This window comes from Acinetobacter dispersus (assembly GCF_009884975.1).
Classification (GTDB): Bacteria; Pseudomonadota; Gammaproteobacteria; order Pseudomonadales; family Moraxellaceae; genus Acinetobacter; species Acinetobacter dispersus.
This window is the reverse complement of the sequence record NZ_CP041970.1, coordinates 1,843,414-1,901,084: the sequence shown is the minus strand read 5'-3', so window position 1 is coordinate 1,901,084 and position 57,671 is coordinate 1,843,414. Positions and strand designations below refer to the sequence as shown.

49 protein-coding genes and 3 pseudogenes (1 of these 52 running past the window's edge) are annotated in these 57,671 nt (G+C 41.2%); 27 read left to right on the top strand and 25 right to left on the bottom strand.

All coding sequences use genetic code 11. The features are described 5' to 3' along the window. A protein-coding gene (locus FPL17_RS08765) for an undecaprenyl-diphosphatase (RefSeq protein WP_005190420.1) crosses the window boundary here: on the top strand, positions 1-339 show its 3' portion. It extends 222 nt beyond the left edge of the window; the window shows 339 of its 561 coding nt (coding positions 223-561); its start codon lies off the left edge, out of view; it ends in the stop codon at positions 337-339. A gap of 121 nt (positions 340-460) precedes the next feature. On the opposite strand, the gene FPL17_RS08760 is transcribed toward FPL17_RS08765, so the two are convergent. The 6 genes from FPL17_RS08760 to tssH are packed head-to-tail and all read right to left on the bottom strand — an operon-like array spanning position 461 to position 8,042. Then, complete coding sequence (locus FPL17_RS08760) at positions 461-1,429, bottom strand: M15 family metallopeptidase (RefSeq protein ID WP_167515362.1); 969 nt, start codon at positions 1,427-1,429, stop codon at positions 461-463. A gap of 3 nt (positions 1,430-1,432) precedes the next feature. After that, entirely contained in the window at positions 1,433-2,044 is a 612-nt protein-coding gene (locus tag FPL17_RS08755) for a hypothetical protein (RefSeq protein WP_159884549.1), read from the bottom strand. Positions 2,045-2,054: 10 nt separating this feature from the next. Further along, on the bottom strand, positions 2,055-2,861 hold the full coding sequence (gene icmH, locus FPL17_RS08750) for a type IVB secretion system protein IcmH/DotU (protein ID WP_005190413.1): 807 nt from the start codon (positions 2,859-2,861) through the stop codon (positions 2,055-2,057). A gap of 10 nt (positions 2,862-2,871) precedes the next feature. Further along, positions 2,872-4,236 (bottom strand): type VI secretion system baseplate subunit TssK, encoded by a 1,365-nt coding sequence (gene tssK / locus FPL17_RS08745; protein WP_005190409.1) that lies wholly within the window; start codon positions 4,234-4,236, stop codon positions 2,872-2,874. 16 nt (positions 4,237-4,252) lie between these two features. Then, positions 4,253-5,350, bottom strand: coding sequence for a type VI secretion system protein TssA (tssA, locus tag FPL17_RS08740; protein ID WP_159884547.1), 1,098 nt, complete (start codon positions 5,348-5,350; stop codon positions 4,253-4,255). A 25-nt stretch (positions 5,351-5,375) separates the two neighbouring features. Beyond that, entirely contained in the window at positions 5,376-8,042 is a 2,667-nt protein-coding gene (gene tssH, locus FPL17_RS08735) for a type VI secretion system ATPase TssH (protein ID WP_159884545.1), read from the bottom strand. Between the two features lie 373 nt (positions 8,043-8,415). Here tssH and FPL17_RS08730 point away from each other — a divergent pair, with 373 nt between their 5' ends. From FPL17_RS08730 to FPL17_RS08650, 17 genes and pseudogenes are all read left to right on the top strand, one after another. Continuing rightward, positions 8,416-9,123, top strand: coding sequence for a hypothetical protein (locus FPL17_RS08730; RefSeq protein WP_159884543.1), 708 nt, complete (start codon positions 8,416-8,418; stop codon positions 9,121-9,123). A gap of 19 nt (positions 9,124-9,142) precedes the next feature. Further along, positions 9,143-9,646 carry a type VI secretion system contractile sheath small subunit gene (gene tssB / locus FPL17_RS08725; RefSeq protein ID WP_004805522.1) on the top strand — a complete coding sequence of 168 codons (504 nt, stop codon included), beginning with the start codon at positions 9,143-9,145 and terminating at the stop codon, positions 9,644-9,646. Then, positions 9,639-11,120: a type VI secretion system contractile sheath large subunit gene (gene tssC, locus FPL17_RS08720; RefSeq protein ID WP_005190398.1), complete on the top strand. Its 1,482-nt coding sequence runs from the start codon at positions 9,639-9,641 to the stop codon at positions 11,118-11,120. The genes tssB and tssC overlap by 8 nt, the downstream gene beginning before the upstream one ends. A gap of 51 nt (positions 11,121-11,171) precedes the next feature. Continuing rightward, positions 11,172-11,675 carry an Hcp family type VI secretion system effector gene (locus FPL17_RS08715; protein WP_005151564.1) on the top strand — a complete coding sequence of 168 codons (504 nt, stop codon included), beginning with the start codon at positions 11,172-11,174 and terminating at the stop codon, positions 11,673-11,675. 78 nt (positions 11,676-11,753) lie between these two features. Continuing rightward, a pseudogene (tssE, locus tag FPL17_RS08710) lies at positions 11,754-12,229 on the top strand (type VI secretion system baseplate subunit TssE). A 12-nt stretch (positions 12,230-12,241) separates the two neighbouring features. Continuing rightward, positions 12,242-14,050, top strand: a complete 1,809-nt coding sequence (gene tssF, locus FPL17_RS08705) for a type VI secretion system baseplate subunit TssF (RefSeq protein WP_159884541.1) — start codon at positions 12,242-12,244, stop codon at positions 14,048-14,050. After that, on the top strand, positions 14,014-15,009 hold the full coding sequence (gene tssG / locus FPL17_RS08700) for a type VI secretion system baseplate subunit TssG (protein WP_159884539.1): 996 nt from the start codon (positions 14,014-14,016) through the stop codon (positions 15,007-15,009). The genes tssF and tssG overlap by 37 nt, the downstream gene beginning before the upstream one ends. Continuing rightward, a complete protein-coding gene (locus tag FPL17_RS08695) occupies positions 15,009-16,433 on the top strand; it encodes a hypothetical protein (protein WP_159884537.1) in 1,425 nt (474 codons plus the stop codon). The genes tssG and FPL17_RS08695 overlap by 1 nt, the downstream gene beginning before the upstream one ends. A gap of 28 nt (positions 16,434-16,461) precedes the next feature. Beyond that, positions 16,462-20,277, top strand: a complete 3,816-nt coding sequence (tssM, locus tag FPL17_RS08690; protein WP_005190386.1) for a type VI secretion system membrane subunit TssM — start codon at positions 16,462-16,464, stop codon at positions 20,275-20,277. Between the two features lie 37 nt (positions 20,278-20,314). Further along, positions 20,315-21,274, top strand: coding sequence for a type VI secretion system-associated protein TagF (tagF, locus tag FPL17_RS08685; RefSeq protein WP_159884535.1), 960 nt, complete (start codon positions 20,315-20,317; stop codon positions 21,272-21,274). Next, positions 21,271-22,044 (top strand): OmpA family protein, encoded by a 774-nt coding sequence (locus FPL17_RS08680; protein ID WP_159884533.1) that lies wholly within the window; start codon positions 21,271-21,273, stop codon positions 22,042-22,044. Before tagF ends, FPL17_RS08680 begins: the two co-directional genes overlap by 4 nt. Before the next feature lie 33 nt (positions 22,045-22,077). After that, positions 22,078-22,341, top strand: coding sequence for a PAAR domain-containing protein (locus FPL17_RS08675; protein WP_005190378.1), 264 nt, complete (start codon positions 22,078-22,080; stop codon positions 22,339-22,341). Between the two features lie 465 nt (positions 22,342-22,806). Further along, positions 22,807-25,062 carry a TonB-dependent hemoglobin/transferrin/lactoferrin family receptor gene (locus FPL17_RS08670; protein ID WP_159884531.1) on the top strand — a complete coding sequence of 752 codons (2,256 nt, stop codon included), beginning with the start codon at positions 22,807-22,809 and terminating at the stop codon, positions 25,060-25,062. A gap of 68 nt (positions 25,063-25,130) precedes the next feature. Next, complete coding sequence (locus tag FPL17_RS08665) at positions 25,131-25,937, top strand: hypothetical protein (RefSeq protein ID WP_159884529.1); 807 nt, start codon at positions 25,131-25,133, stop codon at positions 25,935-25,937. 459 nt (positions 25,938-26,396) lie between these two features. Next, the gene (modA, locus tag FPL17_RS08660; protein WP_005211364.1) at positions 26,397-27,167 is read left to right on the top strand and encodes a molybdate ABC transporter substrate-binding protein; all 771 of its coding nucleotides are present in this window, start codon (positions 26,397-26,399) and stop codon (positions 27,165-27,167) included. 4 nt (positions 27,168-27,171) lie between these two features. Further along, complete coding sequence (gene modB / locus FPL17_RS08655) at positions 27,172-27,867, top strand: molybdate ABC transporter permease subunit (RefSeq protein ID WP_005211366.1); 696 nt, start codon at positions 27,172-27,174, stop codon at positions 27,865-27,867. Continuing rightward, positions 27,864-28,480: pseudogene (locus tag FPL17_RS08650) on the top strand (ATP-binding cassette domain-containing protein). The gene modB and the pseudogene FPL17_RS08650 overlap by 4 nt, the downstream one beginning before the upstream one ends. On the opposite strand, the gene FPL17_RS08645 reads toward FPL17_RS08650, so the two are convergent. Beyond that, positions 28,475-28,741, bottom strand: coding sequence for a metal/formaldehyde-sensitive transcriptional repressor (locus tag FPL17_RS08645; protein WP_004805533.1), 267 nt, complete (start codon positions 28,739-28,741; stop codon positions 28,475-28,477). The pseudogene FPL17_RS08650 and the gene FPL17_RS08645 sit on opposite strands and share 6 nt — an antisense overlap. A gap of 56 nt (positions 28,742-28,797) precedes the next feature. On the opposite strand from FPL17_RS08645, the gene dmeF reads away from it, so the two are divergent. Next, positions 28,798-29,745 (top strand): CDF family Co(II)/Ni(II) efflux transporter DmeF, encoded by a 948-nt coding sequence (gene dmeF, locus FPL17_RS08640; protein WP_159884527.1) that lies wholly within the window; start codon positions 28,798-28,800, stop codon positions 29,743-29,745. Positions 29,746-29,791: 46 nt separating this feature from the next. Here the strand turns inward: dmeF and chrA are convergent, their stop codons facing one another. The 10 genes and pseudogenes from chrA to FPL17_RS08590 all read right to left on the bottom strand — a co-directional run bounded on the left by chrA (position 29,792) and on the right by FPL17_RS08590 (position 39,755). Beyond that, positions 29,792-31,135 carry a chromate efflux transporter gene (gene chrA / locus FPL17_RS08635; protein WP_159884519.1) on the bottom strand — a complete coding sequence of 448 codons (1,344 nt, stop codon included), beginning with the start codon at positions 31,133-31,135 and terminating at the stop codon, positions 29,792-29,794. Between the two features lie 139 nt (positions 31,136-31,274). Further along, positions 31,275-31,559, bottom strand: coding sequence for a DUF971 domain-containing protein (locus FPL17_RS08630; protein WP_159884517.1), 285 nt, complete (start codon positions 31,557-31,559; stop codon positions 31,275-31,277). Continuing rightward, a complete protein-coding gene (locus FPL17_RS08625) occupies positions 31,549-32,541 on the bottom strand; it encodes a HEAT repeat domain-containing protein (RefSeq protein WP_159884515.1) in 993 nt (330 codons plus the stop codon). The genes FPL17_RS08630 and FPL17_RS08625 overlap by 11 nt, the downstream gene beginning before the upstream one ends. A 12-nt stretch (positions 32,542-32,553) precedes the next feature. Next, the gene (locus FPL17_RS08620; protein WP_159884513.1) at positions 32,554-33,375 is read right to left on the bottom strand and encodes an ABC transporter ATP-binding protein; all 822 of its coding nucleotides are present in this window, start codon (positions 33,373-33,375) and stop codon (positions 32,554-32,556) included. A gap of 1 nt (position 33,376) precedes the next feature. Next, the gene (locus FPL17_RS08615) at positions 33,377-34,219 is read right to left on the bottom strand and encodes an ABC transporter permease (protein WP_159884511.1); all 843 of its coding nucleotides are present in this window, start codon (positions 34,217-34,219) and stop codon (positions 33,377-33,379) included. Between the two features lie 128 nt (positions 34,220-34,347). Then, positions 34,348-35,757 carry an ABC transporter substrate-binding protein gene (locus tag FPL17_RS08610; RefSeq protein WP_159884509.1) on the bottom strand — a complete coding sequence of 470 codons (1,410 nt, stop codon included), beginning with the start codon at positions 35,755-35,757 and terminating at the stop codon, positions 34,348-34,350. Between the two features lie 10 nt (positions 35,758-35,767). Then, the gene (locus tag FPL17_RS08605) at positions 35,768-36,013 is read right to left on the bottom strand and encodes a 4Fe-4S dicluster domain-containing protein (RefSeq protein ID WP_004654721.1); all 246 of its coding nucleotides are present in this window, start codon (positions 36,011-36,013) and stop codon (positions 35,768-35,770) included. A 10-nt stretch (positions 36,014-36,023) separates the two neighbouring features. Then, positions 36,024-37,761, bottom strand: a pseudogene (locus FPL17_RS08600) (fumarate reductase/succinate dehydrogenase flavoprotein subunit). Positions 37,762-37,805: 44 nt separating this feature from the next. After that, positions 37,806-38,558: a GntR family transcriptional regulator gene (locus FPL17_RS08595; RefSeq protein ID WP_159884507.1), complete on the bottom strand. Its 753-nt coding sequence runs from the start codon at positions 38,556-38,558 to the stop codon at positions 37,806-37,808. A gap of 252 nt (positions 38,559-38,810) precedes the next feature. Then, complete coding sequence (locus FPL17_RS08590; RefSeq protein WP_032867570.1) at positions 38,811-39,755, bottom strand: LysR family transcriptional regulator; 945 nt, start codon at positions 39,753-39,755, stop codon at positions 38,811-38,813. 92 nt (positions 39,756-39,847) lie between these two features. On the opposite strand from FPL17_RS08590, the gene FPL17_RS08585 reads away from it, so the two are divergent. Next, positions 39,848-40,489 carry a LysE family translocator gene (locus tag FPL17_RS08585; protein WP_159884505.1) on the top strand — a complete coding sequence of 214 codons (642 nt, stop codon included), beginning with the start codon at positions 39,848-39,850 and terminating at the stop codon, positions 40,487-40,489. Between the two features lie 46 nt (positions 40,490-40,535). Here the strand turns inward: FPL17_RS08585 and FPL17_RS08580 are convergent, their stop codons facing one another. The 4 genes from FPL17_RS08580 to FPL17_RS08565 form a co-directional block, all read right to left on the bottom strand. Next, entirely contained in the window at positions 40,536-42,488 is a 1,953-nt protein-coding gene (locus FPL17_RS08580) for a family 2A encapsulin nanocompartment cargo protein cysteine desulfurase (protein ID WP_159884503.1), read from the bottom strand. After that, positions 42,463-43,395, bottom strand: coding sequence for a family 2A encapsulin nanocompartment shell protein (locus tag FPL17_RS08575; protein WP_004654714.1), 933 nt, complete (start codon positions 43,393-43,395; stop codon positions 42,463-42,465). The genes FPL17_RS08580 and FPL17_RS08575 overlap by 26 nt, the downstream gene beginning before the upstream one ends. Positions 43,396-43,642: 247 nt before the next feature. Beyond that, entirely contained in the window at positions 43,643-44,581 is a 939-nt protein-coding gene (gene epsC, locus FPL17_RS08570; protein ID WP_159884501.1) for a serine O-acetyltransferase EpsC, read from the bottom strand. 62 nt (positions 44,582-44,643) lie between these two features. Next, entirely contained in the window at positions 44,644-45,153 is a 510-nt protein-coding gene (locus tag FPL17_RS08565; protein ID WP_004805540.1) for a rhodanese-like domain-containing protein, read from the bottom strand. Positions 45,154-45,558: 405 nt separating this feature from the next. On the opposite strand from FPL17_RS08565, the gene tauA reads away from it, so the two are divergent. From tauA to tauD, 4 genes are read left to right on the top strand one after another with little or no spacing between them, the layout of a single operon-like run. Next, positions 45,559-46,599, top strand: a complete 1,041-nt coding sequence (gene tauA, locus FPL17_RS08560) for a taurine ABC transporter substrate-binding protein (RefSeq protein WP_171494238.1) — start codon at positions 45,559-45,561, stop codon at positions 46,597-46,599. Between the two features lie 9 nt (positions 46,600-46,608). Beyond that, positions 46,609-47,400 carry a taurine ABC transporter ATP-binding protein gene (locus FPL17_RS08555; RefSeq protein WP_159884499.1) on the top strand — a complete coding sequence of 264 codons (792 nt, stop codon included), beginning with the start codon at positions 46,609-46,611 and terminating at the stop codon, positions 47,398-47,400. Next, the gene (gene tauC / locus FPL17_RS08550) at positions 47,397-48,278 is read left to right on the top strand and encodes a taurine ABC transporter permease TauC (RefSeq protein ID WP_159884497.1); all 882 of its coding nucleotides are present in this window, start codon (positions 47,397-47,399) and stop codon (positions 48,276-48,278) included. The genes FPL17_RS08555 and tauC overlap by 4 nt, the downstream gene beginning before the upstream one ends. Before the next feature lie 16 nt (positions 48,279-48,294). Beyond that, positions 48,295-49,140 (top strand): taurine dioxygenase, encoded by an 846-nt coding sequence (tauD, locus tag FPL17_RS08545; protein WP_159884495.1) that lies wholly within the window; start codon positions 48,295-48,297, stop codon positions 49,138-49,140. Between the two features lie 309 nt (positions 49,141-49,449). On the opposite strand, the gene FPL17_RS08540 is transcribed toward tauD, so the two are convergent. Then, entirely contained in the window at positions 49,450-50,550 is a 1,101-nt protein-coding gene (locus FPL17_RS08540) for an AraC family transcriptional regulator (RefSeq protein ID WP_159884493.1), read from the bottom strand. Positions 50,551-50,612: 62 nt separating this feature from the next. Between FPL17_RS08540 and FPL17_RS08535 the strand changes: the two genes are divergently transcribed. The 3 genes from FPL17_RS08535 (at position 50,613) to FPL17_RS08525 (ending at position 55,096) form a co-directional block, all read left to right on the top strand. Continuing rightward, positions 50,613-52,361, top strand: coding sequence for a neutral/alkaline non-lysosomal ceramidase N-terminal domain-containing protein (locus tag FPL17_RS08535; RefSeq protein WP_159884491.1), 1,749 nt, complete (start codon positions 50,613-50,615; stop codon positions 52,359-52,361). Further along, a complete protein-coding gene (locus FPL17_RS08530; protein WP_159884489.1) occupies positions 52,358-53,644 on the top strand; it encodes a D-arabinono-1,4-lactone oxidase in 1,287 nt (428 codons plus the stop codon). The genes FPL17_RS08535 and FPL17_RS08530 overlap by 4 nt, the downstream gene beginning before the upstream one ends. Before the next feature lie 288 nt (positions 53,645-53,932). Further along, the gene (locus tag FPL17_RS08525) at positions 53,933-55,096 is read left to right on the top strand and encodes an alanine racemase (protein ID WP_159884487.1); all 1,164 of its coding nucleotides are present in this window, start codon (positions 53,933-53,935) and stop codon (positions 55,094-55,096) included. A 53-nt stretch (positions 55,097-55,149) separates the two neighbouring features. Here FPL17_RS08525 and FPL17_RS08520 read toward each other — a convergent pair whose 3' ends face one another. The 3 genes from FPL17_RS08520 to FPL17_RS08510 form a co-directional block, all read right to left on the bottom strand. Next, positions 55,150-55,518 carry a hypothetical protein gene (locus FPL17_RS08520; RefSeq protein ID WP_159884485.1) on the bottom strand — a complete coding sequence of 123 codons (369 nt, stop codon included), beginning with the start codon at positions 55,516-55,518 and terminating at the stop codon, positions 55,150-55,152. 145 nt (positions 55,519-55,663) lie between these two features. Continuing rightward, positions 55,664-56,905 (bottom strand): OmpP1/FadL family transporter, encoded by a 1,242-nt coding sequence (locus FPL17_RS08515; RefSeq protein ID WP_159884483.1) that lies wholly within the window; start codon positions 56,903-56,905, stop codon positions 55,664-55,666. A 261-nt stretch (positions 56,906-57,166) separates the two neighbouring features. Further along, positions 57,167-57,607 carry a universal stress protein gene (locus FPL17_RS08510; RefSeq protein WP_004805552.1) on the bottom strand — a complete coding sequence of 147 codons (441 nt, stop codon included), beginning with the start codon at positions 57,605-57,607 and terminating at the stop codon, positions 57,167-57,169. Between the last annotated feature and the right edge of the window lie 64 nt (positions 57,608-57,671).

Sequence of the window (57,671 nt, the reverse complement as noted above, 5' to 3'; positions counted from 1 at the left end):
ATTCATGCGATCTATTACCATCCACGGCCGTTTGACCTTGGAATCGGACACATCCTGACAGGGCATGGCTCATCTTCTTCATTTCCTAGCCAACATACCTTGACTGTGGCAACGATTGCTTTTTCTTACTTAGTTTCGGGCTATCGAAAAATAGGAAGTGCAGCTTTGCTATTGGCTTTAATCGTAGGTTGGTCAAGGATTTATATAGGTGTTCATTTTCCTTTTGATGTATTAGGCTCATTTATTATTGCTTTTATATTAGTGTTGGGGATGAGTGTAATATTTAAGGAATTTATTTTTAAAGTTAAAAAAACAATTCCCATCTCTGTTGTTGATTAAGATAATTTTAATTTTAGTATGATTTATATTTTATTGAAATATTTTAATTCGATATTAAAATAAAGCCTATCTATTTATAAAGATAGGCTTTATTTATTTTTTACTGTACTTTAGATTTGTTTTAAGACTCATCTGCTCTTGCTGTTAACTGTCCTTCAGCAGTCAGTTGTTCAGCCATTTCCTTGGTTTTCCTTAAACCAGGCATACGGTATTCGGTATGACCATAATCTTTAATCGATTTCCAACGACCACCCCAAGTCAAACCAACTGATTCAGCAACTTGACCATATAACTCATAACCACGCATAGCCCAAGGGTCACGTTCAGTAATCACGACTTTACCATTGCGCTTAAAGGCTACATCCGCTGCTAAACCGAATTGGTGATAGCTTTGGTAACCCTTGGCTCGGGTTGTATTTGGGTTACCAGCTAACATATTCTGACGACTTGGGCTGCGATAACCTTCAAGTAGAACCAGCTCATAACCATGTTGTTCTTTCATGATTTTAAATACCATGAGCAAGCGTTGCTTATAGCGTGGATTGATTTTGTCCCATTTACGATCAACCAGTGACGAATCCAAGCTGCCATGCGAATGCGTAATTGGAATCTCAATTTGAGAAGCGTCAATGCTTGGATCTGTCGGGTGCTGAGCTTGATACGCTTGTTCTAAACGAGTTGCTTCTACAATTGCATCTTGGATCAGTGTATCGTCAACATCGGGTGGTGGACTGAGCATTTCACCATTGAGTAAACTATAAATCTGCGGGTCTGTCTCTTTCAAATACTCTGCTTCAATTCGTGTGGAATTGATCGGGCGGGTAAACGCAAAAATCATAATACTGGCAAATAAAAAGAAGCCTGCGATTAAAATCCACCATTGCTGTAGGTGCCAATGAGATTGGAGTTTTTCTGGCGAAGCTGCTTGATGCATATTCTCTGCGAACTGCATGGCATTGACAATTTTCTTTTTTCCGCTTGGGAGCAGGGATTGCAATAGTTGTTTGGATTTATGACGTAACTCATAAGACATGAGCAACGTCAATCCAATCGCAACTGCAGCGAAGCAGAAGAAGATAAGCCAAATCATTTTTTATTTGAGGTCATTTACGGCAAAAGGTTTTTGGGTCACTTTTATCTGTACAGTTGCTTCAGGTGCTTCGACTTCAGCTTCAGGCTCTTTTGTTGGAGCGGCTTTAGCTGGTTGAGGGGATGTTGGCTTCACGGTTTTATTTATTACCGCTGCAGCTGGTTCATTTTTCCCTTGTGGTGATTTGACAGAGGCTACCTTTTGCGGTGTTTTGGCATTTGGCTCATTGGCAAAAGGGGAAACCTGCTGCCCACTCGGAGCAGGTGCTGCTGCTGGTGTCCGTTGGAAGAATTTGCTTAAATCATTACTTCCTGGTTGAGCAATGTTATTTTCTTCAACGGGTTCTGTTGTTTCGTGCTGAATAGTCGCAACTTCATCGGTATTTTGAGCTGTCGCTTTTGCATTCGGCAGAACGGTTGGATTTTCTTCTATCGCTTGTTGTTGCTGTGGCATTGCTATATCTGCAGAATTTGAACCCATAACAAATACAAATAAAATCAGAGAAGTAAAAATTACCCCTGAAATAAATCCAATCAGTATATAAATTACAGGCGATAAGGTTTTTTTCTTATTGGTCTGTAATATGCGTAAAGAAGTTGCTCTTTCCTGAGTCATACGTTATCAACTAAGGCAAATGAATGGTGATATGTGCTTCTTCAGCTGGTGCAGAAATCACATTTTGATAAGGGTTTAAAGCAGCTTGATTTTGTTTTGACAGCATGAACTTTAGGCCCGCAAAAGTGAGTGCTGCAAACATGAGCAAGAAGATCAGAATCCAGAAAAAAGGCAACTCATGGTGAATGATATGTTTAATCTGGTCTGGGATCGCTGCAAATGGAGAGAAGGCCGCTTTCTTACCTTTGAGATAATCAATCTCATCGCCTACACGAGCGACGAGATGGTTTAAGCTCTCAACTGATTCCAGTCGATACTTGCCTTGAAAACCAAGCAATAAACAGTAATGGAATACTTCAAGTGAAGCTAAGCGCTCTTTGCCACGACTACGGAGTTGTTCCAATATTTCAAAAAAACGATAACCTGCCAGTTGTGAACCAAATAAGCTCAATTGCAGTGGGCTAATCAGCCAAGTATTTTGCAAGTTAAAGTAAGCAGGATCTTGTTGTGTCGCAATCGTTTCATCAATCAGTGCACAAAATGCATATTTCGAATCATGAATATCATCGGCAGAAAATTGCAATCGTTTGGCCTGTTGCTCAAAACGATTTAATAGATCCAGAATTTTTTCACGGAAATCATTCGGGTTGGCAGGAATGTAACGATTACGAATTAAGAAAACCAGATAAAACCCATCATGTAATAGGTCAATCAAATTGGTGACTTGCGCTTTATTCTGTGGTTGCTCAGACGTAGGGAGACCTGAACCGATTTTTCCATCATCAAATAAAGAAGGGATGCCTGTTGGTTGAGTCATTGTTGTTCTCTTAACTATTCATTACAGCAATCAGTTCAATACTAATATCTTGGAACCCAGCAGGCACATAGATACAGATGGATTCTGACTCAAGCATACGTTGATAAAGTTCGTGGTGCGGTTCAATCTCAAAATAGCTCACACCTGAACGGACTGGAATGGCTGTCGGCACTTGCATTAAATGATGGAGTGGAACAGCTGGAAGTGCTGCAATTACACGTTGTTCGACGTCAATGGTACTACCGACTTTAAAGCGCAATGGAACGATTTGGATCAATTCATGGGTTTGCATCATGCTGCTTGAAACAGCGACATAAAGACGTGTATCACGGGTAATTTTGTCGGACTCGAGACTACCTACCCAATAAGACGGTCGAATTTCTTTCAAGGCAATGCTGAAATAGCGACTTGAAATAATGGTATCTAATAAATCTCTTAGAATCAGATCAAGCTGTTGGAAACTGTCTTGTAATTGGTGATGCTTATAGTGTGGCAAATGATCAACATCATACGCAGTGGAGAAGGTCAGTAAAGATCCTGTCAAACGCAATAATTCTGAAAATAAACGCTCAGGGTGAATCAATGGATATTGCAACAGGTGATTCAAGCCTGCATAAGCCGTATTTAAGGCATTGATTAACCAGAACGAAACGATGTCACCCGAACGGAATTCAATGAGTTTCTGTTCATTTTCACGATTGTTGCTTTGAATGGTTTTAATTTTTGCCTTAATAACGTTGAGCGTACGCTTTAAATTATTAATTAAAGATTCCGAAGCCGCGATATGCAAAATAGGGGGAATAAATTTATTGTCTAACTCAAAGTGACCTGAGCTTTGACGCTTAATCTTAGCGACTGGAATATATAAGAAGCCATCTAAATTTTGACTAGGTTGAATATGCTGTTCTAACAATTTGAATTCGGCACGACGACGTAACAAATTCAGTTCAGCAGGGCTAGCATCAGTAAACAGATCATGTGTTTCAGTCAAATAGTTATGATAACGACTAGAAACTGAACGTGTTTCATCGGCAATGTTTTTCTTATTGGCCTGCAAAATTGGCAATGCCAGATAAACCGTCATTTCACCTTGTAGATTAAGGTCATCTAATAACAATGGTTCTGGTAATAAGTCTTGTGCAGGTGCATGATAAATTTCACCATCTTGCCAAATGATTTCGACTTCTTGCAAAGCTAGAATATGAGTAGAAAGTTGAACTTCATCGAACTTTAATTTCTGCACGCCATAGGCATGTGGAATCATTGCTCGAATCGTATGATTCAAACGTTGCTCATGGTAAGTGTCTTGAATCTGGAAATGCTGAGGACGTAAAAATAAGCCTTCACCCCAAAGAATCTTTTCTGCTTTAAACATATTTATTTACCAACAATTATTCGTATTCATTCTTTGGCTGAACACCAAGGGTGTCCTGTAGCATTTGTAAAGGATGTTCATCCTTAATCACTTGGGTTAACCATTCATGCAACGGCATTTGACTCCACTTGATGGTTTTTTGCAGCATATAGCTGACAGGACTATGCGGCTCATTTTTTTGAAAATAAGTGGCAATTTCTTGCAGTACACGCATGGCCTGTTCACGATTTTCGACATGCGATTGAACTTGTGGCTGGAAAGACAGCTGGTTTTGGGGTGCAGGAGATTGTGTCGTCACGGGTTGTACCATCGGCGTTGTCGATGTTTCGATTTCTGTAATGACAGTTTGGGCCAGTTGCTCAAACAAATCGGTCTTATAAATCTTTTTCAGCGTGATATGAATGGTGTCTAAGCTTGAATCGATCGCAGCAAAACTAGGTGAGTCTAAACCAAGCAGGCCATCTAAAACCTGTTTCAATGTTGCCCATTGTTGTAGGATCTCATTAAAACTTTGATAGTTTTGACGCTGAAAATTTTTATCTGTATTTGATAAGGCTTGTTCGAATTGCTCTAATTCTGTCGAACCACTTGAGCCCTCATAATCATCGCTTTGTTTACGACGGATATTCTCATGATAAAGAAAGTTGTCGTAGTCGAGCAAATGATAATAAGGTGCATGATTGATCAAAGAGACTTTTTTGATCAATAGCGGCAGTTGGTTAATCAAGCCCTGTAATAAGCCAATACGTTGATCTAGATCCTCATCTTCAACTTCAGGGTGTAGCGTTAACCAATATTGTTCTAATAGGCGATGGCTAAGCTCGAGACTTTTGGAAATTCCTTCAAAACCATAAAGGTTTGCCCAAGCTTCTGAGAGCCAAGTGAGTAAACGGATATCTTTACTTTTCGATTGGAGTAAATCTATAGATGTCATTGAGACAAAGTCCCAATCGGCCTGCTTAGGTTCAGTGACCCAGTCACCTTGATCAAGCAGTACATCATCTTGGGTCTTTGCTTTTTTAATCGCATGAAACTCATTTGAAAATGAGTAATCCTCACCACAAGGTGACTGCTCATTAATTGGCGTTAGTAAAGATAAAATATCCATATGCATCACAAATTTGGCTCAATCTTAAAATTTACACTTCAGCTTTGGTTTTTTTAGTTGAACGTTTCTTGGTTACTTTCTCAACTGGATCTAACTGATAGGTAATTTCATCATCTTTAGTATCAATCACAATGAGTTTCGGTAGCTTATGTTCCGCGAGAGCCACTAAAATTTCAGTTGCCAAGGCAGGAAGGACAGTCGAGTTGAGGATGTTGTCCACATTTCGTGCGCCGCTATCCACTTCAGTACAACGGCTTAACAATAATTCGATTAAATCATCAGAATATTGAACCTTGGTCGCATATTGCTTCTCAATACGAGCCACGATTTTCCCAAGCTTATGCTTGATGATACGAACCAGAAGTTCATCATGCAGCGGAAAATAAGGCACGATACGCATACGACCAATAAATGCAGGTTTAAATTGTTTATATAAACTTGGTTTTAGGTGTTCAATTAAATCTTCGGCATGCGGCCATTCTTCTACAGGTTGATTTAAGCATGCCTGCATAATTGCGCTCGAACCTGTATTTGAGGTCAAGATGATCGTAGTATTTTTAAAGTCAATTACACGGCCTTCGCCATCTTCAAGCATGCCTTTATCAAAGACTTGATAGAATAATTCTTGCACATCACTATGTGCTTTTTCGATCTCATCTAATAGCACGACACTATATGGATTGCGACGAACTGCTTCTGTGAGAACACCACCTTGACCATAACCGACATAGCCAGGAGGAGCACCTTTCAATGAAGACACCGTATGCGCTTCCTGATATTCAGACATATTAATGGTAATCAGATGCTGTTCGCCGCCATAAAGTTCGTTGGCCAAGGCAAGGGCCGTTTCAGTTTTACCCACACCACTTGGGCCAATCAGAATAAATACACCTTGTGGTTTATTTGGATCTTCTAACTTGGCTTTTGAGGTTTTAATACCCTGAACCAATTGAGCAAGCGCATAATCTTGCCCCATGACACGTTCGCCGAGTTTATCTTCAAGCGTTAGAATTTGTTTAATTTCATCGTTGACCATATTTCCAACTGGAATACCCGTCCAATCTGAAATAATTTCATTAACGATTTGCGCATTAACACGCTCAAAAACCAAAGGCGTTTGACCCTGTAATTGTGCTAACTCAGCTCTTAAAGAGGCAATCTGTGCTTTATGATCCGTTTCTGTTTGCGCATTAAGCTGTTGGATTTGTTTGACCAACGCAAGTTCTTGTTGCCACTTAATTTCAGTTTCCTGAATTTCGTTTTCTAAGCTAGTGAGTTGTTGATTAAGATCATCTAGACGTTGGTGGTGAATAGGGAACTGTTGGTGTTCATGCGTTAGAATCTGATGTTCTAATTTGAGGTTATGTTGTTGTGCTTTGAGCTGATCTAAAATCACAGGCTGTGCATTTTGAGTCAGCGCAACACGTGCAGAAGCCGTATCCAATACGCTTACGGCTTTATCTGGAAGTTGGCGACCGCTAATGTAACGATGTGAAGCTTGAACGGCTGTAATAATTGCTTGGTCATCAATATGTAAATTGAAGTGATTTTGCATGACTGGGATCATGGCACGTAGCATATCGATTGCCACTTCCTCAGTCGGTTCTTCAATTTTAACCACCTGAAAACGACGGCTGAGTGCTGCATCCTTTTCAAAGTATTGTTTATATTCAGCCCAAGTCGTTGCAGCAATGGTTCTTAACTCACCACGAGCCAATGCAGGTTTGAGCAAGTTTGCTGCATCATTTTGTCCAGCCTGACCACCCGCACCAATCATGGTATGTGCTTCATCAATAAATAAGATGATCGGGTGAGCAGAGGCTTGTACCTCTTGAATAACTTGTTTTAAACGGTTTTCAAACTCACCTTTAACGCTTGCACCTGCTTGTAACAGTCCCATGTCTAAACTATGAAGCTGTACATTTTTGAGTGCTTCAGGGACTAAGCCTTGTGCAATTTTTAAAGCTAATCCTTCAACAACAGCAGTTTTACCTACACCAGGCTCGCCCGTCAAAATTGGATTGTTTTGACGACGACGCATCAAAATATCCAGCATGAGTCGGATTTCAAACTCTCGACCAATAACAGGATCGATACCACCATTTTGCGCTTTTTCAGTCAGGTTGATGGTGTATTGATCGAGGGCTGGTGTCTTAGCTGCGGTAATAGTTGATTGTGTATCTGTTGGCTCTATTTCTGAAGTTATTGTGTTTTCTGTTTGAGGCTGTTCGCTGCTTTTCCCGCAAATATCGAGAAACTTATGTTTCATGGTATCGATCGGGAAAAGTTCAAATAAACTTGATGCTCTAAATGCAATTTGTTGTAAATCGGGCGCAGTTAACAAAGCAATCAATAAATGACTACTGCGAATTAAAGGCGTTTGTTCCGCAGAGGCAAGTAACCATGCCTGTTCAAATAATCGAACGATTGATTTTGCAAAGATCGGAGTACGGGTATTTCCCTTAGGTAAAGAGGCAATTGTTTCTTTTAAATCAGCAATTAACGCATCTGGAGAGATATTATTTTTTTTTAATAAAATGTGTAAATCATTGGCTGTATTTTGATTTAATAATTCAACAAATAGATGTTCAATTTCAATCTCATAATTCAATTGGTTAATACAGAAATTTGCAGATTTTTCTAATGCAGTACGAGTAGGAGGTGATAGTTTTGTGATTAAAACCTTTAAGTTACTCATTTATTACTCACAATAATTTTTAAATACCAAGTCCTATTCGCGAAGTTCTAACTTGATATGGTTGTTTTTGCTAGAAATATTTTTTGAATAAAATCAAAAACTTAATATAACTCTACGCGAGTATACAGATTATTCTACAACAAAAAATGTCACTTTTAAACAAAAATTGCACGGGATTAAAGTTTTTTTTTACAAGAATGTCTGTCATAGAAATTTAATAATGTTAATAAACGTAACTAGTATTGACTTTATGTGTGTTTTTTTTGTTAAATTCGCGGAAATGATGTAAATGTACAAAAATTGACGAGTAAGAGGGTTTTTTAACAATAATTGTCAGCTCTTCAATTATAAGTTAAATAATACGAGGCATATTTTGAAAAAAGGTATTGTAATATCAATTCTTTGTATAACGGCGAGTTTAATAGGTAATTCAGTTTATGCAGATGATCAACCAATAAAACCGATTAAATTAAAAAGTAAATGCATAAAACAATATCCGTTAGCTGCAAATCAAACGGATCATGCTTTATTGGATCTTTATCAGCAGGCTTGTGATAAAGATAATGCCTCACGTCTAAATGATTTATTGGCTCAAGCTGCGATGCGTATGTATGAATTAAAGCAGCCTATGAATGCTTTAAAATTAGCAACGCAATTACAAGAGCAAAACGTACGTGGCACTACTTTAACTGATGTTACTTTTTTAGCCAGTGTTGAAATTGCCAATGAAGCTTTACAGCATATGCGCTCAAGTGAGATGCGCTATTTGAGTAATGAATTAACGTATCCACCAGCAAAACAACTCAGTGACAGCATTCGTGCTGCTGTACCTGCTCCTGATACTTCAACGACCAAGGCAATTACTGATGAGTCGGTGAAGAGGGAAGTTCGAAATACTTCAACCAATAACACAACTCGACGTACAACAAACAGAAAGGTACGTACAACACAGCCGACTCGTAGTACAGTAAATCAGACAGCTGCACCTGTTAAACGTCAAACGACGGTAGCACCGACAGTTACTAAACAACCAAATACTGTTCAAAAGACAGGTTCGAATCCATTCGATTCGTTGAAATAATAATCAAGGGTGAAAAGTTATGGCAAAGAGAGAAAGCGTACAGAAAAAACTGCAACGCATACGTCCCCCTCGTGTACAACTGACTTACGATGTTGAAGTTGGTGATGGTAAAGAGTCAAAAGAACTCCCTTTTGTTGTTGGTGTAATGGGTGATTTCTCAGCTGCATCTGAGTTGGAAAAAACCAAATTAAAAGACAAAAAATTTATCAATGTCGATTTAGATAACATTGATGAAGTGATGGAATCTCTGGCTCCACGCGCAGCTTTCCAAGTTGAAAATACTTTGACGGAAGAGGGTGGACGTATGTCTGTTGATTTAACTTTTAACTCAATGGAAGACTTCCGCCCTGAGCAAGTGGTGCAACAAGTTGACCCATTACGTAAGCTGGTTGCAGCGCGTGAACGTCTGACTGATTTGCGTAATAAGATTTCAAACAGCGAACGTTTAGAAGATTTGCTGGATGAAGTATTAAAAAATACTGATCAAGTTCGCCAATTGAGTGCGGAGGCTGAAAATGAGTAATTTACAAGCAGCCGCTGCAGCGAGTGTTGAAGCTGAATCAGCAAATTTGTTGGACTCAATTGTTGAGCAAAGCCGTATTGCCCGTAATGATGATGAGCATGTACGTGCAAAAAGCTTAATTGGTGAGTTGGCAAAAGAAGTCATGGCAGGAACGATTACTGTTTCTGAAAATATGACCTTGTCAATTGATAAGCGTATTGCGGAAATTGATGCATTAATTTCAAATCAATTGAGTGAAATTATGCACCATGAGCAATTCCAGAAAATCGAATCGACATGGCGTGGTCTTTATTATTTCTGCCAAGAAACACCGTCTAACTCAATGATTAAAATTCGTATGTTGAATACGACGAAAAAAGAGTTGGTGAAAGACTTCCAAGGTGCAACGGATTTTGATCAAAGCACCTTGTTTAAAAAGATTTATGAAGAAGAATATGGCTCATTTGGTGGTGCACCTTATGCAGCGTTGATTGGTGACTTCGAGTTCGATCGTACACCGTCAGATATGTATTTATTGGAACAAATTTCTCATGTTGCTGCAGCAGCACATGCGCCATTTGTTTCAGCAGCAAGCCCAAGTATTTTAGGTCTTGAATCTTTTACAGATATTGACCGTCCACGTGATGTTTCAAAAATCTTTGAAACAGCTGAATACGTGCAATGGCGTTCTTTCCGTGACAGCGAAGACTCTCGCTATGTTGCTTTGACCATGCCACATGTTTTAGGTCGCTTGCCGTATCATCCAAAAGAGGGTACTGCGACTGAAGGCTTTAATTTCGTTGAAGATGTTTCTGGCGAAAACCACGATGATTATTTGTGGATGAATGCTGCTTATGCATTTGGAACACGTTTAACCAACGCGTTTGATATGCATGGTTGGTGTGCTGCGATTCGTGGTGTTGAAGGTGGTGGTTTAGTTGAAGGCTTGCCAGTCCATACCTTTAAAACCTCGGATGGTGAAGTTGTATTTAAGTGTCCGACTGAAATTGCAATTACAGACCGTCGTGAAAAAGAGCTCAGTGACCTTGGTTTTATCCCACTCGTTCATTGTAAAAATACTGATTATGCAGCTTTCTTTGGCGCGCAATCTGCACAAAAACCGAAGAAATATGACAGTGATACGGCGAATGCAAACTCTGCACTTTCAAGCCAAATCCAATACATCATGGCGGTATCGCGCATTGCACATTATTTGAAAGCAATGATGCGTGACAAAGTGGGTAGTTTTGCATCTGCAGGCAATGTTGAAGCATTTTTAAATGAATGGCTCTCTCAATATGTCTTGCTAGATGATGGTGCGTCTCAAGAAGCAAAAGCACAATATCCGCTTCGTGAGGCATCTGTAAAAGTTGTAGAAGATCCGGCTCAACCGGGTCACTACAAGTCTGTGGTTTTCTTAAGACCGCATTTCCAGCTGGACGAGTTATCTGTTTCTTTACGACTCGTGACTGAACTACCTCAGTCCTCAAATTAATAATGAGATCAGCTAGATAATAACTTTAAATAAAATAGAGGTAAATTTTAAATGAAAGATATATATGTTGAGTTTCGTGGTAAGTACAAGGTAGACGGAGAATCTCGCGATTCTGAACACAAAGGTTGGCTTGAAGTTAACTCTTGGGCTCATAACATTCGTCAACCAAAATCTGCGACTTCAAGTAGCGTTGGCGGTCATACTGCTGAACGTGTTGAACATTCAGACATGATTTTCGTTAAAGATTTGGATGCAACTAGTCCAAAACTTTGGGAAGCTTGTTCTGCTGGTTATACATTTGACGAAGTACAAATCGATTATTACCGTGCAAATGGTGACAAGCGTATCAAGTACTTACAAATCAAATTGAAACACGTTCTTGTATCTAGTGTTACACCAACTGTAAATGAAGAAGGTGTTCCGACAGAAACATTTGGTTTGAAATACGCTGCTGTTGAGTGGACTTATAACCAACAAGACATTAACGGTACTGCGAAAGGTGCTGTTACTAAGAAATGGTCACTTTCTAATAACACAGCTTCATACGCTGCGTAATCGGTATTGTGATTTTCTAATAGAGGTTAATAGTTGCCTATTAGCCTCTATTTTTTCCAATATTTTGTTCTTATAAAAATGAATTTAGATCATTTATATCCATACGGATTCAGATCAACATTATTTGATCGTTTAGTACCTGAGCAAGAAGATTATTTAAGAGGGATGTCAATTCAGCAATTACGAGAGTCAGTTGCTCGTGATTTGGAAGACTTACTGAATAGTCGAATTGCACAGTTTGACCGAGATATGGATGAATTTCCATTGGCAAAAAATCGATTTTGCAGTTTGGGATTATTGATTTTGTTGGCTTATCTACCGCCAATCCGCTCGATCGTGACAAGATTTGCCAATCGATTGAACAGTCTATTGCAGCACATGAACCAAGATTAAGACAGATCAAAGTTGAGATGCTCTTGGATGGTCATAATATGGGATCACTTTGTTTAAGTATTCAGGCCTACTTAAATATTCACCCACTCTATGAACCTGTTTTTTTTGACGCTTTACTCAAACCTACAACACAACAATATGTTATTTCTGCCAGAACTTAGTGTGAGCGAACTGTGATAGAGCAACTTTTACCGTATTATGAAAAACAACTACAAGAATTCGGTCAACAATCCAGAGAGTTTGCGCAGAAATACCCGAAGATTGCGCAACGCTTATCTTTAAATCAAGAACAAATTGATGACCCACATATTGAACGGTTAATTCAAGCCTTTTCACTGATTGCTGCACGTATCGATAAAAAATTAGCAGATAGTTATGATCTGTTTACTCATTCTCTGTTTGAGGTGATGTTTCCTCAATATCTGCGTCATTTCCCAGCCTGCACCGTTGTCAGCTTTGAAGATATTAATAAGCTCAAACAACTTAGTGCGGCGCATATCATTCCGCAAAAAACCGCATTGAAATCGCGTAGTTTTAAGGGCGTGCAATGTGAGTTTAATACCAGTAACGAAGTCCGATTATTGCCGATTACATTGAGCAATCTAGAGTTTCAAACTTCGCCAAGTACACATATGCATTTGAATCAGAATGCGACCCTGAGTCTGAAATTTGAAATCTTTAATGATGCTCAATCATGGATTTTGGGTGAAAAATTACCGATCTATTTAGATGCAATTTCAAATTTCCCGTTGCAAGTTTTGGACAGTATTTTCCGTAAAGAAACGGGATTTTCGATTCGCGTCGGACAACGTGTGGTCGAAATAGCCAATCCATTTGCCGTGATGGGATTTAGCGAGCAGGAAAGCTTATTACCGATCGATCAACATACTCATCATGCTTACCGCTTGTTGATTGAATACTTTTGTTTTCCAGAGAAGTTCAATTATTTGAACTTTGACCTAAGTGTTTTAAAAGGTTTGTTACAACAACAGAATGACTTTGAAGTCTTGATTCATCTCAAACTTAATTTGAATGATCAGGCAATTGTGCGTAATTACTCAGAACTGAATATTGCCAATTTTAAACTGTTTACTACACCTGCCATTAACTTATTTGAAAAGCAGGCAGAACCACAAAAGATCTCACATACGCAACTGCAATATCCATTAATTACTGATGCGCATCATCCTGAGCTGTATCAAGTTTATTCAATTACTGAAATGAACATGGTGCGGGAAAAAACCAATCAAGAACAAACGCATCTTCCTGTTTTGCCTTTTTTTGCGATGAGTCATTATCACAATGATAAGGTTCAATTTTTCTATTCTTTAAATTATTTGCCTACACAAACCAAAAACATGCAGATGGGCTATTCAATTGTTTCTAAGCATTTGAAGCCCTATGAAATTAAGTCCGATTTTATTAGTACCAAATTACTCTGCTCAAATGGTGATTTGCCACATGAAGCATTAAGTCAGAGCAATAACATTCTCAATTTGAATGATAGTAGTTTGGCAAGACGTGCTTTGATCTTAAAGCGTCCAACATCGCCTTATCATTTTGATAAAAACAGCAATGAACAATGGCGTATTATTTCTCATCTTTCGCTCAATACCTTGGCACTGATGAAAGGGGATGCACTGAGTCATGTAAAAGAACTGTTGGCTTTATATAATCTGCCACATTCCAAAGAAAATATTTTATTGATTGATGCTTTGAAGCAGCTGAGTTTCTCAACCACCAATAAGTTGATGAATGCCAAGCCTTTTCCTATGTTTATTCGTGGTGTTAAAGCGGAATTGACAGTCAATAAGAATGTATTTAGAGGTCACAGTTTATATATTTTTAGTCAGTTATTAAGTCACATTTTTAATCTGAAAGTTCAAATTAATAGTTTTGTTGATGTGGTCGTAAAAGACAGTCTTAACCAGCAGGAGATATACCAATGCGTGCAGAACGTTGGTGGCAAGACTCTTCTGTAGTCGATCAAGTTTTTAAAAAATCAGGCTCGTTTGAGTTTGTTCAATCGACACGATTGTTGCGACATCAATCAGAAGTTACGCAGCAACAGGATTGGTCTGACGATTTTAAATTTGGCACCTCATTTAGTTTAAGTTTCCCCGCGACCGAGATTGAAGAACTGAGCTATGAAGATCAGCGGATTCATTTGACCAATTTGGTTGTGGGTTTAACAGGCACACAAGGTGCACTTCCTTATACCTATACCAATAAATTAAAACAAAGCACACGTCAGCAACGACTTGAGATTAAAGAGTTTCTAGGCTTGTTTAATCATAAGCTCACAGCTAAATATGTCGATGCCAGTTTGACTTATAATCTAGCTGTGCGTTATGAAATCGAACAAGATAATCATTACCTAGATATTTTGCATGCCTTAAATGGTTATGTTCGTGCTCAGCATGAACAGCATGATTTAGATGAATATTTTGCAGAATTTTCTGGTTTGATGCAGGGACAAAATAATACTGCACATGCATTAAAAACAGTGTTGTCTTGTGTATTCAATGAAGAGGTACAGATTCAGGAATTTGTAAAAGAAAAATTTAAACTGGGCGATGAACAAAAGACCAGTTTGGGTGGAAATAATCCGAGCTTACTTGGGGTGAATACCTTTTGTGGTGATACCGTTCAGCAAATTGATGGAAAAATCGAAATTCAAATCGGGCCGTTATGTCGTGAGCAGTATTTAGCTTTTTTACCTGATCAGCCTTTGAATAAAAAGTTAAAGCATTTAATCCAAACATGGTGCAGTCCAACGCTATTTATTGATGTACGTTTGATTTTAGACAAGAGTGAAGTTGCTCCAATTCGCTTGGACTCAGGACATGAAATCGGTCTGGGGCAGGGCGCATTTTTAATGCCGTCGGCACAATTACAACATAACAGCGAAACTCGTTATGCACTTTTAGGAGCCGCATAATGATAAAGAAAATTTTAGCGACCTTAATCAGCTGTTTTATTTTGGTTGGATTGATTGTTATCTATTATTGGCGAGATATTCAATATCAGCCTGAATCTGCTGATCTGATTAACTATTTCCTGATTCTACCTGTTGCGATTACTTTGGTTTTGCTTTCGCCTTGGTTGATCTATAAGGCGTATCAACATCATAAAGAGAAAAAGCAACAAGCCATACTGGCTGCGCAAAGTCAGGAAGGCGGATCAACTGAAACTGAAGAGATTGCTCAAGAGAGTAAATGGTTAAAATTAAATTTATATGCAGCGAGTGCCTATAGTGCTTTAGGTGAAAATGATTCAATTATTGAGGGCATTAAACAGTTTAGTAGTCCACAGTTAGATCAACATTTGGTGAACTTTCATGGCGTTCCTATCCTTTCTTATCGAATTGAAGCCTTAGATCCGCAAGTTGAAAGTGAGGATGAGGAGGCGCTGCAGTTTCTACCTATACGACAGCAGCGCATCATGGCATTGATTCATCATCAACTTGAACAGCATACGGAACTTTTAGTTTCGATTTCTGACCACTTAAAGCAGTCTAGTTTGTTTTATGAAAGTCAAAATCTGCATGAATATCGGATGCACCCAGCTTGGATTGATCCAAGTCTTTCGGGAGCAGAGGATGGTGACGCGATTCAGGTTGAACAGGTTTATCGTTTAGACAAGCTGAATCTACATATCCTATTGTCTGAGGATGTGGTGCATACCTGGAATGATGCGAGTAGTAATGAAGCACTCCAAAGCATTTTTTATGATTTAGGCATCATTCTGCAAAAATTTCATATTGAATATCATTATCTTAGTGCAGCATCGACAGAGCAGCATTTGGTTGAATTATTTGAACGGATTCAGAATCAACCACATGAAATTTCACTCATCCTTGCCAGTGATTCAGAAATTGATCAAGACATTATTGATGAAAAGTCTTGGGGAGCCAGCGCATATATTCCTGCTGAATTTATTAGCAGTAGTTGTTTGGCGCATCCAGATGTTCAACTGGAGCAGTTGCAGCCAGAAAAGACCTTTAATCTGGTATTAAATCAAAATAATTTAAATCAGATATTCCAAGAATTAAAGATTACGGACTTACCACAATATCAAGCGGAAGACCCTTTTGTTCTGGTTGTTGAAGATGGCGCAGACATTAAAGTTGTGAAAAAGTTAGAGCGGTTCTTTACCCAAAGCCCAGTCGAACCACACCATTATTTATATTGTAAACCGATTTTTGGACACACCCAAAACGTGGCAAAACTTTTTGGATTGATGTTGGGGGCACATCTTTCTGAGCAGCAAGTTGCCTTTGTTTATGGACAAAATTTACAAGCATTTATTCAAGCTTTTCCTGAGGTCGAACTAGATCAGGACAGCGTAGCAATTGCTAATTGATTAACTTTATTAAGAATTCGAGAACTCAATGTATATCATTTTAGGTTATCTTTGGCAGTACATCACGAATCCTAAAGCAATTATTGCTTTGTCTTTATTCGTGGCACTGATTTCTTCATATTCGTCCATTCCACGTCATATCTTTTGGGCATTGGCAGCAACCTATGCTTTGGGCTTAATTGTCTACGGCATTTATTGGCTGATTCAAAGAAAACGCCATGCGGAACAAGGTGAAGAACTTGCCAATGCGATTGAGCAAGACAGCCAAGCTGAATATGGTCAACACAAAGATAAAGCCGAATTACAGTTAATCCAGCAACAGATGAAAGAGTCGATTCAACTGATTCGTAAATCTAAATTGGGAGATAAAAAAGGCAATGCAGCCTTATACGAATTACCATGGTATATGGTGATTGGTAATCCCGCAGCTGGGAAGAGCTCTGCAATTTATAATTCTGGTTTGAAGTTTCCATTTGAAGAAACCCATCAAAAAATGGTTTCAGCGGGCTTAAGTGGTACACGTAACTGTGATTGGTTCTTTTCTACAGAAGGGATTTTACTAGATACTGCAGGCCGTTATTCGGTTTATTCAGAAGATCATTCTGAATGGTTGGGCTTTTTAAATATTCTAAAGAAAAACCGCTCGAAAGCCCCTGTCAATGGCTTGGTGCTGATCGTCAGTATTGCCGAATTGATCAGCCAGAGCCCTGAGAATTCAATAAAATTAGCCAAAAATCTGCGCGCTCGAATTCAGGACTTAACTGAAAAGCTTGAGGTCGTGGTTCCTGTTTATTTGGTCTTTTCTAAAATGGACTTGATTGCAGGTTTTACTGAGTTTTTTGATTGCTATGAGTCGCAAGAATATAATCAGGCGTGGGGTGCAACCTTACCTTATGAGCAGAACTCGTCTCAGAATGCAGTGGAATTATTCGAAAAACATTACAGCATTCTTTATGATGGTTTAAAGAGCGTCAGTACTACGCATTTAAGTCGTCGCCACTCGCAAAATATTTCTCCGAGTGTCATGACTTTCCCATTGGAATTTAAAACACTCAAACCAGCACTAAAAAGTTTTGTTGGTACTTTATTTGAAGATAATCCATACCAGTTCCAACCTATTTTCCGTGGTTTCTATTTTACCAGTGCTTTGCAAGAGGGTGTGATTGAAAGCCCGATGACAGAAAACATTGCCCAAGAATTTCAACTCCAGCAAATCCAAGGCAATGGACAAGAAGGCACTGCACAATCGATTGCACCCAATCATGGTTATTTCCTCCAAGGTCTATTCTCCAATGTGATTTTGCGAGATAAGGACCTTGTGAAGCAACATATCAATCCTGCGAAAAAGCGTCAGCGTTATATCGCTTTTATTGCCGCTTTGGTGGGCGTTTCTTTGGTACTCGGTGTATGGGTTTGGTCATATCGTAACAACCAGCAATTGATTGCGGATGTTCAAGCTGACTTAGATAAAGTCGTTCATTTAGAGAAATCTTCAGGTCAACAATTATCAACTCAACTTGAAGCACTGTTGATTTTACAAGAACGTTTACAGCAGCTGGATGAGTTTGATGAAAACCGTCCATTAAAATTCAGTTTTGGCCTCTACCAAGGCAATCAATTACGTGAAAGCTTAAAAGCGGAATACCTCAAAGGCATTAAACAGATTGTCTTGACCCCAACACAACAAAATATTGCGCAATATCTACAACGCGTCAAAAATAATGAAGCGACTTTAAAAGCCAATCATGTCAATGTAGAGATCAAGCAAGTTGCCAAGACTCAGCAATATTTAGAACCGTCAGATGCGAATCCGCAAGATGCTTATAACGCACTGAAAGCCTACTTAATGATGAGTAATCATGAATATATGGATACCAGTCATTTAAGTGATCAAGTTTCACGTTTCTGGCGTTCTTGGTTAGATGCCAATCGTGGACAAATGCCACGTGGTGAAATGATTCAGGATGCAGAGAAGATTCTTTCTTATGCCATGACTCTGGCGAATCAAGAAGGTTTCCCTGTATTAGAAACTGATGCACAAGTGGTTGATCAAACCCGCCAAGTTTTACTGTCTGTAATTCGCGGTATGCCTGCGCGTGATCGTGTGTATAACGAAATTAAGATGCGTGCAGCAGTACGCTTCCCTGCGGTAACGGTTGGACAAATTGTGGGTGAACAAAACCGCAGTATTGTTCTTGGTAGTTATGCTTTACCAGGTGTGTTTACACAAAAAGCTTGGGATGAGTATGTAGAGAAAGCGATTGAAGAGGCAGCGAATAAACCAACGGACAGTAAAGATTGGGTACTGAATAGTCGTCAATCTGATGACCTTACTTTCTCAGGTAGCCCTGAACAAATCCGTAAGCAGTTGGTGGCGCTGTATAAGCAAGAATATGTAGCAGAATGGAAAAAGTTCCTGAATGGTATTTATTATGCCAAAGCGGATCAGTTTGCTCAGCAAGTGAAAAGTATCGATGTTTTAGGCGAGCCACAAAACTCACCAATCCGTACTTTATTACAGCGCATTGCGATCGAAACCAACTGGGACAATCCAATTGTACAGGCTGAACTTGCAGTACCTGAAAAAGGCTTTGTGGCGTGGTTTAAACGTAAAGTCTTGAATAATTCAGATGACAAAGCAGCAGCTCAGGCGGTGAATAAAGCACAAGGTGCGATTTCACAAGAATATCAAATGTTCTATCAGTTGGTGCGTAAGCGTGATGATTTACAGGATAAGTCATTATTTGATGAGTATATGAACAACCTTGCGCAAGTGCGTAGTAAGTTCAATGATCTCAAAACAGCGGGCGAGATTGGCCCAAGTGCGATGGCCTTGGTGAAACAAACCATTAATGATCAAACATCTGTGTTTAACCTTACACAGAAATATGTTGATGAAAAAATGATGGTGGGTCTCAAGGATACAGATCAACAAGTATTACAAAAACTGTTGATGACACCATTAACTCAGTCTTTTGCAAGCTTGATTGTGCCAACCCAAGATGAGTTGAATAAGTTGTGGGGAATCCAAGCGTATCAACCATTTAAAACCAATTTAAGTCAAAAATATCCATTTAATTCGAGTGTAACTTTACAGGCAACCAGTAGTGAAATTGGTCAAATCTTTGGTGAGACCGGTAGCATTGCACGTTTTGTAAAAGAAGCTTTAGATCCATTTGTGATCCGCCGTGGTTATGTCTTGACTTCGAAGACGTGGAAAGACTTAGGTATTAGCTTAAATCCACAATTTGTGATGGCATTTCAGCAATACGTAGCACCAATCAATGGCATGGCGACAGGCAGTCTAGATCAGCCTGCGGCTGCACCTGTATCTAATCAATCAAACTTCCAGTTCTACCCATTACCGAATCCACAATACTTGTCATACACCATTGATATTGATGGTCAACGTATGGTGTTTGAAAACGGCATTCAGCAATGGGTGAACTTCGTATGGCCGAACCAAGGTGCAATTCCGGGCGCGCGTATTACCGCAGTGGACTTGGAAGGTAAAACCCATACGATTTTTGAAGAGCCAGGTGAGTATGGTATCAACCGTTTAATCGATGCAGCACAACGCAAAGAACAAAATGGTAGCTTTGAAATGACGTGGACCAGCAAAACTGAACCATCTTTAGCATTGAAAGTGAATTTCAGATTAATCAGTGGTAATAGCTCTGGCAATATTGGTTCAAGCCGTGGTTATTCAGGTTTACAGTTGGTGGATAAAGTGGTGACTGAGAAGGCAGTACGTGTAGTCTCAGCTCAAGCAATGCCTGCGGGTGCGGCAGCTGCTGCACCTCAACCACAGCCAACAGCACCTGCTCAAGGAGCAACACCGTAATGTTAGGGATAATCACGGAACAGCAGGAGGGGCTTGGATGCAGCAAGTAAAAACGACACCTTTGTATTATGGAAAGACACCCGCACGTGGTGACTTTCTAAAATCCAAAGGGCAGTATGCATTAATTCAGGTACTTGATCAGTGGATTACAGAAGCACTTGAGCATGCCATGCGTGCACCAGATTTTAAGCAGCGTTATGAATCTTTACCTGCATTGGATTTCTTTATTGCCAATCCTGCTGAGTCGATGTTTTTGGCAGCAAACTTGATTGCCAGCCAAGATAGCTCTGGTCGAGCATTTCCAATGGTGCTCAGTCAATTACTTGAAGTGGAGCAGCCATATCAAAATCTGTTATTAGCGCCGTATTACTACAAGTCGGTTTTGGTTGATTTATTCCAACGTAATCGGGTACTTCGTAGTATTCGAGATACCAATATCATGTTGGAGAAATTGAATAACCTGCCGAATGTGGTGCAACTATTCACTGCAACAGAATGTAATGGTTTCTATGAAAACCATACCATGCACTCATTTGCACAATTGATGAAAATCAATGTCTATGAACTTGCACAAAGTATGATTGGTCTAGGGCTATTACTACAGCCGATCTTAAAAAATGGCACCAGCCGTTTAAATAAAGTGTTGATCCTTCCCATTAATAATCATATGTACTGTTATGAAATCGCGGCTTTTTGGGTCGGTATGATCGGGCGATTCTTAGGTATTAACAATACTGAAATTCTGATTGGTATTTTACATCGAGATGAGCCAATTCTATTTATCGGTTTTCAAGGTGCCGACATCATGGCACTCAGCGATATCTTTACCCAAAACATGCAGAGTGAACATTGGGTATCATTGATCCAAGCACAATGGATTGATGCTTATCTTGAACAGAATGCAGGTCTTGCAACATTAGAACAATCACTTTGTCAGCGTCAGTTAAGCCTCAATCAAGGTTTAAAGCTGTTCAGACAAACTTTTTTAGATGAATGAATATGAGAAATAATCCGAAATCTATCTGGGCAAGTTTACTGTTTGGCTTAATTGTTTTAGGCCAAAGCCACCTTGCTAGCGCCGCACCGATCGTGGTGGAAGGTGTTGTTCCAAATGATGCGAGTAAGCAGGCAATCTTGGCCAAGATGCAGTCTGTCTATGGTGCAGACCAAGTGGTCGATAAAATTCAGGTTCGTCCAGTTTCAGCTCCGAATGGCTGGAGTGATTCTGTGACTCGTGTCATTACCCCAGATCTGAAAAAGATTTCACAAGGTCAGTTAAAGGTGAGAGGAACTCAGGTTGATTTAACTGGGAAAATGACTGATCCAAGCCAAATTCAACCGACTACAACCAGTTTTCAATCTTTAGTGCAACAGCCTTATCGCTTTAACGCACAGCTTTCAGTAAATCAAGCTGAGCAAAAAATTATTGATGATGCACTAAAAAATCGAATCATTGAGTTTGAATCAGGTAGTGCCATTCTGACCGCGGCAGGACAACAGATTCTGGATGAAATGGCGGTGGCTTTAAATAAAGTTGGTGGCAAGAAAGTCAAAATTATTGGACATACCGATAGCTCTGGTGATGCCAATAAGAATACGGTGTTAAGTCAGCAACGTGCTGCAGCGGTACAAAATTACTTAGTTAGTAAAAGTATTGCGGCTGATCGTTTAAGTACCGAAGGTAAAGGTTCAAGTCAACCTGTTGCAGATAATACAACGGCAGATGGACGTAAGAAAAATCGTCGAATTGAATTTGAAGTGCTTTAACTATTTAGGCACTTTTAGCGGAGGGATAGGATTATGGCAACACCTTATATTGTGATTGGTTGTCCTACAACAGGTGGTGGGCAGGTGATTACTGGAAACAGTAGCTTTCTCATTGAAGGAATTCCGATTGCCTGTGTGGGAGATAAGGCAACGTGCCCTAAGCATAAAACGGTTGCTACCATTATTGCTGGCGATCCAAATATGCAGGTGATGGGTAAAGCTGCGGCAAGAGTGAATGATGCATTGTCGTGTGGTTGTAAGCTGTTGCCAAAGCAGAATTTAGCTGTAAGAGGCTAATCGATTTTAAAGCTCTCTGATGAATCATAGGGCTTTATTTTTTGTGATATCTCAGCTGATGAATAGAGCTCAGTTGATGATCAAATAATCATAATGAGGCAAAGCAATGCTTGAATATCTCTTAATTAGTAGATAAATAGATGCTTCTCATTTCACTCTTCGAAAAGACTGAAACAGATTTCGATTCTTCAAAATAGCTGACAGATTGACGCGATTTAGTTCCGCACATATTTCCCAAATTTACACAGATCTTTTGGTCCTTTTTTCACTTTTGAGGTCTTTTTTAGCCTAATGAACTGGCTGATCGAACAAAATTATTGTAAATAAAAATGTAATTGATTATGATTCGCATTTATTAAATCTGTGTATATTTGTAATTCTTACTTTCAATCACAATTTGGGGTGAGTGAATAAGTAAAAACACACGGTTTTAATGATTATCAATATCATTTAAAAGGCTCCCGTATGAATCGTAATCCTGTTGAGCTATATAGCCCAATCAAGTCCGATATGACTGTTTTAAAACCACGTTATTTGTCTGTATGTTTGATTGCACTCATGAGTGCAGGGGTGAGTTCGGGAAGTTATGCGGAAGAGAGCAAACAGGATAAAGCTTATACCTCATTATCGACCATTACCGTTTACGCAGAACATGAAAACGAGTCACCTGTATCTCGTACCAGCATTAATCGTGAAAATATGGATAAAACTGGTGTTACCGACATGGCCAGTATTGTGAAATATTTACCGCTGGTTAACGCACCATTTTCAGTGGCAGGGAGTGGCACATTTTTCGACGGAACTGGCACAAGTAGCTATAACATTCGTGGTATTGATGCCAACCGAATTGGTCTAGATGTTGATGGTGTTGATCTTGCCGATGCGACAGTCAGCACTTATATTCCACCGAAAAGTATGGGCAAGCGTGGAGCAGGGCGAGATTATATCGAACCTGAAATGTTCAGCACGGTTGATATTGTCTCTGGTACAACAGATGTTTCAACCGATGGTATTGGTGGTCGAGTTTCTTTTAAAAATAAATCACCAGAAGATTACTTAGTTGACGGTAAGTCCATTGCGGGTACATTGAAAACGGGCTATAGCTCTGCTGATCAGGCTTGGTTGGCATCTGTAACAGGGGCGATTGGTAACGATGATCTCAAGGCATTAGTTGCTTATGCGCATCGTGATGGACAAGAAACCAAACCGAATTCTAAAACTAAGGCTTTTCCAGCAGATTGGAACTCTGATGCTGTTTTAACCCGTATCTTATGGGCGTTATCAGATCAGCATCAATTGAATTTCACTGCGGATTACTATAAGAAAAAGACTGATACCAAAGAGATTGCGGCGAATTTATTTACTAACTATAAGAGCGACGCACAGCAACACCAAGATATTGATCGCACCCAATTCAGCATTCAACATATTTATAAGCCAAACGATTTCTTACTTTTTGATAAGTTGAATAGCAAAATCTGGTATCAAGAATCTAATAACGATACTGATACTTCATTTATGAACAATGCGACTGTTGCACGAGATTTTTCTACCACATATAAAGAGAAAAATGTAGGTATAAAAATTGATGCAAGCAAAGCAATCAAAAATCATACCCTCAAATATGGCCTTACTGCAGACCAGAAAGAGTTCTCTAGTACCAAAATCGATCTGCGTAATGGGGCGTCACTTCCGTCACTTTACCAAGGTGCTTATTTATTAGATTCCAAATTGAAACGCTATTCAGCTTTTGTATCTGATGATATTCGCTTAGATCTCTTGGGTCGAAACCTAACTTTAACCCCATCGGTACGTCTAGAACGTCAAGAATTTAGACCAGACAATACCACTTATAATGATGTGCAGGCCAAAGACTTTAATTATGTCTCTCCAAGTTTTTCAGCAAGCTATCAGTTTAGTCCGACCAATTACAGCTATTTAAAATATTCAAAAGGCAATCGTATTCCTTCACCAACGGAAATGGGGGGGATTTATCAAACGACACCGGGTAATCCAAGTTATATTGTGATTGGTAATTCGAACTTGAAAAAAGAAAGCAGTGATGCATTCGAGATTGGATTGAGAAATACCTCGATTGATGGGATCAAGTTTGATCTGACCGGATTTTATACTCAATATAAAGATTTTATCGATTACTCCAATCTCGGTATAACACCGCAATATCCCAATGGTTATTACCGTGCTGAAAATTTAGCTGATGCACAAATCTGGGGGGGAGAATTATCCACTCGCATCGATTTAGGCCAGTTTATTCCGAACTCAGATGGTTTTAGTCTTGCATTGGTTGCAGGAAAAACCAAAGGAACAGCAAAAAATAAAAATGGTGCGAAGAGTGGCGTCAATTCAGTTCAGCCAGAAAAAGGCAGCTTAACCTTTGCCTATGATGATCCTAATAAAGTATTTGGCTTAGGCATGACTGCAACTGCTGTCGGTGGCAGAGTTGCAACACAAGATGTGAGTTCTTATCAAGAAAATACGCAATATCAACGTGTGGCAGGTTATACCGTATTTGATTTATCCGCCTATTGGAATGTCACAAAGTTTGCCAAACTCAATGTCGCTTTTAATAACATCTTTGACAAAACCTATTGGGACTACGCAGCTGTAGGCACAATTAACGGTACCAATCAGGCCAGCCTAATTGATCGTGCGGCTGAACCAGGTCGTAATGTTGTCGCAAGTATCGAATTTAAATATTAATTTTATTTTAGTAGCAAGATAGAAAAAGGTTTTCAATCTAGCAAATGTTTACATCTAAGGAAATGAACATGAAAAAATTGGCTTTAATGATTGCAGGTTTAACTGCAATGGCGACTTCGGTGACCTCTGCTGCGGAAACGGTTGATCCGTCGAGTGCATATCAGCAAGCGTATGCATTGTATGTGCTTTATCATCCAAATAATAAAGAACAGAGCAGTGCGGCTTTATTAAAGCAATATACTCAAGACTATGCAGCACTATTCAAAAACAATAAAAAAGTCAATCAACAGCAGTTTGTACAATATGAACAAACACGTTTAGAGCCATTATTAAAACAACGCCGTGACATGTCAGAGAAACAGGCACATGTACGCTATGGCATTTTGGACAGCAATAAAGATCAGAAGCTCACTTTAAAAGAGTTTCAGGAAACGGGCTTAAAAACATTTAATGAGTTCGATAAAAATCAGGATGGCTTAATTAACGCGGAAGATGCGAAACTATCTGAGAATAGTACGGCAACCCATGATGGCTTCCGTGTCAAACTTCCAATCTCGATGCCAATGCCAAGTAATATCAATGAGTTCATCACACAATATGGCCAAGGAAAGACCTATGTGACACTTGGTGATTATTTGACTGCGCGAGATAAGCAATTCTTTGAAACCGATGCCAATGGTGACCATATCGTGACTGAAAAAGAATATGTTGATGAGTTTATGGGACGCTTTGACCGTAATATTGCATCAGGCAAAATCAAGATGCAGGAAATGGCAGCACAGCAATTCCAAGCGATCAGCGAAGGTAAAGCTACGATCCAAAGCAGTGATATTCAAAAATTCGCCAAGAAGATTGACCAAGCCATTAGTCAATAAGCTCAATATCAATTGCAGAGTTATGCCTATATCAAGTTGGTCATGGCATATCTTTTGCTAAAACAGCAATAGGGTAGCGATCTAGGCTATCTTTAGAAATAGACAAAGGCGTCTATTCAGCATCATTTGGTTGGTGTTTGGATAGACGTCTTTTTATTTTGGAAAGCAAAATAGGGCTGATCGCTATATTTTTCGGTAACTAATGATTGATCGAGCGCATGTTTGATCTAGATGAAGAGATTTATCGCTCATATCGAAATTTAGATGAAGATGCCCTGAATTGGTGAAAAACTGATTTTTTGCACCAAATGATGATCATGGTTCCTATGATGAGATTATTCAAGTTCTAAATAAGCAGATGATGGATTAGGGATAACAAGACTGGCGAATTGTTATTTTTAGTGTATCTTTATTAAGCGATATATTTTTAAAAACATATCGAAATTTGAGGACAAAACAATGCCAACAATGATGAAAAAAACATATCTCTGTGCTGTCGCTTTTGGGGCGAGTTTATTGATGCAGACCCATGCGGTTGCCGCAGATGCGATTACAGTGTACGCAGCTGCAAGCTTAACCAACGCAGTCAATGAACTCGATGCAATCTATGAGCAAAAAAATAAAACTGAGGTCAAAACGTCTTATGCAGGGTCTTCGACCTTAGCCAAGCAAATTGAAGCTGGCGCACCTGCAGATGTGTTTATGTCAGCTGATGTGCAATGGATGGACTATTTACAGAATAAACAGCTGGTTGCGCCAACTGATCGTATTAATTTACTGGGCAATCGGCTGGTTGTGATTACCCCTAAGGAGCATCCGATTAAATTAAAAATGGATAAAAGTTTTGATCCAACTACGGCGATTCAAGGCAAGCTGTGTACAGGGGATACCAAGAGCGTGCCAGTCGGGAAATATGCTAAACAAGCGTTGACCTCACTAGGTTGGTGGGACAAAGTTCAACCACGATTAGTTGAAACGGAAGATGTACGTGCTGCTTTAAACTTTGTAGCGCGTGGCGAATGTCAGGTGGGTATTGTTTATGCAACTGATGCTGCAATTAGTAAAGACGTGGTTGTGGCGGGCATCTTCCCCGAAAATACTCATCCACCGATTATTTATCCCGTAGGTTTAACCAAGAAGAATGCGGATTCGATCAAATTCTATAAATTTCTACAAAGTGGACAGGCAAAAACGATATTTAAAAAATATGGATTTAGCGTGTTGCAGTAACTAAATGATGATCTTAAGCCCTGAAGAAATTGAAGTTCTCAAGCTGTCCTGCAAAGTGGCAGCAGCGTGTCTGGTGTTTAGCCTAATTCCTGCAACTTTAGTGGCTTGGGTATTGGCCCGCAAAGAGTTTTGGGGAAAGTCACTGTTTGAGACCTTGGTGTTCTTACCTTTGGTTTTACCACCTGTGGTACCTGGTTATTTATTGCTGCAATTGTTTGGTAATCGTGGACTGTTGGGGCAGTATCTTGCCCCGCTCGGTTTAGAATTTGCTTTTAACTGGAAAGGTGCGGTATTGGCATCCGCAGTGATGGGCTTTCCCTTATTGGTGCAATCAATTCGGCTGGCGATTGAACTGGTCGATCAACGCTTGGAGCTGGCTGCGAAAACTTTGGGTGCATCTTCCTTTGGGGCTTTTATGCAGGTGACATTACCGCTCGCGAGTAGTGGTATTTTGGTCGGTGCTATTTTATGTTTTTGCCGCAGTTTAGGTGAGTTTGGCGCAACCATTACCTTTGTCGGCAATATTGCTGGCGAAACCCGCACTTTACCGTTGGCAATGTATAGTTTAATGCAGCAACCCGATACCGAAGCCGCGGTATGGCGATTGATTATCCTGTCTTTATCGGTGGCATTCTTTGCCTTATGGTTTGCACAGTGGTTCAATCGATATCAGAAAAATAAGCGTGGGTATTCAGCATGATTGATTGTCATATACAGCTACAGCAAGGGCAATTTTGTCTGAATCAACGTTTTCAGTCTGATCAGTCTGTGATTGGTTTATTTGGGGCTTCGGGTTCGGGGAAAACCACCATATTACACAGTATTGCAGGCTTAATTCGACCTCAATCGGGCTGGATTAAAATCCAGAATCAGACTTGGTTCGATCAAGGTCAGAATATTCATCTCAGTACGCAACAGCGCCGTGTCGGTTTGGTCTTTCAGGATGCGCAATTGTTCCCACATAAAAACGTCAAACAGAATTTATTGTTTGGTTTTAAGCATATTGCGCCACAACAACGTCAGTTCGAAGTGGACTATATTGTAGAGTTGCTGAAATTGGCGCATTTGCTGGAACGTATGCCGATTAAGCTCTCTGGGGGAGAAAAACAGCGAGTGGCTTTAGGACGAGCTTTACTATACTCGCCACAATTTCTGCTTTTAGATGAGCCGTTATCTGCACTGGATACCGTGCATAAAGCTGAGATCATTCCTTTTTTCAACGCGTTAAACAGGAAATCAAGATTCCAATGTTGTATGTGAGTCATGATCATTCCGAGCTAGACCAACTGAGTGACGCCATTTGGTATTTATAGATAGCGTTGTAATAAGGTGAAAAACTTTTCGACTTCTTCCTCATCGACGTGATCAGCACCTTTTAATACATGCTCTTTTAGGTGTTGTTCGATCAATTGATTCATTAAACCATTTACCGCACCTTTGACTGCTGCAACCTGCTGTAGAACTTCTATGCAAGAACTGTCAGGATTTGTGATTGATTTCTCGACTGCTGCGAACTGTCCTTGAATCCGCTTAAGACGATTTAAAATTTTCTTATCTTGATGGAGGTGAGACATACTTTTTTTCCTAAAAAAATATATACTAGGGGGAGTATATTGGAAGACTAAAATAAATGCAGCATAGTAACCTAGAACGACGTCATTCTCATCAGTTTGATCAAGGAAATCCCTTGGCTCAAAAAAGAATTTTAATTGCCACCATTCTGACCGCAGTGATGATGGTCTTGGAAATTCTGGGCGGCTGGTTTTTTAATTCAATGGCTTTACTTGCCGATGGTTGGCACATGAGTTCACATATGCTGGCCTTGGGACTGGCTTATTTTGCCTATCGTATGGCGCGACATTATGCACAGGATCAACGCTTTAGCTTCGGTACATGGAAAATTGAAATCTTGGCAGGGTATAGCAGTGCGATTTTACTGATGGTGGTGGCACTGTTGATGGGGATTCAGTCACTTGAGCGTTTATTTAATCCTGTCACCATTCATTTTAATGAAGCAATTCCCATTGCGATTGTGGGGCTGATCGTCAATCTAATGTGTGCATGGTTACTACATGATGGGGGACATGAGCATCATCACCATCATTCACATCATCACTCTCATGGTGACGCAGATCATCACGGCCATGATCATCATCATGATTTGAATCAAAAAGCAGCTTTTTTACATGTGGTTGCTGATGCTGTCACTTCGGTGCTCGCGATTATTGCCTTATTTGCGGCCAAATATTTTGGCTGGAATTTCTTAGATGCTTTGCTTGGGATCGTCGGCGCATTACTGGTTGCAAAATGGTCTTGGGGGCTGATGCAGGAAACAGGAAAAACTCTATTGGATGCTGAAATGGGGCATCCAGTGATTGAAGAAATACGTGAGGTGATTGCCCAGTTTTCACAGGTTGAAATTACTGATCTACATGTATGGAAGGTCGGGAAAGGCAAGTTCTCTTGTATTTTAGGATTGGAAACCACTATGACTGATCTCAATCCTGATCAGGTTAAAGCGGAATTGGCGATTCATGAGGAAATTGTGCATGCCTCAGTCGAAATTCATCATATTTAAGAGAGAACTTCATCGAGTAGCGTTTTCAGCTACTCGATGCATTCAATTACGCACCAATATATAAGATCAAACCGCAAAAGGCCGATGCAAAAATCACATACAACACATTGAGCTGAAATTTGAATAAAGCAATTAGTGCAGCAACAGTAATAAAGGCCGCTTCATAATTAAAGGCATGATCAAAACCATGTGGCCAAAGCACATGATAGCTAAAGAACAAAGCCAGATTTAAAATCACCCCGACTACAGCAGCGGTAATCGCAGTGAGTGGTGCTGTAAATTTCAATTCATTATGTGTAGATTCAATAATTGGTGCACCAGCCAGAATAAACACAAAGGAAAATAAGAAGGTAAACCAAGTCACGATCACCGCACCAATTGCACCTGCTAAAAATAGATGTTCAGCACCTAATACAGCATGGTTATAAGCACCCAAAAAGCCCACAAATGCCACTACCATAATCAATGGACCAGGGGTACTTTCACCGAGTGCCAGACCATCAATCATTTGAGTTGGACTGAGCCATGCATAATGATTGACTGCACCTTGGTACACGTAGGGCAGAACTGCATAAGCACCGCCAAAGGTCAGTAAGGCTGCTTTGGTAAAGAACCACGCCATTTGGGTATAAGCATGTTGCCATCCCAATCCTAGAGTCAAAAGCAGCATCGGCACAAACCATAGAAATGCAGCAATGATCAGGATTTTTACAAGATTGCCCCAACGAAAAACTGCATGGGCAGGCATTGGCGTATTATCATCAATCAGGGCTGTTCCATAACTTTTATGACTATTTTGATGGGAAGCCTGAGCAGTAAATAAATCAGGTTTTTGCTTACTCAGCACATAGCCTGAAATGGCAGCTGCTAACACGATCAAGGGGAATGGGACGTTAAACACGAAAATGGCAATAAATGCGGCAGCAGCAATGCCCCATAAAAACGGATTCTTTAATGAGCGACTACCAATACGATAAGTCGCATGAAAGACAATTGCCGTAACCGCAGGTTTAATCCCATAAAACAAGCCTGCAATGATGGGGACATCACCAAACTGCACATAAATCCATGACAGGGTAATCAGGATAAATAACGAGGGGAGAACAAACAGAATCCCTGCGACAAGCCCACCCGTAGTTCGATGCATCAGCCAGCCAATATAGGTGGCGAGTTGTTGTGCCTCAGGACCGGGAAGTAACATGCAGTAATTCAGCGCATGTAAAAATCTTTTTTCAGAGATCCAACGTTTATTTTCAACTAGTTCTTGATGCATTACTGCAATTTGTCCAGCGGGTCCACCAAAACTAATAAATCCCAATTTAAGCCAGAACAAAAAAGCTTGCCTGAAAGGAATTGCTGGCATTGGATTTGTTGGATCAGCTGACTGCATGATGTATTCCAAAGAGTTTTCTTTTTATTTCTAGATGATAAATAAAATTGAGCATTGAGGTTATAAATTCTAGTGAGTTAATAATTCAGAATGATGAAAGCATGCGATGCATGATCGCTTTCATCACTTTGAAAGTTTTTCAACTATTTAATTCTTTTAAAAAAGCCCAAGGGAAAATACCTTTGTCATGTCCATCATCAAAACAGATCTGAATCCCATAACCTTGTGAGTAGATGGCAGAGATGGCAACATGATCTGGATATTGAACATCTTGTTGTCGTAGACGCTTTGCTCGACAAAACCCACAAGGACAACTGGCTCTCAGCTGCGCATGGCTAAAATTCTTTTCAGTACCATCCTGCCACGAGAGAAACAGGCGTTGCTGTTCGATATCGACATTAAGCTGATGAGGTTCAAGTGACATATTGTTTCTCCTGAATGAGTGCCAGTCCAATACGAATCGATTTACGTACTTCCGGATCAGGGTCTTCCGCATGCTGTAATAAAATATTCTGAGCTGATTCTCCGCCAATTTCACCTAATGCAATGGCAACTTCTTTGCGTAGATTACTGATGTCATGCTGGAAATTTTCTTGGAGTTTGGCAATTGCAGCTTTTGATCTAAGGCGTCCTAAGCTGCGTGTCACAGCAATGCGAACTTGCCAATAAGTATCATCCAGTTGCTGTAAAAGCGGCTGTTCTAATTCAAGGACTTTTAATTTTCCAATGGTCAAGGCGGCTTCGACTCGTAGTTGCCACGCCTCAGCGGTGAGAGAACTGTGTAAGGCCGATAAAACTTCGGGTGTTGAAGCTTGAGTTGCCGCCAAGCCTCCTGTGGCGATACGCCGAATTTCGTTATCAACATCATGCTGTGCGATCTGTGCCAGCGTTGCTAAGCCTTCCTGTTTCTGCAACCAACTCAGCGTACTCACAGCTTCTTTACGTACTAAGGGATTGGCATGTTGAACATGCTTGAGGATGGCTTCAAATAACGGTTCAGCCCGTAGCTCTTTAATTGCTCTCAAAATTGCAGCAAGGACAAAGTCATCGTGATGCTGCAAATATGTTGCCAGATGATGGGCAGATTCAGCATGTTTAATTTCGCTTAAACTTTGCGCTGCAGCGATACGCACATTTTCATGTGGATCACTCAAGGCTTGAGCCAAAGTATGTAAAGATGTCGCATCCTCCCAACCTTCTAAACGGATAGCAGCTCGCTCACGTACTTTGCTTGCTGGGTCATGTAACACTGCGTGCTGTAACCAAGCCAATAATTCTGTTTGTTCCTCATCGGCAATATTCATAATTGCGACAAAGCGGATATTTTCATCATCCTGATTAAGCTGAAACAGATAATCAGCATAATCCGCATCAATATCCGTCAGGATTGGGTAATTTAAGCTCATATTTTATGGTTCCTAAACCGCGACTTTCTGATTTAAACCGAGTGGATTTAACCGACTCAGTTCAGCTTGAGTGGCGTGTTTTAATACTTGAATACAATGTTTTTTTATTTGGGTAAACTCGGTCGAAGTCACCAGATCAACATGTCTGGGGCGGGGGAAATCCAGTTTAATTTCTTCAATAATACGTCCGGGGCGGTGGCTCATGATCAAGACCCGATCTGCCAAAAATAAAGCTTCATCAATATCGTGGGTAATGAACAGCACTGAGGTTTGGATGCTTTGCCAGATTTCAAGCAGCAGTTCCTGCATCTTTAAGCGAGTCTGAGCATCCAGTGCACCAAAGGGTTCATCCATCAGCAATACACGAGGCTGATTAATCAGCACGCGTGCAATTTCAACCCGTTGTTGCATTCCGCCTGATAATTCAGCGGGATATTTATCTTCAAAACCTTTTAGGCCGACCAGTTCAATCATTTGCTGGGCTTGATCTCGACGTTGGGCTTTAGAGATGCCTTTCATTTTTAAGCCAAAACACACATTTTCTAGCACACTTTTCCATGGAAATAGGGTGTGTTGTTGAAACACCAAGCCTCGATCAGATGAGGGTTCTTCAATGGCTTTTTGATCCAATAGCATGGTGCCTGAGCTAATCGGTAAATGACCTGCTAGTGCGCCAAGCAGTGTTGATTTGCCACAACCCGAAGGACCAAGCAAACACACAAACTCGCCTGCCTGCAGATCAAAGGAGACATGATCCAAGGCTTGAAAGCGTTGTTTGTCTTGCCCAAGGTGTAGGTTGATGTTGTGTAAATGGATATGACCGTATTGACTCATGTTATGCCTTCCTTAACTGATACCAAGGGGTAAGTTTTTTGCCTAGATAACGCAGAAAAGCACTGCTGAACATACCTAATGCACCGATCAACAGCATGCCAACAATGATGTCTGCATAGTTTTGTAAGGTGAAGGATTCCCAAGTGAAATAGCCAATACCGAGCTGACCAGAGATCATTTCAGCCGTAACCAGACAGAACCAACAGGTGCCCATGCCAATCGCAAGACCCGTAGTGATGCTGGGCAAGGAACCTGGAATGATGACTTCGCGCAAAATGGCAAACTGACCTGCACCTAGACTTTTTGCGGAAGCGATTAAACGTTGATCAACGGCCTCAACGCCGTGAATGGTATTGAGCAAGATTGGGAATAACGCACCTAAAAAGGTAATAAAAATCATCGAGGCTTCTGAGGATGGAAACATTAGAATTGCTAGAGGAATCCATGCGACGGCTGGAATCGGACGCAAGATTTCTAAGGGTGGCATCAATAGGGACGCCAGCGTTTTAGAATAACCAATCAATAATCCTAGAATGACCCCAACCACTGACGCGAGTAAGAAGCCAATCAACACTCGAGTAATACTGGCTTTGACATGTGCAAGGGCTGTATCCAGTTCGGCAAAAGCAAGTAGAGATTGAATAACATCTCGTGGCGAAGGCACATTGGCAAAGTTAATCAGTCCCAAATTTAAATGGTATTGCGAGGCGAGTTGCCAAAACACAAGACTGAACAACAGTGACACTGCACTTAAGCTGTATGAAATCACACGGCTTTTTGAAAATATCAGCACAGGGCGGATTGCCTTAGACTGAATCGGTTGGGTATCCGCTAAACTATTCATATTTATTTCTCCTGAATCTCAAAATCCACCTAAATCCCCCTTTAAAAGGTGGACTTTTCACGAGTCTAAAGACTGACTAAGATTCGTGAGGCTCCTCCCTTGCTAAAGGGAGGTTGGGAGGGATTTCATTACTTCACCAGCTTTTGAGCATTATTAAAGTCATAGACTTTGCCGCCATGTGTTTTGGCCCAATTGTTGGCATCCCCACGCAGTAAGAAGGCACTGATCTGACCGTTTTTATCGGTGGCATACCATGCCAGATTCGCCAGTAATTTGATTTTTAAATTACGGTCTTGGTTGTAGACCACACGGATGTTTTTACCGCTCTGCTTTAATTTATTTAAATCTGCAAAGGCAGTTTCAGGTGTGGCATAACTACGCACTTTGGCTTCACCTTTCACCCAAATCTGTGTGACCCGATCAAAACTTTGAATCGGTTTTTGAGTCAAGGCATCTTTGGCAACGAGAGGGGATTGAGCGTAATTTTTGAGTTGTTGTGCGTAATTCAAGCCCGCGCTTTGGAAGGCTTTTTTGATGTATTGATCATCAATGAATTGATTGACATTGATATCAACATCATCACGACCTAGATATTTCAAAGTATCGACGGCAGTTTGAGTCGCTTGCTTATATTCAGGCTTCCAGGTCAGGTCACGGGTTTGTACGCCGAGAGGTCCATGAAATAAATACACTACTTCGGCAGGAATCCCTGTTTTGGCTGCAATCAGTTCACTATATTTTTCAGGTTCTTTACGGATCAATTGATCGGCTTCAATGGTTGCACGTAAGTAGGCCTGAATAATTTCTGGATATTGTTGAGCATAGGACTTGCTGGCTAAAGAGCCATGAATGGTTGGGGTTTTAGCCTGTGCGCCGTCATAAATTTTGCGGGCAAAACCTTGATAGGGAAATAATTCTGCAAAAGGAACAAAATCTGCATGTGCATCAATCTTATTGCTTTTGAGTGCTGGACCTGCCACTTCAGGGGCTTGGGCAATAATTTTGACATCCTTTTTCGGGTCCCAACCTTGTGCAGCAATGGCACGCAGTAATAGACCATGTGCGGTTGAAGCAAAAGGTACAGAAATCGTTTTTCCTTTTAAATCTTGGATCGAGTTAAGCTCAGAATCCAGCGGAACCACGATGCCGTTACCACTGCCAGTGGTACTGCCAGAGAGCACACTCAGGAAAATACTTTCTTTGCCCGTCTTTTTAAACGCGACATTGTTATTGACTGCTGGGAAGTCTGCCATTGCGCCAATATCTAAACGACCAGCCACCATTTCACTGGTCAATGGCGCCCCAGAGGTAAAATTTTTCCAGACAATATCGTATTTGGCATCTTTATATTTGCCTGTTTTTGGCAAATATTTGGGCAGTAGATTTAACTCGCGAATCAATAAGCCGCCAGTAGCACAGTTAATAGTGGTATCTTGGGTACCAATCGCAATCCGAATATTTTCTGCATGTGTTGAGCTAAAGATTGTCAGCAAACTACTGCTCAGAATCAGGCTTTTGGCTAAGTGGTTGAGTCTCATATTGTTCCCCTCATTTAAGTAAATATGGAATGTTGACTTGAATGGCATCGGTCGGGCAGTCCTTCTCGCATGGCATGCAATACCAACATTCATCAAACTGCATATAGGCTTTTTTACTTTCTGGATGAATCGCCAATAAGTCCATTGGGCAAACATCAACACAGACGGTACAGCCTTTGTCGGCAATACATTTATCTTCATCCACCAACACAGGTGCAGCAGTGCGGTGGGCAATTTCTTTAAAAATAAAAGCCATGTGATGTTCCTTATTCGACTGTTTCAGCGACTAATTTCTTTTGAATACGCAATAGGTTGTAAGCGTTGGCTTCATCTTCCTCAATTGGGATGAAATAAGGCTCAACTGCTTTTTTAAAGCTGACCATATTGCCGTGCTGATCTTTTTTAAGATGGGTATGACAGAACCAATCCTGATCATTTTTTTCAGGGCAATCTGCACGGTAGTGATAGAGTCCCCAACGGCTTTCTTCACGGAAGAGCGACGCACGCGCGGCCATTTCTGCACAGTCACGAATCACAGCGACTTCAGCAACACGCATCAATTCATGTGGATGGCTGGCATTAATCTGCTCAATATCGCTTTTGATTTCTTCAAAGCGTTTGAGCGCAATTTCAATTTTTTGTCGGGTTTTGGGTGGTTGTAAGTAGTCATTGACCATACGACGCAACTTGTATTCCACTTGTTCCGATGACAGCCCCTCTGGACGGTGTAAAGGTGCAAAAACACGGGCTTTTTCAGCTTCTATTTCATCGGTATTCAATTCTGAATCGGCTTGTTCTACGACATATTCAGCGGCATTGACCCCAGCAAACCAGCCATAGGTAAAGGCACCCAGCATGTAGTTATGCGGAACGGCTGCCATATCGCCCGCGCTGTACAGCCCTTTGATGGAGGTTTCTGCTTTTTCATTGACCCACACCCCAGAAGCACTGTGACCACTACAGAAACCAATTTCTGAAATTTGCATTTCTACCATATCTTGTCGGTAATCAGTGCCACGGCCTTCATGGAAACGGCCTCGACTTGGGCGTTCATTGGTATGCAGAATTTCTTCAATAGTTTGAATGGTTTCTTCCGCCAAATGATCCATTTTCAGGAACACTGGGCCATTGCCACTGCAGTTCCTGATAAAATTCCCACATCATTTGGCCTGACCAGTAGTCACATTCAATAAAACGTTCGCCTTTGCTGTTGGCGGTATAACCCCCCAATGGACCGGTCACATAGGCACAGGCAGGGCCGTTATAATCTTTAATCAGCGGATTAATCTGGAAGCATTCCAAGTTGGAGAGTTCAGCCCCTGCATGGTAAGCCATGGCATAACCATCGCCTGCGTTGGTCGGGTTTTCATAAGTTCCCATCAAATAGCCAGATGCAGGTAAACCCAAACGTCCTGCTGCACCGCAACATAAAATCGCAGCCTTAGTTTTGATCACATAGAAATCACCATTGCGACAGTCAAAGCCAAGTACACCGTTGATGGCTCCCTCGGCATTTTTCAGTAGGCGAGTAGTGACAATGCGGTTATTGATTTTGACTTGAGCACGTTTCAGTTGGCGATAGAGGACTTTTTTAATGTCATGGCCTTCAGGCATCGGCAGTACATAAGCACCCATGTGATGGACTTTCTTTACTGCATATTCTCCCGTTTCATCTTTTTCAAATTTCACACCCCACTGATCAAGTTGCTGAATGGTGGTGAAACTGTGTTTGGCATAAGCATAGACGGTGGCTTGATTGACAATGCCATCATTGGCAATGGTGATTTCCTTGGTGTATTGCTCAGGCGTGGCATAGCCTGGAATAACGGCATTATTCAGGCCGTCCATACCCATTGAAATTGCGCCACTGCGTTTCACATTGGCTTTTTCAATCAGTAAAACTTTCAGGTTGGGGTTGGCTGTTTTGGCTTTGATGGCTGCCATTGGGCCAGCCGTCCCCCCACCGATGACGACAATGTCATAGTCCAGTGTAATCGTATTCATGTTGTGCCTTTTTGAGTGCGTTTTAATTCACAAGGTTAGTGACGTTAGGTATTTCTTTTTCGATCTACTCTTAAACGGTATTGGAAGGTCTCTCCTGAGAAGTAGAGATATTCGAAGTCAATTGGGTGTCCAGCATGATCATGAGTCAGTCGCTCCACTCTTAATAGTGGTGCATTGATATCGACGTGCAGAAGCTCACTGAGTTCTTCATCAGCAAGGGTGGCGTCAATGTTTAAATCTGCATGTCCCAAGGCAATCGATAAATCTTCTTCAATCGCTAAAAACACATCACGCGTGGAGAGGTTAATCTCTTGCAAAGCTAAACCAATCGATTCGGGTAAATAGGTCAGTTCAAATGAAACGGGTTTACGATTGAGCAGGCGAATGCGTTTAATTTCCACCACGGTACTGTTCACTGAAAGTTTTAACTTCGATGCTATTTGTGGTGTGGCAGGAATAAAACGGAATTCTTTGACCACATTAAACACCTCATGTCCCATATTGGTCATGGCTTCTGCAAAGCCTTGCAATTGAGAAATGTTCTGAAAGGTTTTCGGTGCGCTGACGAAAGTGCCTTTGCCTTGAATCTTGTAAACCAAGTGTTCGAGCTGAAGTTGATTGAGTGCCTGACGAATAGTGATACGGCTGACATTAAATAATTCACTCAGTTCTTTTTCGGATGGCAATTGCTGATGAATCTGATAACTCCCCTCGACGATCTGCTGTAGTAGGGCCTGATAGACTTGATCATACAACGGGCGTTCGCCACTTACTTTATTTACAATCGATTGGTTCATTGCACTTAAACTTGTTATAACAACTTGGTTGTTAGATTAGCGATTATGCAAAATGAAGAAAAATAACTTATGCAGCAAAAAATATCTGTTTTTGTGCATTGTCTATCATGCAGGATGAAAATAAAGATGCTTTTTATTGTTTTATGAATGGATAATTTAAATTAATATATATTTTAAAATTAATATCTTAGGATTTGTTGGTTTTCATATTGTTTGCTATTGTCGCTAGATTTATAAATGAAAGTGATCGTTTTAGCTCGGCGTATTTTGCGGAAATAAAACTGGTTCTGCGGCTAATTTTTCCGCCAGATATTGAATGAACACACTGAGTTTTGGTGGCACATGACGGGTAGGTGGATAGAGCAACCATGCGCCACCACTGTAATGGGTCTTAAAATGCCAATCAGGTAAGACCTGCACCAAAGAACCTTGTTCTAAGGCATGGCGTGCTACGAAGTAAGGCAAACTGGCTATGCCTAAATGTTGTAAAGCGGCACTGAGGCGTACGCCAGTGTGATTGGCTGCATAACGACCACGGACTGGTACCGTAATTGATTTCTGTTCTTGCTGGAATTTCCATTTCGAGTCATTAGGTTGTTCACCTAAATAAATACACTGGTGCTGTTTTAAATCATGAGGATGTTGCGGTATGCCATGTTGCTGTAAATATTCTGGCGTGGCACAAATTAAATGATCAATATCAATCAGTTTTCGCCCCATCAATCCACCTGGTGGTTGTTCGGTAATGCGAATGGCCAGATCGACACCATCATCAATCAAGTCAATATAACGGTCTTCCAATAGCAGTTGAATATCAATTTTTGGATACAGTGCCAAGAATTCGGGCAAGTGAGGATGCAGCATAAAATGCCCAACAGCCTTGGGCACACTGATTCGAATCACGCCTTGTGGTTCAATATGAAACTGTCCCGAGCTTTCCATTACCGCTTGTGCCGCATTGACCATGTCGACACAGCGTTCATAGACCTGCTGACCACTTTCACTCAAGCGCAGTTTACGTGTAGTGCGATGCAATAAGCGTGTACCCAAGGCCCGTTCTAAACGGGCAATCGCGCGGCTCACAGCCGAAGGGGTAGAACCGAGTTGTCGTGCAGTTTCAGAAAAGCTTTCCGTTTCGACAACTTTGACAAAGGTTGCCATTTCATTTAACAGAACCAGACTTTGATTTGTGCTCATGAAGCAAAAGTTATTTGGATTTTGATTGGATTATCGCGCTTTAAAAATCGCAATACAATCTTTTTCCTGTAGTCATGATGGAGATAAATCAAATGTGGCAGTTGTATGGACATGAGTTTCTGGCCTTGGCATTGATCCATTTTATGGCAGTCGTTTTACCGGGTCCTGATTTTATCATTACAGTACGGCAGAGTGTGCGATATGGTTATTTAATTGGCTGTATCACGGCAATCGGCATTGGTGTCGGCATTTCGGCACATGTGTTTTATACCTTGGTGGGTGTTGGCGTGCTGATCCAGCAAAGTGTCTGGTTAATGTCGTTATTACGTGTTGCAGGCGCGGCTTATTTGATTTATTTGGGCTGGCAATGTTTACGTAGTCAACCGAATGCCAATCTGGATATTCTGGCGGGGGAAGCGCTGGGCAAACCGAGCTTGATCCAAGCCTTTAATATGGGCTTTTTGACCAACGCGTTAAATCCGAAAGCGACCGTGTTTTTTCTGGCAATTTTTACCACCATTGTGAATCCCGCAACACCGTTAAAGGTTCAAATCGGTTATGGCATCTGGATGTGTCTGGTGAATGCATCATGGTTCATTTTAGTCAGCATCATGTTTGCACAACCGATTGTACGGAAACGCTTTTTAGAGTTTGGCGTATATTTCGAGCGGGTGATGGGCGTGATCTTGAGTGCAGTGGCAATACGCTTGATCTGGAGCGTTGCCTTTGCCTAAATAGAAAAAAGACTGCACTGAGGCAGTCTTTTTTATTGCAGAGCGTTTAAGTACTGCGTTTGTTTCTGCTCAATTGATGTAATACAGACACCAGCAAATCAATTTCTTCCGTGGTGTTGTAAAACGCCAAAGATGGGCGCACCGTCTGTTCCACACCAAAACGACGTAAAATCGGCTGAGCACAATGGTGTCCTGAACGTACTGCAATGCCATGTTGATTCAGTGCCTTACCTACTTGCTCGGTTGAATAACCTGCAAGGGTAAAGGACATGACACTGGCTTTGTTTTTCGCCGTGCCAATCGGTCTCAAACCTGCAACGCTGCTTAGCGCATGCTGGCCATATTCCAGCAAGCCATGTTCATAACGGGCAATATTATGAATGCCAAGGCGTTCCACATATTCCAATGCAGCACCTAAACCGACTGCATCGGCAATATTGCCCGTACCTGCTTCAAACTTGTTTGGAGCCGGTTGGTAAACCACTTGTTCAAAGCTCACATCCTGAATCATATTGCCGCCGCCTTCCCACACAGGCATGGTTTCCAGAATTTCAGGCTTGGCATAGACTGCACCAATGCCTGTCGGTCCAAATACTTTATGCCCTGAGAATACAAAGAAGTCAGCATCAATCGCTTGGACATCGGTTGGCATATGGGAAACCGATTGAGCCCCATCGACCAAGACCCGTATACCTTTGGCATGCGCGATTTTGATCACCTCGGCGACAGGAGTGACGGTACCTAAGGCGTTGGACACCTGGGTAATCGAGATCAGTTTGGTCCGTTCATTAATCAGTTTTGGCAGTTCTTCCAGAATGATTTGACCCGTATCATCCACGGGAATGACACGAAGTTTGGCGCCGACTTTTTTGGTGAGCTGGAACCACGGTACGATGTTGGCGTGATGCTCAAGATGAGACACGATGATTTCATCACCTTCACCAATATTTTGTTCACCCCACGTTTTGGCAATCAGGTTAATGCCTTCAGTGGTACCACGTACAAAAATGATTTCCTTGGATGATTTTGCTCCAATGAAACGGGCCACCACATTACGCGCATGTTCATAGGCATCGGTTGCACGTGCTGCCAGTTCATGTGCGGCACGATGAATATTGGAATTTTCGTGCTGATAAAAATAGGCAATACGATCAATCACGCTTTGTGGTTTTTGCGTGGTCGCTGCATTATCAAACCAGACCAGAGGTCGACCATTGACGCGTTCTTGCAGAATGGGAAAATCACGACGGATCGCTTGAATATCCAAAGGTTGCGCTGCATTGGCAACAAACTGTGGTTGTGAAGCTTGGTAATTGCCATAACTCGCATTGCTTTGTGGCAAATCCAAAAAATAGAAACCTGATGAGGCATTATTTTTTGCTTGAGTTGAAGTTTGAGAATCTTGCTGCAATAAGCTTTTTAGCGCATCGCCGTGTGGTAATTGAAATGATTGTGCAGTCGCAAAACTGGCAGCATCAAAGTCAGAGCTAGATGAGCTGGGTGCTGCAAAATCATTTAAAAAATAAAACGGCGATGCCTCGCTTGTAGACGGACGAGAAGGCTCAACCAAAGGTACATTCGGTGCGCTATGAATGGCCTGTGGAAAATTTGGTTCAATCGGCGGGCGAGGTAAGTTTGCTCCACCAACCACTGGCGCAGATGCAATCGCACGACGTTCAGGATAATCGGGATAGTTTGGGATATGCTCGGGATATTCAGGGTTCAAACTTTTTTCATAAGCAATATTGGGCGCACGACCACTTAATGCTGCTAAAGGTTCAGCAGGCTGGGGTTGATGTGGTGGTGTACCGACATTGGGCAAGTCCAAATTCAAACCAGAAGAGTGACCACTGCCTGAGCTTGGCAGTGCAGCAAAAAATTCAGAGGCGAGTCTTGAAAGTGTTGCTTCATCTGGGAAGTTGGACGGTGGGCTAACACCGACCACTTCAGAACCCGTTGGACTACCTTGCAAATTACTTGTAGTTAACTGGGTAGTCATGATATTTGTCCACCTCCACATCTTCGAGCACAGCCAACGCATCCTCAGTCAATACCGCCAATGAGCAGTACAGTGAGATCAGATAAGACGCAATCGCATTGCGGTTGATGCCCATGAAACGTACAGAAAGGCCAGGAGATTGCTCACCTGCTAAGCCTGGTTGGAATAAGCCCACCACACCTTGGCGTTTTTCACCCACACGCAGTAACAAGATTTTGGTTTTACCATCTTCCACAGGAATCTTATTCGATGGAATCAGTGGCACACCACGCCATGTGATGAACTGTGAACCGAATAAACTGACCGTTGGTGGTGGCACGCCACGACGGGTACATTCACGGCCGAATGCAGCAATTGCATCTGGATGTGCCAAGAAGAAACCGGGTTCTTTCCAGACTTTACGGAGTAAATCATCAAAGTCATCTGGTGTTGGCGGACCATTTAAAGTTGAGATACGCTGTTCATCTGCGACACTGGCCAATAAACCATATTCAGGATTATTGATCAGTTCGCTTTCTTGGCGTTCTTTAATGGTTTCAATGGTTAAGCGTAATTGTTCTTTAATTTGATCATGTGGACTGCTGTAAAGATCAGCAACTCGGGTATGAATATCCAAGACGGTAGAAACACCATTTAAGAAATATTCACGCGGTTGCGCATCATAATCAACAAAGGTTTGCGGCAAAGTCGCTTCATCACGTTGTGTACAGGCCACTTGGATATCATCGGTGTTGCTGACACGGTTAACGCGATAAATACCTGCTTCAACTGGAATCCATTGCAATAAATGTGTGAGCCAACGTGGGGTAATGGTCGAAAGTTGTGGAACGGTCTTGGTGGCATTGGCAAGCTGTCTAGCTGCATGATCTCCAAGCGCAAGTTGGACTTTATCTGTGGTTTTTGCCATGAATAAGTTTTCCTGTTGTCTTTGGCTTTGTTAATAAAAATTGGTTTTATTGCAATAATATTTAATGATTTATTTCGTTAGACTAGAGGCTATTTAGTTTTTTTAAAAATATTATTATGAGATAAATAATCGTGAATTATCTGCTTATTACTCATAAGAATATAATTATGAAAAATAAATATAAGTATTGAATATACGTTATTTATTCTTACGCCTTTTTATTTACTTGGTTAAATACCTCATTAAATTAAACTTTACTATTGTGTAATGATTCGCTTGGTGACTGTAAAATCTGACTGCCTGCTGCAACACTATGAGTGAGCCATACATTGCCGCCAATAATTGAGCCTTTACCAATGGTGATACAGCCTAAAATTGTTGCACCTGCATAAATCACCACATGGTCTTCCACGATCGGATGACGGGCATAATCTTTTTTCAATGCGCCATCTTCATTCAGTTCGAACCGTTTTGCACCGAGCGTCACCGCCTGATAGATACGGACATATTCACCAATCACTGAGGTTTCACCAATCACCACACCTGTGCCGTGATCGATAAAGAAGCCTTTCCCAATTTGCGCACCCGGATGAATATCAATACCCGTTGCTGAATGGGCCAATTCAGAAATAATCCGTGAGAGCAGCGTTACACTGTGATAGAGCTGATGGGCTACACGATGATGAATAATCGCTAAAATACCTGGATAGCAGAGGAGGACTTCATCGACGCTATGCGCTGCGGGATCACCTTCATATGCAGCACAGACATCTGCATCCAATAAGCGGCGAATGTCAGGCAAGGTATTGGCAAAATCCTGTACGATGGTTTGGGCCAAAGCGACTTGCTGCTCATATAGCAGACGTTCATTGCTTGAAACTGGGATCGGTTTGACTCGACTTTTGGCTTCGTAATTTAAAGCCAACTTGACCTGAGCAAACAGTTCATTTAAAACACGGTCAAGGGTATAGGCAATATAGTAATCCTCAGTTTCTTGGCGTAGATCGCTCGGCCCAAGTCGCATTGGAAATAAGATCCCACACAGATCATCTAAAATTGACTTCAGCGCATCCTTAGATGGGAGTTCACGTCCACCAAATTCTTTGATGCGATGTTGACGCTCTCTCCATTCATGCCGTGCTTGTTGTAGGCCTTCGACGACAGGCTGTATTTTCCATTGGCTCACACGAGTTCCTTGCAAAACGAGATCTTAAATAAATCGTAAAATAATTGCTTAAAAAAGCAGCATTAGTCTTGTAACCAAGGTAACTGATGTGTACGCCAGCCATTACTTTGATTACGTTGTTGCTGTTCGTTCAGATCACCTTCAAAGCCCTCTTGAACGTTATAAACTTGGGCAAAACCTGCACTAAATGCTGCTGCAGCTGCTAAAGCAGAGCGTTTACCACTACGGCAGAGCAGCAGAATGGTTTTGTCTTTGCCAACTTTGCTATCCAGTTCTTTAAGAAAGCGTGGGTTTCGATTAAATGATGTACCCGTTGCCCATGCAACGTGGATACTTTCAGGGACATAGCCGACAAATTTGCGTTCTTCATTGGTACGTACATCGACCAATACCGCAAGACCTTGTTCAACCAAATACCAAGCTTCAGGTGGGGGTACGCTGCCAGTGAAATCGAGTTCATTTTCTTCAGCATAATGTTGCGCACGCGCTAAGATATCTTGTGGATTTTTTGATAAACCGTGAATCGTAGATGTCGATTCTGCTATATCAGTAGAATCAAATTGAGCATTCATTTTTATAACCTTTCATACATCAGCGGGATGATGTTTTTATCTTAGGACTGTTTTTATATTCAGGAAAATAAGCAAAATTTATTTATATATCTATTTTTGATAAATAATAGGTTTTTATTAACTTATTCGGAATATAGTTTGGAGCTATATTTTAAAATGAAAATGCTTATTTAATTTAAAGATGAAATTATCAGGATTAAATATTTTACTTTTCAATTAAACAGAGGGATAAATATTTAAAAGGCTTAGTTGGGAAATTAAATGAAACAACACTAAAAATAAACCAGTTGAATATAAAAACAGCAAAAATTGCCTAAGTCTTATTCTTATCTCATAAAGGAATAAGCAACTAACTTTTTCTTATTTTTAATCATAAAGCATGCCGCATACCATAAGCCTATATTGTTGAAAGATCATCTAATTATGGGCATCAAAAACTCTAAGCCGCTAATTGTTACAGCGATCGTCCTTGTGGCGATTGTTGCTTTTATTGTCTATCAAAATCAAAAAGATGCTGCACCTGTTCAGTCTAAAAATAACAAGGCAGTAGTGATTGCCTATCAAACTGGTGTGGATCCAACCAAGGTTGCACAAGCCAATGGTGATTATGAACGTGATAGTAATCAAGCAATTCAATGGCGCAAATTTGATGCAGGTTCAGATGTGGTTAATGCATTGGCTTCGGGTGATGTGGTGATCGGTAATATCGGTTCTAGTCCTCTGGCTGCTGCTGCAAGTCGTGATTTACCGATTGAAGTCTTTCTTGTGACGGCTAAATTAGGCGGTTCAGAAGCATTGGTGGTGAGTAACAAATCAGGCATTAAAAACCCTCAAGATTTGATTGGCAAAACCATTGCCGTACCATTTGTTTCAACCACGCATTACAGCTTGTTGTCAGCACTCAAGCATTGGAATATTGCGGATAACCAAGTCAAGATTATTAACTTACGTCCACCTGAAATCACAGCAGCTTGGGAACGTGGTGATATCGATGCAACTTATGTTTGGGAACCTGCATTAAGTAAAGTCAAAGCCAGTGGTCATGTATTAACAGACTCGAAACAAGTCGGCGAGTGGGGTGCACCAACCTATGATTTATGGGTGGTTCGTAAAGATTTCGCTGAAAAAAATCCAGAGTTCTTAAAAGCATTCGTAAAAACCAGCTTGAAACAAGTTGAAGCGTATCAGCAGGATCCAAAAGCATTTGAACAAAATGCGGACAATATCCAGAAAATTGCTCAGCTGACAGGCTCTGATGTGAAAGATATTCCTTTACTGTTGTCAGGCAATATTTATCTGAATGGTCAGCAACAACAAGCAACTTTAGCGGGTGAGTTTGCCAAAAATATTTTCGATACAGCAACCTTCCTCAAAAGCCAAGGCAAGGTAGATCAAGTAAAACCTGATTATCAAGGTAATGTCACCACCCAATTCTTACAGCCATAGGAGATCTAAATGAGCGTATTAGCTGCTGAGCATCTTCATTTAACCTTTCCAAAACAGACCGTGCCTGTATTACAAGATATCAATCTGAAGATTGAAGAAGGCACTTTGACTGTGATTTTGGGGGAGTCTGGCTGTGGTAAAACAACATTACTGAATATCTTGGCGGGCTTTCAACAGCCAAGTTCGGGGCAGATTACACTGGATCATGAAGTGGTGACTGCGCCAGATGCACGCCGTGCGGTGGTATTTCAGGATCATGCGCTATTACCTTGGTTAAATGTCTCTGAAAATATCGGTTTTGCTTTGCAACTCAAAGGTTTAAAAGAGCAAGAAATTCAACAGCAAGTCGATGCAATTCTTAAAATTGTCGGCTTGAGTCATGTAGCTAAAGCCAATATTTGGGAATTGTCAGGTGGCATGAAACAACGGGTTGGGATTGCTCGCGCTTTGATTAGCCATGCTGCATTCATTTTACTAGATGAGCCTTTTGCTGCGCTTGATGCATTTACCCGTGAAACCATGCAGCAGTTGGTGCTGGATTTATGGATTGAACAAAATAAATCCTTCTTCCTGATTACACATGACATTGAAGAAGCACTATTGCTGAGCAATCAATTGGTGTTGATGACGGCTCGTCCAGGTAAGATTGTCGAAACTTTAAAACTGGATTTTGCAGAGCGTTATAAGCAAGGCGAATCGATTCGTGCGATTAAATCGGATCCAAAATTTATTCAATTACGTGAGCAATTGTTTGAACGCCTACGTGTGCAGAAACAAGCAGGGCATGAGGTGGCTGTATGACGGGGCAAGCAAAAAATACAGCCTATGAGGTGAGCAAGGCCGAGGAACTGCAATCGACGAATCAAGCACAGTCATGTTCGGTTTTTAGTGCAATTGGCGCCTTTTTTACTCGCCACCGTAGTTTAGCGCTCAGTCTTTCTAGTGTCTTGAGTGTACTGGTGATTTGGTATTTGATCACGGCATTAAAAATTGTCCCAAGTCTATTTTTGCCGAGCCCTCAAGCGGTATGGCAGAAGTTTCTTGAGGTCAGTCAGCAAGGTTTTATGAAAGCCACCTTGTGGCAGCATTTGGCCGCGAGTATTTCTCGTGTCTTATTGGCCTTGGTTGCTGCGATTGCGATTGGTGTACCTTTAGGTTTATGGATGGGGCTGAATAAGTGGGTTCGTGCCGTGCTTGATCCATTGGTTGAGTTATTGCGTCCGATTCCACCTTTGGCTTATTTGCCACTATTGGTGATCTGGTTCGGGATCGGTGAAACCACCAAAGTCCTTTTGATTTTCTTTTCAATCCTTGCACCTGTGATTATCAGTAGTACCCATGGTGTACTCAGCCATCAGCTCAATCGTGAACGTGCCGCTTTATCTTTGGGAGCGAGTCAGTCGCAGGTATTTTGGCATGTGATTCTGCCGACAGCCTTACCGCATATTTTAACGGGTGTCCGTATTGGTTTGGGTGTGGGCTGGTCAACCTTGGTGGCTTCTGAATTAGTTGCAGCAGATCGCGGTATTGGTTTTATGGTGCAGTCTGCAGCACAGTTCCTCATCACCGATACCGTAGTTCTGGGCATTATTGTGATTGCAATTGTCGCCGTTAGTTTTGAATTGTTTTTGCGTTGGTTACAGAAGCAATTATCTCCTTGGTATGGCCAACAGTTATAAGTGTGAGTAGTAGAAGATGACCTTAAATATTGAAGTTATTAAACCAACGATTGGTGCCATTATTCACGATGTTGATTTAAACACGGCTGATGAAAATACGACGCAACAAATTCAACAGGCTTTGCTGGATCATCATGTGATTTTCTTCCGCAATCAGCAGCTTGCACCTCAGGCACAAGCGGAGTTGGCGCGTGGTTTTGGTTCTTTGCACATCCATCCGATCTATCCATCTATTGATAATGTGCCTGAAATCATTGTATTGGATAGCTGGAAACAAGACTTACGTGACAATGAGCTTTGGCACACCGATGTGACTTTCAGTCAGAAACCGCCATTGGGTTGTGTATTACAAGCCATCAAGATTCCACCTGTCGGTGGTGATACACTTTGGTCGAGTGGCGCAGCTGCATTTGCTGCATTGGATCAAGGTTTGCAGCAAAAGTTAAAAGGCTTAACCGCAACGCATGATATTCGTCAGTCTTTCCCGATTGAACGTTTTGCGCATAATGATGTTGAGCGTAAAAAACTGGAAGAAACCTTTAAGCGTAATCCACCGGTTGTTCATCCTGTGGTGAGAACGCATCCGGTAACGGGTCAGCCAATTTTGTTTGTGAGTGAAGGATTCACCACACGTATCAATGAGCTGGATGAGACTGAAAGTGCTGAATTGCTACAGTATTTATTTGCGCATGCCACCAATGAGCAGTTCCATTTGCGTTGGCAGTGGCAGGTGGGTGATGTAGCGATTTGGGATAATCGTTGTACACAGCATAAGGCTTTATTTGATTATGGTGATGCGCATCGGATCATGCATCGTGCCACGATTAATGGTGATGTACCGTTTTATCAAGCAGCAAGTTAAGACTTTATTTAGATTGGAAAGCTTAGGTAAAATCCTGAGCTTTTTATTTTATAGTTCGATCGTCTTTGTGGAGTCTTACAGAGATCTCATCTTATTCTTGGACAAGCTTTCGTTTTCTCTCTTACTTTTCAGGGATGAAAAGTAACAATCCTTTGTTTGGCTGATGATACTTCCTTGTATCACAGCCAAACTGGCGGCATCCATGCCGCCGAGCGCGGTAGTGAATATTTGCGAGAATTTAAAATTACAAGAAAAGGCATTTCCGGTTCTCTTTTATCTGCGCTTGGAAATTTCTAGACCGTTTGATTCTTAGGCATTAAGTAAAATGATCTCTTGTTTATAAACCGAAGGTGCTTGCCCGGTCCAACGTTTAAAGGCGCGTCGGAATTCACGTAATTCGCTAAAACCTAGTTGCAGGCTAATCTCACTCATGGATAGGTTTTGTCCCAGTAATTGCTTGGCTTTACGTTCCAGTACATTTTGCCGAATTTGTTGAAAACTCAGACCTTCCAATAATAATTGCCGTCTTAAATGGCGTTCGCTGATACGTAAATGTTCCGCAGCTTGTTGCATCTCAAATCGTTCAGGTAAATGTTGTTCAATCAAATGATCGAGTAAATGCACATAGCCGACTTGATTGAGTTGGTCAATTTCTTTTAAGGCCTGTTCACAGATCTGGATGGCAGTAGCGTAGTTGGCAGGACTGTAATTTTTTAAGCTGCGCTGCAACAGGCTAGTGCTAAAACGCATGATATTCCTGTCACGATTAAACTGGATCGGGCAGCCAAAGAGTTCGTTATATTGTTGTTGATATTCGCGTGGTAAATAGCTGAGCTCAAGACTGATCACATCATCATGATCGCCCAACATCGCATTTAAACAGGTGATGATGCTGCTAAATAATTCATCATAGAAAAAGGCTTTCAGTTCATTGCAGGGATAGGGTTCAGTGACTTCCAATTCACAAAGATCAGCGTGGATAGAAAAGTCGATATTCAAGACACTGCCAGAAATCCGATGATAGCGCAGCGCAATGTCTAAAGCATCTGCAACCGTTTTACAGGATTGCATGGCAAAACCCAAAATCCCCATAGAGATCAGACCTTCGCTACTGCCAAGCTTTAAGCCTAGGTTAGGTTGTTGATAGGTGGCCATGGCTTGACCAACCACATCACAGAGTTGGCTAAAACGAACCACAGCTTGGGTTTGCTGTATTTGTGCAATGTCTAAACCTGAATTCTGAAACCATGCAGCATAATCCCACTGTTGCTGCTCTGCATAATGGATCAGGCTGGCCAGAATAGTGGGTGGAATAAATTGCTGTTGATCATTTTTATCGCTGCTACGTATAGGCATAAGTCCGTTTTGCCCCCCAAAGAAAAGTGTCTTTAACCCTGTTGGGTATCGCATAATTTTGATTAACTTTCAACATGCTTTAACACAGTTAGAAAAAGAATTGAAAGGAAATCGTGATGTATCAGGTGGGTTGGGACAAGCAGCAAATCAAAATCACACCGAAAGGCTATGCCATGTTTGGTTATGGGCAATGGTCACATCGGGCCTATGAACAGCGCACAGCTTTATTTGCACGTAGCGTGAGTATTGTCGATCAACAACATAACCGACTCCTGATCTGTTGTTTGGACGTAGGTTGTATTACCCATGCCATACGCAGCCAAACAGTAGTGCGACTCACACAAATCCTTGATTCACAATTTAATGAAAATCAATTAGTCCTCATGGCAACCCATACTCACTCAGGACCTGGCGGTTGTGGCTATGAAGCTTTATACAATATGCCAACGCCTGGTTTTGTACCTGAACATTTAACTGCCATTGTTGAGGCGATTGTACTGAGTATTCAAAATGCGATTGCATCTGAACAAGACACCGAGATTTTTATCAGTACACAGCATTTTCCAGAACAGACACCTGTCGCATGGAATCGTTCAATCAAAGCCTATAATCGTAATCCAGAGGTTCTGCCACGTACCGAAGCTGAAACGCATTTAGCCTTGAACCGAGAAATGCAGTTGATCGGTTTCTATCGTGAGCAACAACTAAAGTCCTTTATTTCCTTATTTGGGGTACATGCAACATGTTTGGGAAATTCTTTAAACGCCTATGATGGCGATAATAAAGGCTATGCAGCCGCATTCTCTGAGCAGACTTTAATTGAGCAAGGGATTCAAAATCCAGTCACGATTTTTGCTCAAGCAACCGCAGGGGACGTATCACCGCATTTTCATGGCAAAGATCAGCTTAAGATTCGCAATAAGATTAAAGGCGAGCAGGAATATCAATACGCGCAACAAAATGGACGTTACCAAAGTGAATTGGCTTTCACGGCTTTACAGTCAAATATTCCTAAAAATTTACATAAAGTCGAAGGCAAGATCGATGCTGTTTTGTCCTATGTAGACTTGAGTAATATTGAAATTCCAGATGAGTTTGCAGAGGGTCAAAAGCATGCCAAGACCAGCCAGCCTTGTCATGGCACCGCATTTTTTGCAGGCACACCTGTCGATGGTTTAGGTGCACCTAAACCTTTAATTATGGGGATGCAATTTTTAGCCGATCAATTTCGTAAACAAAAAACCAAGCACCCAAAAGCAGCTGATTTTGCACACTATCAACAGTTATATGCCTCTCAAGGGCCGAAACAGATATTAGTGGAAGCTGGTGCCAAAAAGATTTTAGGACAGCCGATTGGTTTTCTACCGAGTATTCTTGATCCGTTGATTGCAGAAATGAACCGACAAGTGAAAGCGGGGGCGATTAAGCACAGTCCTTTAGTCCCAAGTGTAGTTCCCTTACAAATTGTGCGATTAGGTCAATTGGCTTTGATTTGCTGTCCAGGAGAGTTTACCACCATCGCCGGACGACGAGTGGTTGACACCGTTAAACAGACACTTGCCGTACATGCTTCAATTGAAAGAGTTTGGTTGGCATCGTATTGCAATGATTATATGGGTTATGTCACAACCTATGAAGAATATCAAGCGCAATCCTATGAAGGTGGACATACCTTATTCGGGCAATGGACGCTGGCAGCTTGTCAGAGCAAATTTAAAGATCTAACAGAACAATTGTTATTAGAAAAAAATAAACGTCATTACGATGAAATGACACGACCACAACCGATTCCAACACAGGAACTCGCAAAACGCAGCAACCATGGCAATGTAAAAACTGCCGTTAGCCAAGGAGAGGCAGTATGAGTGATTTAACACAAGGCATCTGGACGAACTGGTCAGGCTTCCAAAAATCTATGCCGCAACAGGTTTTACAACCAGCCAATGTGCAAGAATTACAGTCCATTGTTAAAGCGCAACAAAAAATACGGGTAGTCGGTGCAGGACATTCATTTACGCCGTTAGTCTGTACTGATGCCACCTTATTGTCTTTGGATCATATTGCAGGCATTGCATCGACAGATCTTGAACGATGTCAGAGCAGTATTTATGCGGGTACACGTTTATATGATTTAGATCAACATCTGCAACAGCAATCTATCAATCAGGCTTTAATGAATCAGGGTGATATTGATCAGCAAAGTCTTGCAGGGGCAGTCTCTACAGGCACACATGGGACAGGAGCTGATTTACATTGTATTTCGGCCTATGTTGACGCTTTTGAGTTGTTGACGGCTTCTGGTGAAATTCTAAAATGTAGTCGCGCAGAGAATCCTGAAATCTTTGCCGCAGGGCGGGTTGCTTTGGGTAGCTTGGGTATCTTGACCCAGATCACCATGCAGAACCGTCCTCGCTATAAACTCAAAGAACATATCGAACTTTGTCCTGTAGAAGACATGATGCAGCGTATTCAGCAATGGAAGCATCAGCATCGACATATCGAGTGCTTTGTGTTTTCCTATGAAAAGCAGTTGATGCTGAAAACCTTGGATGAAACCGATGAAGCGGTTTCGCCGCGTAAGGAAAATTTTCCATCTGATGATACTTTATTGACCTTATGCTCTGAGTTGACCAAAAACTTTCCGTCACTAAATCCTTATTTACAGAAGCTGTTAGGTATCTTTGTCAAACCGACCACCTATGTTGATTGGTCGAGCAAGATATTTCCAACGCCGCGTAATACCAAGTTCAATGAAATGGAGTATCAGATTCCTGTTGATCGTGGAATTGAGTGTTTGGATGAAGTGTTGCATGCCTTAAGAAAGTATAAAGTTGCCACCTTTTTTCCGCTCGAATTTCGCTTTGTGAAGGGGGATGATATCTGGCTCAGTCCTTTTTATCAGCAGGACTCGATTTCGATTTCAGTGCATCAATATCATAAGCAAGATCCGAAGTTGATTTTTGATGTGGTTGAGCCGATTTTGCAGAAATATCAGGGACGTCCACATTGGGGGAAAATGCATCATATGACCAGCACACAGCTTCGGGCTTTATATCCAAAGTGGGATGATTTTATGGCGTTGCGTCAGCAGTTGGACCCAAAAGCCAAGTTTTTAAATCCCTATCTGGAAAAGCTGTTTTTAGGTTAAATAGAATTTTTTATGAGTTGAAAGTACTTAACGGAGTCTTGCCGAGTTTTTATCCATTTTAGGATAAGCCACTTCGTCTTGCGCTTCACTAAAGCTTTAGTCGCTTTGGCTTGCTCAGGCTCGCCTTACTTTGGTTTCGGCCTGAGAATCGTTTGAAGCTTGGTAAGATGTATTTAAACGCTTGCCTTTGCTAAAGCTTTAGTCACTTTGGCTTGCTCAGGTTGTAGATGACACTCCCTCGTATAAGATGGTTTTTTAGGATCACGATTAAATAAAAAAGGTATAGCCATGTTGGATCATTATTTTAAACAACTCAATCTCGACCTAAAAAAACAGGGGATTGCGACTCCGCAACTGATCATCGATGAGGCAGCGTTAAAGCAGAATATCCAGCATGTTCAGATTCGTCTTGCTCATGCCAAACATTTAAAAGCACGCTTAGTGGCCAAGTCATTAGCAAGCCTGGACCTACTTAAGTTGTTATCTGAACAACTTAATACGCAACGCTTTATGGTATTTCATCAACCACATATTGTTTTGATCCTAGAAAATTTTGCCGAAGCGGATATTCTGTTGGGTAAGCCTATGCCTGCCCAAGCAGTACGTCATTTTTTTGATCAGCATGCGGAGTGGTCGAATGCCAAAATTCAGTGGCTGATTGATACCAAGCAACGCTTACAGCAATATCTCGAGATTGCCCAGCTCTATTCTCTATGTTTGGATGTGAATATTGAAATTGATGTAGGCTTACATCGTGGTGGGGTACAGTCGACACAGCAACTGACCGAAATTTTAAAGCTGATTCAGCAGTATCCGCAGTATTTAAAACTTTCTGGTTTGATGGGCTATGATGCGCATGTCACCAAAATTCCAGCCATCATTAAAAAACCTGAACTGGCTTATCAAAGTTCGCAGCAGACTTATGCTCATTATCAACAACTGATTCAAAAACAGTTCCCAACGCTGTGGCATGATGAGCTTTGTTTTAATGGTGGCGGCAGCCCAACCTTTAGCTTTCATACCACTGAAAGTGTCTGCAACGATTTGTCTTTTGGTTCAATGCTCTTAAAACCAAGTGATTTTGACAGTGATTTTTTAAGAGCCTTACAACCTGCGTTATGGATTGCTGCGCCTGTATTAAAAATATTGCCATTTACTCAACTGCCATCTATGTCCTTATTGGATAAATTGCCACATAAATGTAAGGCCCTATTTATTTATGGTGGCTATTGGTTGGCTGATTATGTCTATCCTCATCAAGCACATACTCATGCATTGTACGGGCGTAGCAGTAATCAGGAGTTGGTCAATGTACCGAAGGATTGTGATATTCAAGTCGATGATTTTGTATTTTTAAGGCCAACGCAGAGTGAAGCGATTATTCCTCAGTTTTCCAAATTAAAACTCTATCGCGCATATGCTTTTGAGACATGGCAAACATTTAGTGAATAATGGTATTGCGATTAGCAATATTCGAGCTAAAAGCTTGCCGTGTATAGCGAGCCTTAAAATAAATCGGCCAAATGACAGCTTTTCGCTTCAGTCAGATTTTCAATGGAATCAACCAATAGAATGTTGATATCTTTTTCGCTTTTATACGCTGCGATTACTTCTGCATAAATTGGCTGTTTTAGTTTTGTGGCTTTGGAGAGAAAACCAGATACGGCCTTTTGCTTAGACCAATCCGCATCTTTCAACACATATTCATTCTGTGCAATATCGCATCGAGTTAGAATGGCTTTATTATCCTGAATAGTTAAGGTGCCAATAAAAATATCCATGCTTTCTTTGGGATCAGGCGAATTGGCAAAAGCGGTAAAAGGAAAAACGAAGCTAGATATAAATATTGAAAGGACAAGAGCGATTTTTTTCATTGGATTTTTCCTAGAGATGACATTCATTATTAAAATAATGCTTTGAGATTCTAATCTAATCCGTTGATTGAAAGCCAGAAAATAGCCAAGTAGGAGCAAGACCAAAGGTAGATCTGTTCCTACTTAGCATAATGAGTTTTTGTGACTAAAAACGATAGCCCATTTTCAAACCATAAGCGATCGCGCTGTTATCTTTAAAATCGGCTTGTTCAGCAATAGGTTTAATCCCTGGCACAGGAATGTAATAGGTACCGTCTTCGGCAACCACATCACCTAGCCAGAAGTATTTAACTCCAGCGGCAATGAAGTAGTTCGGGGCAGGATTAAACTGAGCACCTAGACCAATACCCCAAGACCCTTTGGTTGGATTTAATGTGGATGCAGGGTCTCCTGTCCCAGAGTCCCAACTGACTTCAGTCGATGCACTCCATTTCTCAGTGAACTGATGCCCAAGTCCGACATTGACCGTCCACTGATCCTTTTGGTAGCTGTCTAAATCAAAACCACCTGTATATGCACCATCACTGATTACGCCAGTGAGATACTCCGTCACTGCGCCAAATTGAGTCGGTCGAATATGAAAATCTTTCCAGTTGACCCAACGTAGATTGGTATAGAGCAGTGTGTCTTTATACACACCTGTTTGAAAATCTACATTCACCGATTGTGGTGTCGAAATTTTGGTTTTACTTGGCGTAGTTGCTTCCAAAGGCTGACCGAACTGGGTCTCAGTCACTTGCATATCGTGGTCGATCTTGGAGCGATAGGTCACTGCGGCTTTCAAGGCAATATCTGGCATTTGATAACTCAGACCTGCCAGCCAACCGACTGCATGATCCTGTTTAAATTTGGCATCATAGCCATTAAAAGCTTCACTGTATGAATTACCACGCAGCGCAACATCACCTTTGACCGATTGATAGACAGCACCGCCATAAAGTTGAAAATTACTAAAAGGGCTGACACCCAAAATCATGCTAATACTTTCAGTATCGACATTGACCGATGTGCCTTGCTGGGTAAATTCATTGTCCGAAAAGGTATTATTCGATTGCATCGGATAGCGAATATCAGCACCAAAAGGCTGGTCATAGAGCAGACCAAAGCTGATTCGATCAGTCAGTTGAAGTTTGAGCGCGGCACTATAATATTGAAAGCTATTGCCCATATTGCCTGAGTTAAGATTCTGTGGATCATTGACCAGTCCAGGATGATTACGGATTTTCCCCGAAATGTCAGCATCAACGGCTGTGGCATTGACTTCAACATAGTTACCATTTTCCAGAAAAGGGAGAATGGATTGTCCTGATTGGTCCAGTGCTGCCGCGTGGTTCAATGTACTGATACATATCCCACATAGGCCAATCACCATTGGATTGAGTTTCATATTGATCATCCTTGTAAAACCGTGTCTTATTCTTAAACGTGCTATTTTTATTGACGGTCATTTTTTCTGGCGATAGTCAGCTGATTCAACTCACTATTTTGACTTGAAAATAAATGCCCAACTGCTAGTGAAGCATCTTTTTAAATCGCAGAACAGGGTTGTAAATGATCAATATGGGGGGCGAAGCGGTCAGATCGAGGTATTCTAGAAAATAAAAAACCTTGTATCGAGACACAAGGTTTTTTCAATTAAAGTAAACTGTTATTGCTTCACAATCAGCACTGGAATATGTGATTCTGTTAAAACGGCACGCGCTACGCTACCCAGCAATAAACGTTTGACGCCTGTGCGGCCATGTGAGCCCATTACAATCAGATCAGCACCGACTTCATCGGCAACAAAGATAATGCCTTCACTGGCTACGCCATGATGAATTTTGGTTGTCACCTGAATACCATCACGTACAAAAGATTGGGCAATATCTTGAAGCTGTGTTTTGGCATGTGCTTCGGCCTGCATAAAATGATCAGTAATCGCAGGGGCAACTTGATAAAAATCCACGCCAACAAATGGATCAACTGCAACCACACTGAGAATGGTGACTTTTGCCCCTGATAATTTTGCTAGAGAAAGCGCATGTTCGACTGCAGCATAAGAGATTGGAGAGTCATCAACAGGTACTAAAATATTTTGATAAGACATGTTTACTCCTTATAGTTTATCGTTGTAAAAAATATAAAGCATAATAAGTTGATAACATATTGAG

What these genes read in the sequence shown, in the direction of transcription:
- tauD (WP_159884495.1), top strand. Translation starts at nt 48,295, where the DNA reads ATGACCTTAAATATTGAAGTTATTAAACCAACGATTGGTGCCATTATT.
- tssG (WP_159884539.1), top strand. Translation starts at nt 14,014, where the DNA reads ATGCGTGCAGAACGTTGGTGGCAAGACTCTTCTGTAGTCGATCAAGTT.
- FPL17_RS08590 (WP_032867570.1), bottom strand. Translation starts at nt 39,755, where the DNA reads ATGAGCACAAATCAAAGTCTGGTTCTGTTAAATGAAATGGCAACCTTT.
- FPL17_RS08625 (WP_159884515.1), bottom strand. Translation starts at nt 32,541, where the DNA reads ATGAGCTTAAATTACCCAATCCTGACGGATATTGATGCGGATTATGCT.
- FPL17_RS08630 (WP_159884517.1), bottom strand. Translation starts at nt 31,559, where the DNA reads ATGTCACTTGAACCTCATCAGCTTAATGTCGATATCGAACAGCAACGC.
- FPL17_RS08715 (WP_005151564.1), top strand. Translation starts at nt 11,172, where the DNA reads ATGAAAGATATATATGTTGAGTTTCGTGGTAAGTACAAGGTAGACGGA.
- FPL17_RS08595 (WP_159884507.1), bottom strand. Translation starts at nt 38,558, where the DNA reads ATGAACCAATCGATTGTAAATAAAGTAAGTGGCGAACGCCCGTTGTAT.
- FPL17_RS08530 (WP_159884489.1), top strand. Translation starts at nt 52,358, where the DNA reads ATGAGTGATTTAACACAAGGCATCTGGACGAACTGGTCAGGCTTCCAA.
- FPL17_RS08615 (WP_159884511.1), bottom strand. Translation starts at nt 34,219, where the DNA reads ATGAATAGTTTAGCGGATACCCAACCGATTCAGTCTAAGGCAATCCGC.
- FPL17_RS08535 (WP_159884491.1), top strand. Translation starts at nt 50,613, where the DNA reads ATGTATCAGGTGGGTTGGGACAAGCAGCAAATCAAAATCACACCGAAA.
- FPL17_RS08525 (WP_159884487.1), top strand. Translation starts at nt 53,933, where the DNA reads ATGTTGGATCATTATTTTAAACAACTCAATCTCGACCTAAAAAAACAG.
- FPL17_RS08510 (WP_004805552.1), bottom strand. Translation starts at nt 57,607, where the DNA reads ATGTCTTATCAAAATATTTTAGTACCTGTTGATGACTCTCCAATCTCT.
- FPL17_RS08605 (WP_004654721.1), bottom strand. Translation starts at nt 36,013, where the DNA reads ATGGCTTTTATTTTTAAAGAAATTGCCCACCGCACTGCTGCACCTGTG.
- dmeF (WP_159884527.1), top strand. Translation starts at nt 28,798, where the DNA reads ATGCAGCATAGTAACCTAGAACGACGTCATTCTCATCAGTTTGATCAA.
- tssB (WP_004805522.1), top strand. Translation starts at nt 9,143, where the DNA reads ATGGCAAAGAGAGAAAGCGTACAGAAAAAACTGCAACGCATACGTCCC.
- FPL17_RS08520 (WP_159884485.1), bottom strand. Translation starts at nt 55,518, where the DNA reads ATGAAAAAAATCGCTCTTGTCCTTTCAATATTTATATCTAGCTTCGTT.
- FPL17_RS08665 (WP_159884529.1), top strand. Translation starts at nt 25,131, where the DNA reads ATGAAAAAATTGGCTTTAATGATTGCAGGTTTAACTGCAATGGCGACT.
- tssC (WP_005190398.1), top strand. Translation starts at nt 9,639, where the DNA reads ATGAGTAATTTACAAGCAGCCGCTGCAGCGAGTGTTGAAGCTGAATCA.
- tauC (WP_159884497.1), top strand. Translation starts at nt 47,397, where the DNA reads ATGACGGGGCAAGCAAAAAATACAGCCTATGAGGTGAGCAAGGCCGAG.
- icmH (WP_005190413.1), bottom strand. Translation starts at nt 2,861, where the DNA reads ATGACTCAACCAACAGGCATCCCTTCTTTATTTGATGATGGAAAAATC.
- FPL17_RS08585 (WP_159884505.1), top strand. Translation starts at nt 39,848, where the DNA reads ATGTGGCAGTTGTATGGACATGAGTTTCTGGCCTTGGCATTGATCCAT.
- FPL17_RS08565 (WP_004805540.1), bottom strand. Translation starts at nt 45,153, where the DNA reads ATGAATGCTCAATTTGATTCTACTGATATAGCAGAATCGACATCTACG.
- FPL17_RS08515 (WP_159884483.1), bottom strand. Translation starts at nt 56,905, where the DNA reads ATGAAACTCAATCCAATGGTGATTGGCCTATGTGGGATATGTATCAGT.
- FPL17_RS08610 (WP_159884509.1), bottom strand. Translation starts at nt 35,757, where the DNA reads ATGAGACTCAACCACTTAGCCAAAAGCCTGATTCTGAGCAGTAGTTTG.
- FPL17_RS08580 (WP_159884503.1), bottom strand. Translation starts at nt 42,488, where the DNA reads ATGACTACCCAGTTAACTACAAGTAATTTGCAAGGTAGTCCAACGGGT.
- FPL17_RS08620 (WP_159884513.1), bottom strand. Translation starts at nt 33,375, where the DNA reads ATGAGTCAATACGGTCATATCCATTTACACAACATCAACCTACACCTT.
- modA (WP_005211364.1), top strand. Translation starts at nt 26,397, where the DNA reads ATGCCAACAATGATGAAAAAAACATATCTCTGTGCTGTCGCTTTTGGG.
- modB (WP_005211366.1), top strand. Translation starts at nt 27,172, where the DNA reads ATGATGATCTTAAGCCCTGAAGAAATTGAAGTTCTCAAGCTGTCCTGC.
- tssK (WP_005190409.1), bottom strand. Translation starts at nt 4,236, where the DNA reads ATGTTTAAAGCAGAAAAGATTCTTTGGGGTGAAGGCTTATTTTTACGT.
- tssA (WP_159884547.1), bottom strand. Translation starts at nt 5,350, where the DNA reads ATGCATATGGATATTTTATCTTTACTAACGCCAATTAATGAGCAGTCA.
- FPL17_RS08645 (WP_004805533.1), bottom strand. Translation starts at nt 28,741, where the DNA reads ATGTCTCACCTCCATCAAGATAAGAAAATTTTAAATCGTCTTAAGCGG.
- FPL17_RS08540 (WP_159884493.1), bottom strand. Translation starts at nt 50,550, where the DNA reads ATGCGATACCCAACAGGGTTAAAGACACTTTTCTTTGGGGGGCAAAAC.
- FPL17_RS08555 (WP_159884499.1), top strand. Translation starts at nt 46,609, where the DNA reads ATGAGCGTATTAGCTGCTGAGCATCTTCATTTAACCTTTCCAAAACAG.
- FPL17_RS08670 (WP_159884531.1), top strand. Translation starts at nt 22,807, where the DNA reads ATGAATCGTAATCCTGTTGAGCTATATAGCCCAATCAAGTCCGATATG.
- tagF (WP_159884535.1), top strand. Translation starts at nt 20,315, where the DNA reads ATGCAGCAAGTAAAAACGACACCTTTGTATTATGGAAAGACACCCGCA.
- tssH (WP_159884545.1), bottom strand. Translation starts at nt 8,042, where the DNA reads ATGAGTAACTTAAAGGTTTTAATCACAAAACTATCACCTCCTACTCGT.
- FPL17_RS08575 (WP_004654714.1), bottom strand. Translation starts at nt 43,395, where the DNA reads ATGGCAAAAACCACAGATAAAGTCCAACTTGCGCTTGGAGATCATGCA.
- FPL17_RS08755 (WP_159884549.1), bottom strand. Translation starts at nt 2,044, where the DNA reads ATGACTCAGGAAAGAGCAACTTCTTTACGCATATTACAGACCAATAAG.
- chrA (WP_159884519.1), bottom strand. Translation starts at nt 31,135, where the DNA reads ATGCAGTCAGCTGATCCAACAAATCCAATGCCAGCAATTCCTTTCAGG.
- tssM (WP_005190386.1), top strand. Translation starts at nt 16,462, where the DNA reads ATGTATATCATTTTAGGTTATCTTTGGCAGTACATCACGAATCCTAAA.
- FPL17_RS08760 (WP_167515362.1), bottom strand. Translation starts at nt 1,429, where the DNA reads ATGATTTGGCTTATCTTCTTCTGCTTCGCTGCAGTTGCGATTGGATTG.
- FPL17_RS08675 (WP_005190378.1), top strand. Translation starts at nt 22,078, where the DNA reads ATGGCAACACCTTATATTGTGATTGGTTGTCCTACAACAGGTGGTGGG.
- FPL17_RS08695 (WP_159884537.1), top strand. Translation starts at nt 15,009, where the DNA reads ATGATAAAGAAAATTTTAGCGACCTTAATCAGCTGTTTTATTTTGGTT.
- FPL17_RS08680 (WP_159884533.1), top strand. Translation starts at nt 21,271, where the DNA reads ATGAATATGAGAAATAATCCGAAATCTATCTGGGCAAGTTTACTGTTT.